General features: G+C 75.4%; 64 protein-coding genes and 1 tRNA gene (1 of these 65 only partly in view). 41 read left to right on the top strand and 24 right to left on the bottom strand.

Going from position 1 to position 54,429, the window contains the following annotated elements; translation table 11 throughout:
• Positions 1-355: the end of a cytochrome c oxidase assembly protein gene (locus ACI794_RS07455; protein ID WP_456601365.1), read on the top strand. 602 nt of this gene lie to the left of the window's left edge; only the last 355 of its 957 coding nucleotides appear in the window; its start codon lies beyond the left edge, outside the window; it ends in the stop codon at positions 353-355.
• Between the two features lie 70 nt (positions 356-425).
• On the opposite strand, the gene ACI794_RS07450 is transcribed toward ACI794_RS07455, so the two are convergent.
• Entirely contained in the window at positions 426-2,024 is a 1,599-nt protein-coding gene (locus ACI794_RS07450; protein WP_456616014.1) for an MFS transporter, read from the bottom strand.
• Positions 2,025-2,099: 75 nt separating this feature from the next.
• On the opposite strand from ACI794_RS07450, the gene ACI794_RS07445 reads away from it, so the two are divergent.
• The 4 genes from ACI794_RS07445 (at position 2,100) to serB (ending at position 6,711) form a co-directional block, all read left to right on the top strand.
• Positions 2,100-2,609 carry a metallophosphoesterase family protein gene (locus tag ACI794_RS07445; RefSeq protein WP_456616013.1) on the top strand — a complete coding sequence of 170 codons (510 nt, stop codon included), beginning with the start codon at positions 2,100-2,102 and terminating at the stop codon, positions 2,607-2,609.
• Between the two features lie 11 nt (positions 2,610-2,620).
• Positions 2,621-3,463, top strand: coding sequence for a putative RNA methyltransferase (locus ACI794_RS07440; RefSeq protein WP_456616130.1), 843 nt, complete (start codon positions 2,621-2,623; stop codon positions 3,461-3,463).
• A gap of 64 nt (positions 3,464-3,527) precedes the next feature.
• On the top strand, positions 3,528-5,285 hold the full coding sequence (gene ctaD, locus ACI794_RS07435) for an aa3-type cytochrome oxidase subunit I (RefSeq protein WP_456582624.1): 1,758 nt from the start codon (positions 3,528-3,530) through the stop codon (positions 5,283-5,285).
• A 163-nt stretch (positions 5,286-5,448) separates the two neighbouring features.
• On the top strand, positions 5,449-6,711 hold the full coding sequence (serB, locus tag ACI794_RS07430; RefSeq protein WP_456616012.1) for a phosphoserine phosphatase SerB: 1,263 nt from the start codon (positions 5,449-5,451) through the stop codon (positions 6,709-6,711).
• Between the two features lie 112 nt (positions 6,712-6,823).
• Here serB and ACI794_RS07425 read toward each other — a convergent pair whose 3' ends face one another.
• Both ACI794_RS07425 and ACI794_RS07420 read right to left on the bottom strand, forming a co-directional pair.
• Positions 6,824-7,390, bottom strand: a complete 567-nt coding sequence (locus tag ACI794_RS07425; protein ID WP_456616011.1) for an isochorismatase family protein — start codon at positions 7,388-7,390, stop codon at positions 6,824-6,826.
• A gap of 83 nt (positions 7,391-7,473) precedes the next feature.
• Complete coding sequence (locus tag ACI794_RS07420) at positions 7,474-8,757, bottom strand: nicotinate phosphoribosyltransferase (RefSeq protein ID WP_456616010.1); 1,284 nt, start codon at positions 8,755-8,757, stop codon at positions 7,474-7,476.
• A 61-nt stretch (positions 8,758-8,818) separates the two neighbouring features.
• Between ACI794_RS07420 and clpS the strand changes: the two genes are divergently transcribed.
• Both clpS and ACI794_RS07410 read left to right on the top strand, forming a co-directional pair.
• Positions 8,819-9,115 carry an ATP-dependent Clp protease adapter ClpS gene (gene clpS, locus ACI794_RS07415; RefSeq protein ID WP_305998956.1) on the top strand — a complete coding sequence of 99 codons (297 nt, stop codon included), beginning with the start codon at positions 8,819-8,821 and terminating at the stop codon, positions 9,113-9,115.
• Positions 9,112-9,609, top strand: coding sequence for a DUF2017 family protein (locus ACI794_RS07410; protein WP_456616009.1), 498 nt, complete (start codon positions 9,112-9,114; stop codon positions 9,607-9,609). The genes clpS and ACI794_RS07410 overlap by 4 nt, the downstream gene beginning before the upstream one ends.
• Here ACI794_RS07410 and ACI794_RS07405 read toward each other — a convergent pair.
• Positions 9,548-9,901, bottom strand: a complete 354-nt coding sequence (locus tag ACI794_RS07405; protein WP_456601357.1) for a hypothetical protein — start codon at positions 9,899-9,901, stop codon at positions 9,548-9,550. The two genes, ACI794_RS07410 and ACI794_RS07405, sit on opposite strands and share 62 nt — an antisense overlap.
• A gap of 105 nt (positions 9,902-10,006) precedes the next feature.
• Here ACI794_RS07405 and ACI794_RS07400 point away from each other — a divergent pair, with 105 nt between their 5' ends.
• The 8 genes from ACI794_RS07400 (at position 10,007) to ACI794_RS07365 (ending at position 16,052) form a co-directional block, all read left to right on the top strand.
• Positions 10,007-10,516, top strand: coding sequence for a Mov34/MPN/PAD-1 family protein (locus tag ACI794_RS07400; RefSeq protein ID WP_456616008.1), 510 nt, complete (start codon positions 10,007-10,009; stop codon positions 10,514-10,516).
• A gap of 162 nt (positions 10,517-10,678) precedes the next feature.
• Positions 10,679-10,957 carry a MoaD/ThiS family protein gene (locus ACI794_RS07395; RefSeq protein ID WP_456582631.1) on the top strand — a complete coding sequence of 93 codons (279 nt, stop codon included), beginning with the start codon at positions 10,679-10,681 and terminating at the stop codon, positions 10,955-10,957.
• A 50-nt stretch (positions 10,958-11,007) separates the two neighbouring features.
• A complete protein-coding gene (locus ACI794_RS07390) occupies positions 11,008-11,958 on the top strand; it encodes a PLP-dependent cysteine synthase family protein (RefSeq protein WP_456616007.1) in 951 nt (316 codons plus the stop codon).
• A gap of 121 nt (positions 11,959-12,079) precedes the next feature.
• A complete protein-coding gene (murI, locus tag ACI794_RS07385; RefSeq protein WP_456616006.1) occupies positions 12,080-12,904 on the top strand; it encodes a glutamate racemase in 825 nt (274 codons plus the stop codon).
• Positions 12,901-13,644, top strand: a complete 744-nt coding sequence (locus ACI794_RS07380; RefSeq protein ID WP_456616005.1) for an MBL fold metallo-hydrolase — start codon at positions 12,901-12,903, stop codon at positions 13,642-13,644. The genes murI and ACI794_RS07380 overlap by 4 nt, the downstream gene beginning before the upstream one ends.
• Positions 13,645-13,727: 83 nt before the next feature.
• Entirely contained in the window at positions 13,728-14,675 is a 948-nt protein-coding gene (locus ACI794_RS07375) for a DNA polymerase domain-containing protein (protein WP_456616004.1), read from the top strand.
• Between the two features lie 62 nt (positions 14,676-14,737).
• Complete coding sequence (locus tag ACI794_RS07370) at positions 14,738-15,328, top strand: QsdR family transcriptional regulator (RefSeq protein WP_456601351.1); 591 nt, start codon at positions 14,738-14,740, stop codon at positions 15,326-15,328.
• Positions 15,329-15,467: 139 nt separating this feature from the next.
• The gene (locus tag ACI794_RS07365; protein WP_456616003.1) at positions 15,468-16,052 is read left to right on the top strand and encodes a DUF4262 domain-containing protein; all 585 of its coding nucleotides are present in this window, start codon (positions 15,468-15,470) and stop codon (positions 16,050-16,052) included.
• Here the strand turns inward: ACI794_RS07365 and bcp are convergent.
• Together bcp and ACI794_RS07355 are read right to left on the bottom strand one after the other, a co-directional pair.
• Positions 16,000-16,488 carry a thioredoxin-dependent thiol peroxidase gene (bcp, locus tag ACI794_RS07360; RefSeq protein WP_456601349.1) on the bottom strand — a complete coding sequence of 163 codons (489 nt, stop codon included), beginning with the start codon at positions 16,486-16,488 and terminating at the stop codon, positions 16,000-16,002. The two genes, ACI794_RS07365 and bcp, sit on opposite strands and share 53 nt — an antisense overlap.
• A 49-nt stretch (positions 16,489-16,537) precedes the next feature.
• Positions 16,538-16,942, bottom strand: coding sequence for a YjbQ family protein (locus ACI794_RS07355; protein WP_456582639.1), 405 nt, complete (start codon positions 16,940-16,942; stop codon positions 16,538-16,540).
• 105 nt (positions 16,943-17,047) lie between these two features.
• On the opposite strand from ACI794_RS07355, the gene rph reads away from it, so the two are divergent.
• The 4 genes from rph to ACI794_RS07335 all read left to right on the top strand — a co-directional run bounded on the left by rph (position 17,048) and on the right by ACI794_RS07335 (position 20,112).
• On the top strand, positions 17,048-17,803 hold the full coding sequence (rph, locus tag ACI794_RS07350; protein WP_456616002.1) for a ribonuclease PH: 756 nt from the start codon (positions 17,048-17,050) through the stop codon (positions 17,801-17,803).
• Entirely contained in the window at positions 17,800-18,411 is a 612-nt protein-coding gene (gene rdgB, locus ACI794_RS07345; RefSeq protein WP_456616001.1) for an RdgB/HAM1 family non-canonical purine NTP pyrophosphatase, read from the top strand. Before rph ends, rdgB begins: the two co-directional genes overlap by 4 nt.
• A gap of 222 nt (positions 18,412-18,633) precedes the next feature.
• Positions 18,634-19,149 (top strand): DinB family protein, encoded by a 516-nt coding sequence (locus ACI794_RS07340; RefSeq protein ID WP_456601346.1) that lies wholly within the window; start codon positions 18,634-18,636, stop codon positions 19,147-19,149.
• 9 nt (positions 19,150-19,158) lie between these two features.
• On the top strand, positions 19,159-20,112 hold the full coding sequence (locus ACI794_RS07335) for a DUF6910 family protein (protein ID WP_456616000.1): 954 nt from the start codon (positions 19,159-19,161) through the stop codon (positions 20,110-20,112).
• A gap of 287 nt (positions 20,113-20,399) precedes the next feature.
• Here ACI794_RS07335 and ACI794_RS07330 read toward each other — a convergent pair.
• Positions 20,400-20,480: transfer RNA gene (locus ACI794_RS07330), tRNA-Leu, on the bottom strand.
• An 88-nt stretch (positions 20,481-20,568) separates the two neighbouring features.
• On the opposite strand from ACI794_RS07330, the gene ACI794_RS07325 reads away from it, so the two are divergent.
• Both ACI794_RS07325 and ACI794_RS07320 read left to right on the top strand, forming a co-directional pair.
• Entirely contained in the window at positions 20,569-20,859 is a 291-nt protein-coding gene (locus ACI794_RS07325) for a DUF3618 domain-containing protein (RefSeq protein ID WP_456601344.1), read from the top strand.
• 4 nt (positions 20,860-20,863) lie between these two features.
• Positions 20,864-21,352, top strand: a complete 489-nt coding sequence (locus ACI794_RS07320; RefSeq protein ID WP_456601343.1) for a DUF427 domain-containing protein — start codon at positions 20,864-20,866, stop codon at positions 21,350-21,352.
• Between the two features lie 9 nt (positions 21,353-21,361).
• Here the strand turns inward: ACI794_RS07320 and ACI794_RS07315 are convergent, their stop codons facing one another.
• Complete coding sequence (locus ACI794_RS07315; protein ID WP_456615999.1) at positions 21,362-21,976, bottom strand: TetR/AcrR family transcriptional regulator; 615 nt, start codon at positions 21,974-21,976, stop codon at positions 21,362-21,364.
• A 125-nt stretch (positions 21,977-22,101) separates the two neighbouring features.
• Here ACI794_RS07315 and ACI794_RS07310 point away from each other — a divergent pair, with 125 nt between their 5' ends.
• A complete protein-coding gene (locus tag ACI794_RS07310) occupies positions 22,102-23,211 on the top strand; it encodes an EAL domain-containing protein (protein ID WP_456601341.1) in 1,110 nt (369 codons plus the stop codon).
• Positions 23,212-23,223: 12 nt separating this feature from the next.
• Here ACI794_RS07310 and ACI794_RS07305 read toward each other — a convergent pair whose 3' ends face one another.
• Positions 23,224-23,820: a histidine phosphatase family protein gene (locus ACI794_RS07305; RefSeq protein WP_456601340.1), complete on the bottom strand. Its 597-nt coding sequence runs from the start codon at positions 23,818-23,820 to the stop codon at positions 23,224-23,226.
• Positions 23,821-23,865: 45 nt separating this feature from the next.
• On the opposite strand from ACI794_RS07305, the gene ACI794_RS07300 reads away from it, so the two are divergent.
• Entirely contained in the window at positions 23,866-24,720 is an 855-nt protein-coding gene (locus tag ACI794_RS07300; RefSeq protein ID WP_456615998.1) for an aldo/keto reductase, read from the top strand.
• A gap of 85 nt (positions 24,721-24,805) precedes the next feature.
• On the opposite strand, the gene ACI794_RS07295 is transcribed toward ACI794_RS07300, so the two are convergent.
• Positions 24,806-25,678: an endonuclease domain-containing protein gene (locus ACI794_RS07295; RefSeq protein WP_456615997.1), complete on the bottom strand. Its 873-nt coding sequence runs from the start codon at positions 25,676-25,678 to the stop codon at positions 24,806-24,808.
• 167 nt (positions 25,679-25,845) lie between these two features.
• Here ACI794_RS07295 and ACI794_RS07290 point away from each other — a divergent pair, with 167 nt between their 5' ends.
• The 3 genes from ACI794_RS07290 to ACI794_RS07280 all read left to right on the top strand — a co-directional run bounded on the left by ACI794_RS07290 (position 25,846) and on the right by ACI794_RS07280 (position 28,525).
• Positions 25,846-27,000, top strand: a complete 1,155-nt coding sequence (locus tag ACI794_RS07290) for an acyl-CoA dehydrogenase family protein (RefSeq protein WP_456601337.1) — start codon at positions 25,846-25,848, stop codon at positions 26,998-27,000.
• The gene (locus ACI794_RS07285) at positions 26,993-27,727 is read left to right on the top strand and encodes a PaaI family thioesterase (protein ID WP_456615996.1); all 735 of its coding nucleotides are present in this window, start codon (positions 26,993-26,995) and stop codon (positions 27,725-27,727) included. Before ACI794_RS07290 ends, ACI794_RS07285 begins: the two co-directional genes overlap by 8 nt.
• 450 nt (positions 27,728-28,177) lie before the next feature.
• Positions 28,178-28,525 carry a hypothetical protein gene (locus ACI794_RS07280; RefSeq protein ID WP_456615995.1) on the top strand — a complete coding sequence of 116 codons (348 nt, stop codon included), beginning with the start codon at positions 28,178-28,180 and terminating at the stop codon, positions 28,523-28,525.
• Between the two features lie 182 nt (positions 28,526-28,707).
• Here ACI794_RS07280 and ACI794_RS07275 read toward each other — a convergent pair whose 3' ends face one another.
• From ACI794_RS07275 to ACI794_RS07265, 3 genes are read right to left on the bottom strand one after another with little or no spacing between them, the layout of a single operon-like run.
• The gene (locus ACI794_RS07275) at positions 28,708-29,826 is read right to left on the bottom strand and encodes an NAD-dependent epimerase/dehydratase family protein (RefSeq protein WP_456615994.1); all 1,119 of its coding nucleotides are present in this window, start codon (positions 29,824-29,826) and stop codon (positions 28,708-28,710) included.
• Between the two features lie 53 nt (positions 29,827-29,879).
• Positions 29,880-31,241 (bottom strand): MFS transporter, encoded by a 1,362-nt coding sequence (locus ACI794_RS07270; protein ID WP_456582657.1) that lies wholly within the window; start codon positions 31,239-31,241, stop codon positions 29,880-29,882.
• 26 nt (positions 31,242-31,267) lie between these two features.
• Positions 31,268-32,095: an alpha/beta fold hydrolase gene (locus ACI794_RS07265; protein ID WP_456615993.1), complete on the bottom strand. Its 828-nt coding sequence runs from the start codon at positions 32,093-32,095 to the stop codon at positions 31,268-31,270.
• Between the two features lie 153 nt (positions 32,096-32,248).
• On the opposite strand from ACI794_RS07265, the gene idi reads away from it, so the two are divergent.
• The 4 genes from idi (at position 32,249) to ACI794_RS07245 (ending at position 34,850) form a co-directional block, all read left to right on the top strand.
• Positions 32,249-32,788 carry an isopentenyl-diphosphate Delta-isomerase gene (gene idi, locus ACI794_RS07260; RefSeq protein WP_456582659.1) on the top strand — a complete coding sequence of 180 codons (540 nt, stop codon included), beginning with the start codon at positions 32,249-32,251 and terminating at the stop codon, positions 32,786-32,788.
• A 108-nt stretch (positions 32,789-32,896) separates the two neighbouring features.
• Complete coding sequence (locus ACI794_RS07255; protein ID WP_456615992.1) at positions 32,897-33,706, top strand: polysaccharide deacetylase family protein; 810 nt, start codon at positions 32,897-32,899, stop codon at positions 33,704-33,706.
• Between the two features lie 76 nt (positions 33,707-33,782).
• Positions 33,783-34,556 (top strand): SDR family NAD(P)-dependent oxidoreductase, encoded by a 774-nt coding sequence (locus ACI794_RS07250; protein ID WP_456601331.1) that lies wholly within the window; start codon positions 33,783-33,785, stop codon positions 34,554-34,556.
• A 21-nt stretch (positions 34,557-34,577) separates the two neighbouring features.
• Positions 34,578-34,850, top strand: coding sequence for a hypothetical protein (locus ACI794_RS07245; protein WP_456601330.1), 273 nt, complete (start codon positions 34,578-34,580; stop codon positions 34,848-34,850).
• 9 nt (positions 34,851-34,859) lie between these two features.
• Here the strand turns inward: ACI794_RS07245 and ACI794_RS07240 are convergent, their stop codons facing one another.
• The gene (locus tag ACI794_RS07240; RefSeq protein WP_456601329.1) at positions 34,860-35,516 is read right to left on the bottom strand and encodes a biliverdin-producing heme oxygenase; all 657 of its coding nucleotides are present in this window, start codon (positions 35,514-35,516) and stop codon (positions 34,860-34,862) included.
• A 29-nt stretch (positions 35,517-35,545) separates the two neighbouring features.
• Entirely contained in the window at positions 35,546-36,673 is a 1,128-nt protein-coding gene (locus tag ACI794_RS07235) for a helix-turn-helix domain-containing protein (protein WP_456601328.1), read from the bottom strand.
• Positions 36,674-36,812: 139 nt separating this feature from the next.
• Here ACI794_RS07235 and ACI794_RS07230 point away from each other — a divergent pair, with 139 nt between their 5' ends.
• Both ACI794_RS07230 and pruA read left to right on the top strand, forming a co-directional pair.
• Entirely contained in the window at positions 36,813-37,745 is a 933-nt protein-coding gene (locus ACI794_RS07230; protein ID WP_456601327.1) for a proline dehydrogenase family protein, read from the top strand.
• Between the two features lie 14 nt (positions 37,746-37,759).
• Entirely contained in the window at positions 37,760-39,385 is a 1,626-nt protein-coding gene (gene pruA, locus ACI794_RS07225; protein ID WP_456601326.1) for an L-glutamate gamma-semialdehyde dehydrogenase, read from the top strand.
• A 402-nt stretch (positions 39,386-39,787) separates the two neighbouring features.
• On the opposite strand, the gene ACI794_RS07220 is transcribed toward pruA, so the two are convergent.
• The 5 genes from ACI794_RS07220 to def form a co-directional block, all read right to left on the bottom strand.
• Positions 39,788-40,303, bottom strand: a complete 516-nt coding sequence (locus tag ACI794_RS07220; protein ID WP_456604200.1) for an FKBP-type peptidyl-prolyl cis-trans isomerase — start codon at positions 40,301-40,303, stop codon at positions 39,788-39,790.
• Between the two features lie 134 nt (positions 40,304-40,437).
• On the bottom strand, positions 40,438-40,761 hold the full coding sequence (locus tag ACI794_RS07215) for a tetratricopeptide repeat protein (protein WP_456604201.1): 324 nt from the start codon (positions 40,759-40,761) through the stop codon (positions 40,438-40,440).
• 38 nt (positions 40,762-40,799) lie between these two features.
• On the bottom strand, positions 40,800-41,978 hold the full coding sequence (locus ACI794_RS07210; RefSeq protein WP_456615991.1) for a glucose-1-phosphate adenylyltransferase family protein: 1,179 nt from the start codon (positions 41,976-41,978) through the stop codon (positions 40,800-40,802).
• A gap of 43 nt (positions 41,979-42,021) precedes the next feature.
• Positions 42,022-42,516, bottom strand: a complete 495-nt coding sequence (locus ACI794_RS07205; protein ID WP_456604203.1) for an FBP domain-containing protein — start codon at positions 42,514-42,516, stop codon at positions 42,022-42,024.
• An 88-nt stretch (positions 42,517-42,604) separates the two neighbouring features.
• Positions 42,605-43,162, bottom strand: a complete 558-nt coding sequence (gene def, locus ACI794_RS07200; RefSeq protein WP_456582681.1) for a peptide deformylase — start codon at positions 43,160-43,162, stop codon at positions 42,605-42,607.
• Between the two features lie 65 nt (positions 43,163-43,227).
• Between def and ACI794_RS07195 the strand changes: the two genes are divergently transcribed.
• The 5 genes from ACI794_RS07195 to ACI794_RS07175 all read left to right on the top strand — a co-directional run bounded on the left by ACI794_RS07195 (position 43,228) and on the right by ACI794_RS07175 (position 48,973).
• On the top strand, positions 43,228-44,172 hold the full coding sequence (locus ACI794_RS07195) for a cobalamin biosynthesis protein (RefSeq protein WP_456615990.1): 945 nt from the start codon (positions 43,228-43,230) through the stop codon (positions 44,170-44,172).
• Positions 44,173-44,421: 249 nt separating this feature from the next.
• The gene (yczR, locus tag ACI794_RS07190) at positions 44,422-45,870 is read left to right on the top strand and encodes a MocR-like transcription factor YczR (RefSeq protein ID WP_456615989.1); all 1,449 of its coding nucleotides are present in this window, start codon (positions 44,422-44,424) and stop codon (positions 45,868-45,870) included.
• 147 nt (positions 45,871-46,017) lie between these two features.
• Positions 46,018-46,713, top strand: coding sequence for an ANTAR domain-containing protein (locus ACI794_RS07185; RefSeq protein ID WP_456615988.1), 696 nt, complete (start codon positions 46,018-46,020; stop codon positions 46,711-46,713).
• A gap of 95 nt (positions 46,714-46,808) precedes the next feature.
• Positions 46,809-47,474, top strand: a complete 666-nt coding sequence (locus tag ACI794_RS07180) for a lysophospholipid acyltransferase family protein (protein WP_456615987.1) — start codon at positions 46,809-46,811, stop codon at positions 47,472-47,474.
• Positions 47,471-48,973: a cobyric acid synthase gene (locus tag ACI794_RS07175; protein WP_456604208.1), complete on the top strand. Its 1,503-nt coding sequence runs from the start codon at positions 47,471-47,473 to the stop codon at positions 48,971-48,973. The genes ACI794_RS07180 and ACI794_RS07175 overlap by 4 nt, the downstream gene beginning before the upstream one ends.
• Here ACI794_RS07175 and ACI794_RS07170 read toward each other — a convergent pair.
• Positions 48,960-49,349, bottom strand: coding sequence for an acyl-CoA thioesterase (locus ACI794_RS07170; RefSeq protein WP_456615986.1), 390 nt, complete (start codon positions 49,347-49,349; stop codon positions 48,960-48,962). The genes ACI794_RS07175 and ACI794_RS07170 overlap by 14 nt on opposite strands.
• A gap of 40 nt (positions 49,350-49,389) precedes the next feature.
• Here ACI794_RS07170 and ACI794_RS07165 point away from each other — a divergent pair, with 40 nt between their 5' ends.
• The gene (locus ACI794_RS07165) at positions 49,390-50,013 is read left to right on the top strand and encodes an MSMEG_1061 family FMN-dependent PPOX-type flavoprotein (protein WP_456615985.1); all 624 of its coding nucleotides are present in this window, start codon (positions 49,390-49,392) and stop codon (positions 50,011-50,013) included.
• Between the two features lie 13 nt (positions 50,014-50,026).
• Here the strand turns inward: ACI794_RS07165 and ACI794_RS07160 are convergent, their stop codons facing one another.
• A complete protein-coding gene (locus tag ACI794_RS07160; protein ID WP_456582673.1) occupies positions 50,027-50,224 on the bottom strand; it encodes a hypothetical protein in 198 nt (65 codons plus the stop codon).
• A 185-nt stretch (positions 50,225-50,409) separates the two neighbouring features.
• Here ACI794_RS07160 and ACI794_RS07155 point away from each other — a divergent pair, with 185 nt between their 5' ends.
• Positions 50,410-50,925, top strand: coding sequence for a type II toxin-antitoxin system PemK/MazF family toxin (locus ACI794_RS07155; protein ID WP_456604211.1), 516 nt, complete (start codon positions 50,410-50,412; stop codon positions 50,923-50,925).
• A 7-nt stretch (positions 50,926-50,932) separates the two neighbouring features.
• Here ACI794_RS07155 and ACI794_RS07150 read toward each other — a convergent pair whose 3' ends face one another.
• Together ACI794_RS07150 and ACI794_RS07145 are read right to left on the bottom strand one after the other, a co-directional pair.
• A complete protein-coding gene (locus tag ACI794_RS07150) occupies positions 50,933-51,229 on the bottom strand; it encodes a hypothetical protein (protein ID WP_456604212.1) in 297 nt (98 codons plus the stop codon).
• A 62-nt stretch (positions 51,230-51,291) separates the two neighbouring features.
• A complete protein-coding gene (locus tag ACI794_RS07145; RefSeq protein ID WP_456604213.1) occupies positions 51,292-52,353 on the bottom strand; it encodes an AbrB family transcriptional regulator in 1,062 nt (353 codons plus the stop codon).
• A 354-nt stretch (positions 52,354-52,707) separates the two neighbouring features.
• On the opposite strand from ACI794_RS07145, the gene cobC reads away from it, so the two are divergent.
• Both cobC and ACI794_RS07135 read left to right on the top strand, forming a co-directional pair.
• Positions 52,708-53,784 (top strand): Rv2231c family pyridoxal phosphate-dependent protein CobC, encoded by a 1,077-nt coding sequence (gene cobC, locus ACI794_RS07140; protein WP_456604214.1) that lies wholly within the window; start codon positions 52,708-52,710, stop codon positions 53,782-53,784.
• Positions 53,785-53,795: 11 nt separating this feature from the next.
• Positions 53,796-54,429 (top strand): NAD(P)-dependent oxidoreductase (locus ACI794_RS07135; protein WP_456604215.1); only part of this gene is annotated, 634 nt, incomplete at its 3' end.

The following is a 54,429-nucleotide window of genomic DNA, read 5'->3' as shown; positions in this document are numbered from 1 at the left end:
GTGGCCGCGCACGCTCAGCCACCCCGGCCGGATGCTCGAGCTGTTCCTGCCGGTGCCGTTCCACGCCTTCTTCGGCGTCGCGATCATGATGGCCGGGTCGCTGGTCGTCGACACCTTCGCCCAGCCGCCGGCCGGGTGGGGCGTCGACCCGCTCGCCGACCAGGCCGTCGCCGGCGGCATCGTCTGGGCCTTCGGCGAGCTGCCCACCGTCCTGGTGCTGGCAGTCGTGTTCTTCTCCTGGGCGCGCTCGGACGACCGCCGGGCCCGCGCGCTGGACCGCGCGGCCGATCGCGACGGCGACGCCGAGCTGACCGCGTACAACGCCCGCCTCAAGGCGCTCGCCGAGCACGGGTGAGGAGCTGGAACGGCCCCCTGCAGGGTCCCGCCGCGAGCCTGCGAGCGGTGGGGGGCGGGGGGGTCCTTGCTCAGCCGACGTGGACGACGGCGTCACCCTCGGCCGGCAGGTCGTCCTTGGTCGCCTTGATGAGCAGCGCCGAGACGACGGCGCCCAGCAGCAGCAGCCCGGCCGCCCACGTGAAGGCCGTGGTGTAGCCCTCAACCTGCGCCGCGAGACCCACCGACGGGTCCTGCGGGTCCGCGCCCGAGGCGAGCACGTCGGCGGTGTAGGTGCTGATGGCGGCGACCGAGAGGGAGGCCAGCACGGCGGTGCCGATCGAGGCGCCGACCTGCTGCGTGGCGTTCAGCATCGCGCTGGCCGCCCCGGCGTCGTGGACGCCGGCGCCCACCAGTGCCAGGTTCGACAGCGGCACGAACGTGAAGCCGAGGCCGAGCCCCAGCAGCAGCTGGCCCGGGAAGGGCAGCTGCCAGAAGCCGGTCTCCAGCCCGACGAACGACAGGGTGAGGAGCCCGGCGGCGGCGAGCACGCCGCCGAGGACCATGAGCGGCTTCGGCCCGACCCGGGGGACGAGCACGCTGGCCAGGCCCGCCGAGACGAACACCCCGAGGGTGGTGGGCAGCGACGCCAGTCCCGCCCTCACCGGCTCGTACCCGAGCACCTGCTGGAAGTACAGGCTCAGGAAGAAGAACGCCCCGAGCAGCCCGGCGCCGACCAGCGTTGAGGTCAGGTAGGCGCCGCCCCGGTTGCGGTCGAGGACGATGCGCATCGGCAGCAGCGGGTTGCGGGTCCGCAGCTCCAGCAGGACGAACAGCGCGACCAGCACCAGCCCGCCCACGATGAACAGCCACGCCGGGCCGTCGCTCCAGCCGCTCTCCGGCGTCACCAGCCTCGCGGTGCCCTGGGCCGCCGCCCGGGCGTTGGCCGCGGCGGCCGCGGCGGCGAAGGTCTGCGAGGCCTCGGCCACGCGGGTGAAGCCGTAGACGATCGACGCCAGGCCGAGGGTGACCAGGACGGCGCCGGGGATGTCGTAGCTGGTGTCCCCGGGGGCCCTGCTCTCCGGCACGATCGGGATCGCCAGCACGATGGCCAGCAGGGCGACCGGCAGGTTGACCCAGAAGCACCAGCGCCAGTCGGCGTACTCGGTGAGCACCCCGCCGAGCAGCAGGCCGATGGCCGAGCCGCCGCCGGCGATGGCGCCGTAGACGCCGAAGGCCTTGGCGCGCTCCTTCGGGTCGGTGAACAGGACGGTGAGCAGCGCGAGGGACGCCGGGGCCAGCAGCGCGCCGAAGACGCCCTGGAGGGCGCGGGCGCCGAAGAGCATCGCCTCGTTCTGCGCGACGCCGCCGAGCGCCGAGGCGACGGCGAAGCCCGCCGCGCCGACCAGGTAGGTGCGCTTGCGGCCCCAGAAGTCGGCGATGCGCCCGCCGAGCAGGAGGAAGCCACCGAAGGTCAGGGTGTAGGCGGTGACGATCCACTGCTGGCTGGCCGCGCTGATGCCGAGGTCCGCGGTGACCGCGGGCAGTGCGATGTTGACGATCGTGGCATCGAGGATGACCAGCAGGACGGTCATGGCGATGACGCCGAGGGCCAGCCAGCGCTTCTCGTAGGGCTCGTCGGCGCCGGTCGCCGGTCCGCCGCCGGCGGGGGAGGGGAGGGATTCGGTCACGGGCGTCCTCGGTTCGTGCGGAGCAGGCCGGATCGCCGGCCGGAAGAGAACGTAGCGGTCTGCAACCATGTCGTCGTGCCTGTTTCGCTGGTGTTCACCTCCGACACGCACGTCCCCAAGCGCGCGCGTGACCTACCTCATGCGCTGTGGACGGCGATCGACGCCGCCGACGTGGTGGTGCACGCCGGGGACTGGGTCGACGCCGCTCTCCTGGACCTGTTCGAGGCCCGCTCCCGCCGCCTGGTGGCCGTGCACGGCAACAACGACCACGGGCCGCTGCGCGACCGCCTGCCGCTGGTCGCCCGCGCCGAGATCGAGGGGATCCGGTTCGCCGTCGTGCACGAGACCGGCGACGCCAAGGGGCGCGAGGAGCGGTGTGCGGTCCGCTTCCCCGACCCCGACGTCCTGGTGTTCGGGCACAGCCACATCCCCTGGGACACGGTGGCGCCCTCCGGGCTGCGGCTGCTCAACCCGGGCTCGCCCACCGACCGGCGTCGCCAGCCGCACGGGACGTACGTGACCGCGGTGGCCGACGCCGGGCGCCTGCGGGACGTGACCTTCCACGCCGTGCCGCCGCGGCGGTGAGCGGGCCGCCGCTGGACCCGCGCGCGGTGGCGTTGCTGGCCTGCCCGGCGTGCGCCGCGCCCCTCGCCGCCGAGCCCGGCGACGCGGGGCTGCGCTGCGACCGGGGCCACGCCTTCGACCGCGCCCGTCAGGGGCACGTGACGCTCCTCCCCCCCGGCCACCGGGCGCCGTCGGGGGACTCGGCGGCCATGGTCGCCGACCGGGTGGCGTTCCTCTCGGCCGGTCACTACGACGGCGTCACCGCCGCCCTGGCCGGGGCCGTCCGCGCGCCCGGGGAGCCCGCCACCCTGCTCGACCTCGGCGGCGGCACCGGCCACCACCTGGCCCGCCTGCTCGACGACCTCCCGCGGGCGGCGGGTGTGGTGCTCGACGCCTCGCGCTACGCCGCGCGCCGGGCGGCGAGGGCCCACCCGCGCGCGGTGGCGGTGGTCGGGGACACCTGGGCGCGGCTCCCGGTCCGCGACGGCGCCGTCGACCGGGCCCTCGTGGTCTTCGCCCCGCGCAACGGCCCGGAGATCGCCCGGGTGCTGCACCCGGAGGGGCGGCTGGTCGTCGTGACGCCCGGCCCGGACCACCTCGCCGGGCTCGTCGGCCCGCTGGGCCTGCTCCGCGTCGACCCCGGCAAGGCCGGCCGGCTCAGCGCGACACTGGAGCCCCACCTGGCGCGCGAGGGCGGGCGGCGGCACCGCCGGACCCTCTCGCTCGACCACGCCTCGGTGGCGACCCTGGTAGGGATGGGGCCGCACGCGCGGCACCTCACGGCGGCGGCGCTCGCGGCCTCGCTGGCGCGGTTGCCGGCCGCCGTGGAGGTCACGATCTCGGTCGACGTGGCCACCTACCAGCGCCTCCGGTGATCCTCACGGCGCGCCTCACCTGCCCGACCTGAGGTGCCGCACGGCACGGTCTAAGCTGCGAGCCGTGACGATTGCACCGGCGCCCATCGTGAGCCGGCCCAGCCCGGCTCACGTGGTCGAGAAGGGCTCGCGGCTCTCGAACCTGCTGCGGACCACCGACCACAAGACCATCGGTCTGATGTACCTGACCACCTCGTTCGTCTTCTTCATCGGTGGTGGCCTGATGGCGCTGCTGATGCGGGGTGAGCTGGCGCGGCCGGGCCTGCAGTTCCTGTCCCCGGAGCAGTACAACCAGCTCGTCACGATGCACGGCACGGTCATGCTGCTGATGTTCGCGACGCCGCTGTTCTTCGCGTTCTCGAACCTGATCATGCCGCTGCAGATCGGTGCGCCGGACGTCGCCTTCCCGCGGCTGAACGCCTTCTCCTTCTGGCTGTTCCTGTTCGGCAGCCTGATCGCGGTCGGCGGCTTCCTGACCCCCGGTGGCGCGGCGGACTTCGGCTGGTACGCCTACGCGCCGCTGTCGAACGTGGTCCACTCCCCGGGCCCCGGCGCGAACATGTGGTTCGCGGGCCTGGCGGTCAGCGGTCTGGGCACGATCCTGGGCGCGGTCAACTTCATCACCACGATCGTCTGCCTGCGGGCGCCTGGCATGACGCTGTTCCGGATGCCGATCTTCACCTGGAACACGCTGGTGACCAGCGTGCTGGTCCTCTTCGCCTTCCCGATCCTGACCGCCGCCATCATGGGCATGCTGGCCGACCGCAACATGGGCGCTCTCATCTACTCGGATGAGAACGGCGGCCCGATGCTGTGGCAGCACCTGTTCTGGTTCTTCGGGCACCCCGAGGTCTACATCATCGCGCTGCCGTTCTTCGGCATCGTCACCGAGATCATCCCGGTCTTCGCCCGCAAGCCGCTGTTCGGCTACAAGGGCATGGTCTTCGCGACGCTGGCGATCGGTGCCCTCTCGCTCGCCGTCTGGGCGCACCACATGTACGCCACCGGCGCGGTGCTCCTGCCGTTCTTCGCCTTCCTGACCTACCTCATCGCCGTGCCGACCGGCATCAAGTTCTTCAACTGGATCGGCACCATGTGGCGGGGTCAGATGACCTTCGAGACGCCGATGCTGTTCTCCATCGGCTTCATGATCACCTTCCTCCTGGGTGGTCTGACCGGCGTGCTGCTGGCCAGCCCGCCGCTGGACTGGCACGTCAACGACAGCTACTTCGTCGTCGCCCACTTCCACTACGTCGTCTTCGGCACCGTCGTGTTCGCCGCCTACGCCGGCATCTACTTCTGGTTCCCCAAGATGTGCGGCCGGATGATGGACGAGCGGCTGGGCAAGCTGCAGTTCTGGCTGACCTTCATCGGCTTCCACGTCACGTTCCTGGTGCAGCACTGGCTGGGCAACGAGGGCATGCCGCGCCGCTACGTCGACTACCTGGAGACCGACGCCTTCACGACGCTGCACACGGTGTCGACGATCGGCTCGTTCATCCTGGGCGCCGCGACGATCCCGTTCGTCTACAACGTGGTGAAGTCGTGGAAGTACGGCGAGCTCGCGCTGCGGGACGACCCGTGGGGCCACGGCAACAGCCTCGAGTGGGCCACCTCCTCCCCGCCGCCGCGGCACAACTTCGTGGAGATCCCCCGGATCCGCTCGGAGCGCCCCGCGTTCGAGGCGCACTACCCGCACCTCATCGAGCGGCTGCAGGCCGAGGCCCACGTGGGCAAGCGGCACGAGCCCTACGGCGGCGTCAGTGAGCTCGGCGCCACCACCGGTCACCGCGCCGGGCCGAACGACCCCGACCCGACCTGAGGAAGGACCACCCTTCCCCCGCGCGTCGCAGGCTCGGCGCGGGCCCCTGAAGGGTGGCCGTCCAGACCGTCACCGACGCCCCGTCGGCCTCCGGGCCGGCGGGGCGTCGGGCGTCTGCCGTGGCGGGTCAAGGGGCGCAGGCTGCGTGCGGCACGATGACCGCGTGCCGCACGAGCCCACACCCGACCTGCTGCCCTCCCCCGTCGCGACCGCGCCGCGGGCGCTGCTGACCGTCACCGGGGCAGACCGGCCGGGGGTGACCGCCCAGCTCTTCACCGCCCTCGCCGCGGACGGGGACGGGCACCCCGCCGTCGAGGTCCTCGACGTCGAGCAGGTCGTGGTGCACGGGCACCTGGTGCTCGGCGTCGTGGTCGGCGCCCTCGGCAGCGAGGCGATCGCGCCGGTGGTGGAGGAGGAGCTGCTCGACCGGCTCCGCACGGTGGCGCAGGACGTCGAGACCGCGGTGGGCGTCCGCGTGTCCGTGGAGTCGGCCAGCGGCCCCGACGCACCGGTCGCCTCGGGGCGCCCGCACCACGTCATCGTGCTGGGGCGCCCGGTGCCGCCCGAAGCGGTGGCCGGCGCCGCGCAGGCGGTCGCCGGCATCGGCGGCAACATCGACGCGATCCGGCGGCTCTCCGACTACCCGGTCACCAGCTTCGAGCTCACCGTCTCCGGGGCGGAGGCCACCGCCCTGCGCGCCGCGCTCGCCTCGGTGGCGGCCTCGACCGGCGCCGACATCGCCGTCGAGCAGGTCGGGATCGCCCGGCGCAGCAAGCGGCTGATCGTCCTCGACGTCGACTCCACCCTCGTGCGCGGGGAGGTCATCGACGAGCTGGCCGCGCGCGCGGGGCGGGCGGCGGAGGTCGCCCGCATCACCGCGGCCGCCATGAACGGCGAGCTGGACTTCGCCGAGTCGCTCCGGGCGCGGGTCGCGGTGCTGGCCGGGCTGCCGGAGGAGGTGCTGGACGAGGTCCGCGAGCACCTGGTGCTGACACCGGGCGCGCGCACCCTCATCCGGACGCTCCAGCGCCTCGGCTTCCGGTGCGGCATCGTCAGCGGCGGCTTCACCCAGATCACCGACCCGCTGGCCGAGAGCCTGGGGCTGGACTTCGCCGCCGCGAACACGCTGGAGGTGGTCGACGGCCGCCTCACCGGCGGGCTGGTCGGGGAGATCGTCGACCGGCCCGGCAAGGCGCGGGCGCTGATCCGCTTCGCCGAGCAGTACGGCATCCCGCTGGACCAGACGGTGGCCGTCGGCGACGGGGCGAACGACCTGGACATGCTGAGCACCGCCGGGCTGGGGATCGCGTTCAACGCCAAGCCGTTCGTGCGGGAGCAGGCGCACACCGCGCTCAACCAGCCCTACCTCGACGCGGTCCTGCAGGTGCTCGGGTTCACCCGGGACGAGGTCCTCGACGCGGTCTGACCGCCCACCCGCCGCCATGATCAGGTTCCCCTGATCGTGGCGCGTCCTCCCTCACGGTCGGCGGTGAGGGAGGACACCGCGCGGTGAGGGTGGACGTCGTCGCAGCGGCGTCTCAGGCGGTGCGGGGCGACCCCTCCAGCCCGACGCCGGCGGTGCGCAGCTGGTCCAGCGCCGCCGCGGTGGTCGCCTCGGAGACCCCTGCGGTGAGCGGCAGCAGGACGCGGGTGGCGAACCCCGCGGCGACGGCGTCGAGTGCCGTGGCGCGCACGCAGTGGTCGGTGGCGATGCCGACGACGTCCACCGCCTGGACGCCGTGCCCCCGCAGCCAGTCGGCCAGCCCCACCCCGTCGGCGGTCCCCTCGAAGCCGGAGTAGGCGGCGGCGTGCTCGCCCTTGTCGAACACGGCCTCCAGCGGGCCGCGGTCCAGCGCCGGGTGCAGCTCCACCCCGCCGGTGCCGACCACGCAGTGCGGCGGCCAGGTCTCCAGGAAGTCCGGGTGCTCGGCGAAGTGGTCGCCGGGGTCGATGTGGTGGTCCCGGGTCGCGACGACGTGGTCGTAGCCCGCCGAGCGGACGTGCTCGGTGATCGCGGCCGCGACCGCTGCGCCGCCGGCGACGGCCAGGCTGCCGCCCTCGCAGAAGTCGTTCTGCACGTCGACGACGATCAGTGCACGGGTCATCTGTGCAGTGTGCCTTTCCCGGCCCCGTCCAGGGCACCGCCGCGAGCTTGCGAGTGGTCGGGAGGACGGGGCCCTTCTGCCGCTCAGGCGGTCTCGGTCTCCAGCGCCGGTTCCCCGCGGGAGAGCGCCCATGCCTCGGCCGGCAGCGCCTCGCGCACCCGCGCGTGGTGCTCGCGGGCCCGCCGCAGCGCCTCGGGCGGGGTGACGTCGTCGCAGGGCGCGCCGTCCCGGACGAGCGGCACCACCAGGTCGCGGTCGCCCTCACGCGCCTCGACCGGGGAGCTGCTCACCACCTCGGCGGTGGCCGTGCCGTCGGCGGCGTGCCGGCGCACGGCCCGCTTGCGCCCGCCGACGGAGTTCTTGCCCTCGGAGCGCTTGGCCACCGGGACGCCGTCGCGCTCCACCAGCTTGTAGACCATCCCGGCCGTCGGCGCCCCCGAGCCGGTGACCAGCGAGGTGCCCGCCCCGTAGCCGTCGACCGGCGCGGCCATGAGCCCCGCGATGGCGTACTCGTCCAGGTCGCTGGTGACGATCACGCGGGTGCGGTTGGCGCCCAGCTCGTCGAGGAGCTCCCGGGCCCGCGTGGCCAGGGTCGGCAGGTCGCCGGAGTCCAGCCGGATGGCGCCCAGCTCCGGGCCGGCCACCTCGATCGCCGTCCGGATGCCCTGCTCCACGTCGTAGGTGTCGACGAGCAGCGTGGTGCCGGTGCCGAGGGTCTCCACCTGGGCGCGGAAGGCCGCCCGCTCGTCGTCGTGCAGCAGCGTGAACGCGTGGGCGCTGGTACCGGTGGTGGGGACGCCGTAGCGCCGCCCCGCCTCCAGGTTGGAGCTCGACGCGAACCCGACGAGGTGGGCCGCGCGGGCGGCGGCGACCGCGGCCTCCTCGTGCGTGCGGCGCGACCCCATCTCGATGCAGGGCCGCTCGCAGGCCGCCGCCACCATGCGGGCGGCCGCCGAGGCGATCGCCGAGTCGTGGTTGAGGATCGACAGGGCCAGCGTCTCCAGCAGCACGCCCTCGCCGAAGGGGGCGCGCACGGTGAGCACCGGGGACCCCGGGAAGAACAGCTCGCCCTCGGCGTAGCCGTCGACGTCCCCGCGGAACCGGAAGTCGGCCAGCCAGTCCAGCAGCCGCCGGTCGGTCAGCCCCTGGTCGCGTAGCGTCGCGAGCTCGGCGTCGCCGAACCGGAAGTGCGGCAGCGCCTCGAGCAACCGGCCGGTGCCGGCGAGCACCCCGTAGCGGCGGCCGTGCGGCAGGCGGCGGGCGAACACCTCGAACACGCAGTCCCGCTCCGCTGTGCCGTCGGCGAGCGCGGCGGCCAGCATCGTCAGCTCGTAGCGGTCGGTGAGCAGGGCGGGAGCCGTCGGCATGGCTCCGGAGCGTAGGCGGACCCCCGGTCGCCGGGGCGGACGACGTCCTAAGCTGGGACCCGTGGCCGGACCGCTCGCCCCGACCCGGGCCCCCGAGACGACCGTCGAGGAGCACGGAGACCTCGACCGGCCGTGGGTGACCGTCGTCTGGAACGACCCGGTCAACCTCATGACCTACGTGACCTTCGTGCTGCAGGAGCTGTTCGGCTACGACGAGCCGACCGCCACCACGCTGATGCTCCAGGTGCACCACGAGGGGAAGGCGATCGTCAGCTCGGGCCCGCGCGAGCGCATGGAGCACGACACCAGCCGGCTGCACGCCTACGGGCTGTGGGCCAGCTACCAGAGGGACTCGTGAAGCCGTTCCGCGCCAAGGGCGGCCACCTCGTGGCCCGCCTCGACCGGGCCGAGGCAGGCATCGTCGGGCTGTTGCTCGACCAGCTGGAGCAGCTGCTGGCCGCCGACCGGGCCGACAGCAGCGGGGACCCGGTGATGGACCGGCTCTTCCCCGCGGGGCACCGCAGCGACCCGGCGCTGGCCGAGGACTACCGCGGCCTCACCGAGCAGACCCTGCGCGGCGGCAAGGCCGACGACCTGGCCACCGTGCGCGCCACCCTGCCGGCCGACGGGGGGGAGGTCCGGCTGGACGACGAGCAGGCCGGTGCCTGGCTGCGCACAAGCAACGACCTCCGGCTGGCGCTCGGCACCCGCCTGGACATCAGCGAGGACACCGAGCCGCCGGAGGAGATCGTGGACGAGACCGACCACCAGCTCGCGGCCTACTACTGGCTCACCGCGCTGCAGGGGTCGCTCGTGGACGCGCTCGTCGCCGGTCGCGCCGGCCGAAGGTGAGCAGCACCAGGGCGGCGAGCAGCAGGTCGAGGACGAAGAGCACGTAGACCATCCCGTGCAGTTCGACGTCGGCCAGGATCGCGCCGACGGTGGAGACCAGCACCAGGGCCGAGGCGGCGAGCAGCAAGAGCAGCAGCACCGCGCGCACGACGACGATGACCACGACGGGGCCCCGGTCGCCCGGGTGCGCGGCGCTGTAGCCGTGGTGCCGGAACAGCCCTCGCACGCCCATGACCAACGCCGGCAGGGCCAGCAGCACGACGCCGGCGGTCAGGAGCAGCGGGACCCACACGACGCCGACCGTATCGGTCCCGGCTCGTTCCCCGGCGGCCACCCGGCGGGCCCCGGCCGGTCACCCGGCAGGGGGGCGTCCCGGGGGCGATCGGGGAGCGGCCCGGTGAGCAGGCCTAGACTGGCCGACGTGCTGCGCATCGACCGCGCGACCTACGACGCCATCGTGGCCCACGCCCGGAAGGACCATCCGGACGAGGCCTGCGGCGTCGTCGCCGGACCGGAGGGGACCGACCGTCCCGAGCGCTTCGTCCCCATGCTGAACGCGGCGCGGTCGCCCACGTTCTACGAGTTCGACAGCGCCGACCTGCTCGCGCTCTACCGCGACATGGACGACCGGGACGAGTGGCCGGTCGTCGTCTACCACTCGCACACCGCCACCGAGGCCTACCCCTCGCGCACCGACGTCGGGTACGCCTCCGGCCCGGCCGCCGACCCCCGCACGCACTACGTGCTGGTGTCCACCCGCCACCACGGTCCCGAGACCGGCCTGGCCGGCGACGACGTCGAGTTCCGCAGCTACCGGATCGTCGACGGGGAGGTGTCGGAGGAGGAGGTCGAGATCGTCGAGTCCTACCTGTTCGGGCACTCGCCGACGACCGTCGTCTACGACTGAAAGAGGGCCCCGTCCTCCCCGCCCCTCGCACGCTCGGGGCGGTGCCCTGGACGGGGCCGTCCCGGAATGCCCCGCGGTGAGCGGGCGTTGCCCGGCTCAGATGCACCACCGCTGCCTCTGCAGCACCCCCCAAGACAGCCACGTCCCGAGGAGAACCACGCCATGGCCATCGAGGTCCGGATCCCGACCATCCTGCGCACCCACACCGGCGGCAGCAAGACCGTCGAGGGCCAGGGGGACACCCTCGCCGCGCTGATCGACGACCTCGACAGCAAGCACTCGGGCCTCAAGGACCGCCTCGTGACCGAGGAGGGCAAGCTGCACCGCTTCGTCAACGTCTACGTCAACGACGAGGACGTGCGCTTCACCGGCGCCCTGGACACCCAGGTCAAGGACGGCGACTCGGTGACGATCCTCCCGGCGGTCGCGGGCGGCTGCTGAGCGGCGCCCCGCTCCCCGCCCCTCGCCCCCGTTCCGGAAGAGCTCACCCGATGGCCCGCTTCGCCTCCCTCGTCGACTCCCTCGGCGGCACCCCGCTCGTCGGGCTGCCCAACCTCTCGCCGACGCCGGACGTGCGGCTGTGGGCCAAGCTCGAGGACCACAACCCCACCGGCTCCATCAAGGACCGCGCCGCGATCAAGATGATCGAGGCAGCCGAGAAGGAGGGGCTGCTGCGGCCCGGCTCGACCATCCTCGAGCCGACCAGCGGCAACACCGGCATCTCGCTGGCCATGGTCGCCCGGCAGCGCGGTTACCGGCTGATCTGCGTGATGCCGGAGAACACCTCGATCGAGCGGCGGCAGCTGCTGGAGATGTACGGGGCGGAGATCATCTCCTCGCCGGCGGCCGGCGGCTCCAACCAGGCCGTCGCCATGGCCAAGGAGCTCGCCGCCGAGCACGACGACTGGGTGATGCTCTACCAGTACGGCAACCCGGCCAACGCCCAGGCGCACTACGAGGGGACGGCGCCGGAGATCCTCGCCGACCTGCCCTCGATCACCCACTTCGTCGCCGGGCTCGGGACGACGGGCACGCTCATGGGCTGCTCCCGCTACTTCCGCGAGCACAAGCCCGGTGTGCAGGTCATCGCCGCGGAGCCGCGCTACGGCGAGCTGGTCTACGGCCTGCGCAACATCGACGAGGGGTTCATCCCCGAGCTCTACGACGCCGACCTGCTGGACTCGCGGTTCTCCGTCGGGCCGGACGACGCCATCCACCGCACCCGCCAGCTCGTGGAGCGGGAGGGCATCTTCGCCGGCATCTCCACCGGCGCGATCCTGCACGCTGCGCTGGGCATCGCCGACAAGGAGGTCGCGGCCGGGCGCCGGGCCGACATCGTCTTCATCGTCTGCGACGGCGGCTGGAAGTACCTCTCCACCGGCGCGTACGCGGGCACGCTCGAGGAGGCGACCTCCGCGCTGGAGGGCCAGCTCTGGGCCTAGAAGGACCACCCTTCTCCCCACGGCTCGCACGCTCGCCGCGGGCCCCTGAAGGGTGGCCGTTCCGGCACGTCACCGGGGGTCGGCGGGACCGTCGGTGGGGGCCGCTAGCCTGACCGGCGACATGGGGACGCAGCCAGGAGCCGACGCGCCGATCGGCATCTTCGACTCGGGCGTCGGTGGGCTCACCGTCGCCCGCGCCGTGCTCGACCAGCTGCCCGGCGAGGCCGTCCGCTACATCGGCGACACGGCGAACGGCCCCTACGGCCCCCTGCCGATCGCCGAGGTGCGCCGCCACTCCCTGGCGGTCATGGACGAGTTGGTCGGCAGCGGCGTCAAGATGCTCGTCGTCGCCTGCAACTCCGCCAGCGCCGCCTCCCTGCGCGACGCGCGGGAGCGATACGACGTCCCGGTGGTCGAGGTGGTCCTGCCCGCGGTCCGCCGGGCGATCGCCGCCACCCGCAACGGCCGGATCGGCGTCATCGGCACCCAGGCGACGGTGACCAGCGGCGCCTACGACGACGCCTTCGCCGCCGCGCCGCAGGTGTCGGTGACCTCGGCCGCCTGCCCGAGCTTCGTCGACTTCGTCGAGCGGGGGATCACCAGCGGCCGGCAGCTGCTGGGTCTGGCGCAGTCATACCTGGACCCCCTCATGGCCGCCGGCGTCGACACCGTCGTCCTGGGCTGCACGCACTACCCGCTGCTCACCGGCGTGCTCTCGGTGGTGCTGGGGGACGGCGTCACGCTCGTCTCCAGCGCCGAGGAGACCGCCAAGGACGTCTACCGCGTGCTCACCCGCGCCGACCTGCTCCGCGATCCCGCGGCGCCCTCGCCGCGGCACGTCTTCATGGCCACCGGCGACCCCGAGCCGTTCGCCCGGCTCGGCCGCCGCTTCCTGGGGCCGGAGGTCGGTGCCGTGCTCGGCGCCGGGCGGGCGGGTGCCGCGTGAGGCTGACCGTCGTGGGGTGCTGCGGCAGCGGGCCCGGTCCCGACTCGCCCGCGTCCTGCTACCTGGTGGAGCACGACGGGTTCCGGCTCGTCATCGACCTGGGCAACGGCTCCTTCGGGGCGCTGCAGCGAGTCGCGGACCCCGCGTCGGTGGACGCGGTGTTCCTCTCGCACCTGCACGCCGACCACTGCCTCGACATCGCCCCGTTCGTCGTCTGGCACCGCTACTCGGGCGGCCCCCGGGGGCCGCTGGTACCGCTCTACGCGCCGGTGGGCGCCGAGCGGCGACTGGCGCTGGCCTACGACGTGGACGGCGACGGCCTGACCGACGTCTTCGACTTCGTCCCGGTGGGCCCGGGGACCTTCCGCCTGGGCCCCTTCGACGTGGATCTGGCCCGCACCGCGCACCCGGTCGAGACCTACGCCATCCGGCTGACCGCGGGCGGGCGGTCGCTGGTCTACACCGGCGACACCGGCCCCTGCGAGCGGGTGGTCGAGCTGGCCCGCGGCGCCGACGTGCTGCTCGCCGAGGCGGCGCACCCCGACAACGCGCCCGAGCAGCCGCCGGGTCTGCACCTCACCGGGCGGCAGGCCGCCCAGCACGCCGCGGCCGCCGGCGTCGGCCGCCTGCTGCTCACCCACATCCCCGCCTGGGTCGACCACATCGGCCAGCTCTTCGCCGCGAGCTCGGTGTTCAGCGAGACCGAGCTGGTCACCCCCGGCGCCACGTACGAGATCTGAGGAACGACCCTCCTTCGCAGGCTCGCGGTGGGCCCTCGCAGGGGCCGGTTGCCGGATGGCCGTGATCGCGGAACGGTGACCCCATGGAGGAGCGGGACGGCGTGCCGCTGAGCAGCCTGGACTCGCCGCTGGGTGACGGGCTCGGCGTCCCCAAGCGCGCGCTCGTCGACCACCTCGACGCCGTCGCCGACCGGCTGGTCCCGCTGCTGGCGGGCAGGCCGCTCTCGGTGGTGCGGGTACGGCCGGGCCAGGCCCCGTTCATGCAGCGCAACGTCAGCAAGGGCGCCCCCGCCTGGGTGCGCACGGTGGCCGTGTGGGCGGAGTCCGCCCACCGCGAGGTGCACCAGGTGCTGTGCGACGACCGCCGCACCCTGCTGTGGCTGGCCAACCAGCGCGCGGTCGAGTTCCACGTGCCCTTCCTCCCGGCCGGCTCGCGGGAGCCGACCGGGCTGGTGCTCGACCTCGACCCGCCCGACGGCGCGGACTTCTCCGCCGTCGTGGCCGTCGCCCGGCTGGCCCGTCGGGCGCTGGCAGATGCCGGGCTCGCCGGCGCGGTGAAGACCAGCGGCTCCTCGGGGCTGCACGTCGTCGTCCCGGTGCAGGGCTCGCCGGTCGAGGACGTCGCCGCGGCCACGCGGGCGCTGGCGCAGCGGACGGCGCAGCTGGACCCCGGGGTCGCGACGACGGCGTTCCTCAAGGAGGAGCGGAAGGGCCGGGTGTTCGTGGACTCCACCCGGTCGGGGACCGGCACGGTCGTCGCCGCCTACAGCCCGCGGGTGCGACCGGGGCTGCCGGTGTCGGCGCCCGTCGACTGGGCCGACCTGGACGCGGTGCGGCCGGGGGACGCCACCGTCACCTCGGGGTCGTCTCTGCCGGACTGGGCGGCGTTGCTGCCGGAGCCGCAGCAGCTCCCGGCCGCGCTCGTCGCCGAGGGGCACACCATCCCGGTGGCCCGGGTGCAGGCCATGCACGAGGGCAAGCGGCGGGCCCGGCTGCGGCGCGAGGCAGCGGAGGGGGACGCCGGCCGGTAGCCCTCGAACGGGCGGGTGCCGACGACGTCGGGGCCCGCTCCTCCTGCCCTACGCTGCCACCCGTGAGCGGCGCCCCGGAGGAGATCGTGCGCCACGCGGCGCGGACCCTGATGAGCGGCCGCCGCCTGGACACCGGCACCCTGGCGACGGAGCTGGGCATCTCCCGGGCGACCCTGTTCCGCCGCGCCGGCAACCGGGACGCGATCCTCGGCGAGGCGCTGGCCTTCCTGGGCCGGCGGACGCTCGCGGCCGCCGAGCGCGAGCACGACGCCCGGGCGTCCGGGGACGGGCCGGACACCCGGCTCCGCTCCCTGGCGGTGATGGAGGACTTCCGCTACGCCCTCAGCACCGCCCTCCCCGTCCGCCGCCTGCTCGACGAGGAGCCGGCGACCGCGATCCGCGTGCTCACCGATCCGCAGGGCCGGGTCCAGCCGCGGGTCGTGGAGGCCTACACCGAGCTCTTCCAGCGGGATGTCGACGAGCACGGTCTCGAGCCGCAGATCCCCGTTCCGCTGCTCGCCCTCGCCGTCGTCCGGCTGGGGGAGTCCTTCCTCTACTCCGACGTGCTCGCCGCCCGGGCACCGGACCTCAAGGCGGCGACGACCGTGCTCGACGCACTGGTCACCAGCGTCTTCGGGCTCGATCGCCGCTGAGGACGACGTCCGGGCCGTTCCCGGAGATGTTCCGGCGGGCGCCCCTCCGCCACCGGCGGCTGTCCCCAGGCGCGGCGGTCGTCCACAGCCGGGTCTCCGGGCGCCCCGGTCGTCGCTGTCCGGCGGGACGCTGGGCGGCGTGACGACCGATCCGCAGACGATCGCCTGGCTCGACCAGGAGGACAGCCGCCTGGCGCAGGCGATCCGCGTCCACCGGTTCGCCGTGCAGTACGTGATGCGCGGCGAGGCCTCCGACGAGCCGGCGTTCGGCTACACCGTGGGCCTGTTCGGGGTGGGGCACCCCGAACTGGTCGTGGTGGGCGTCGGGCGCGAGGCGGCGAGCGGCCTGCTCGACCACGTCGCCGGCCTTGTCCTCGACGGCCGGGACCTGGTGCCGGGCGAGGTGCTCACCCACGGCCGGGCGGAGCCGCTCGTGGTGGAGGAGCTGCCCAACCCGGGGGAGGTCCTGTTCAGCGCCAACCGCTTCTACCAGCGCCCCGACGAGTACTCGGTGCCCGCCTACCAGCTGACCTGGGCCACCCGGACGGCGGCTTCCCGTGGGACCCGGGCTACCCGTGCCCGCCGGAGTGCCAGCCCCGGCCGGGGACGTGGCGGGCCTAGGCAGACGTTCTTGCCCGGCCACCCCGCAGTGGCCCCTGGAGGGTGGTTCTTCAGTCCAGCCCGAGGTCGCGGCGGAGCTTGGCGACGTGCCCGGTGGCCTTGACGTTGTAGGAGGCGCGCTCGACCCGGCCCTCGGCGTCGATGACGAACGTCGACCGGATCACGCCGACGACCTCCTTGCCGTACAGCTTCTTCGTGCCGTAGGCGCCGTAGGCCTGCATCACCTGCTTGTCGGCGTCGGAGACGAGCGTGATGCGCAAGTTCTCCTTCTCCCGGAAGCGGGCGAGCTTCTCGACCGGGTCGGGGGAGATGCCGATGATCTCCAGCCCCGCCTCGGCGAGGTCACCGGCCGCGGCGGTGAAGTCGACGGCCTGCGTGGTGCAGCCGGGCGTGAGCGCGGCCGGGTAGCAGTAGACGATCACGCGCCGGCCGCGGTACGAGGAGAGCGACACCGGGGTGCCGTCGGCGTCGGGCAGCGTGAAGTCCGGCGCCGGGTCGCCGGCGGCCAGGCGGACGGGGGCGGCGTCGGTCTCGGTCATGCCGCGCATCCTGCCGTGTCTGCGGGAGGGGCTCGCAAGGGGGCGCACCTCAGCCGGGCAGGAAGGAGAAGCGGACGTGCCGCTGGTGGTTGTCCGTGTTGGTGTCCACCAGGCAGATGCGCTGCCAGGTGCCCAGCATCAGCCGCCCCTCCAGCACGGGGACGCTGGCGTGCGGCGGCACGAACGCCGGCAGCACGTGGTCCCGGCCGTGTCCCGGGCTGCCGTGCCGGTGGCGCCACCGGTCGTCGCGGGGGAGCAACTCGTCCAACTGGGCGAGCAGGTCGTCGTCGCTCCCCGCGCCGGTCTCCAGGATCGCCAGCCCGGCGGTCGCGTGCGGGACGAAGACGTGCAGCAGGCCGTCGCCCTCCGGCTGCACGAACTCGGCGCAGTCGTCGGTGAGGTCGACGACGACGGGGACGCCTCCGGTCCGGACGGCACGCAGCTCCGATCGCATGGCACCGATCCTGCCGGAGGCCCGGGCCCGTGCGCCCGCCAGCACGCGGGGGAGCGGGCCCGGGTCGCGGCCGCCCGTCGGCGGCGCGCACTACTGTCGGCACCCGTGACGCAGCCTCGACCCACCCCCCGCGCCGACGGCCGTTCGGCCGACCAGCTCCGCCCGGTGACCATCACCCGCAACTGGCTCGACCACGCCGAGGGCTCGGTGCTCGTCGAGTTCGGGCGCACCCGCGTCCTGTGCGCGGCGAGCGTCACCGAGGGGGTGCCCCGCTGGCGCAAGGGCTCGGGCCTGGGCTGGGTCACCGCCGAGTACTCGATGCTGCCGCGCGCCACGCACACCCGCAGCGACCGCGAGTCGGTCCGCGGGAAGATCGGCGGCCGCACGCACGAGATCAGCCGGCTGATCGGCCGCTCGCTGCGCGCCTCGATCGACCTGGGTGCGCTCGGGGAGAACAGCATCGCCATCGACTGCGACGTTCTGCAGGCCGACGGCGGCACCCGCACAGCGGCCATCACCGGCGCCTACGTGGCGCTGGCCGACGCGGTGGCGTGGCTCGGCGAGCGCAAGAAGCTGGCGAAGCAGGAGCCACTGGTGCAGTCGGTCGCCGCGGTCAGCGTCGGCGTCATCGACGGCGAGCCGCGGCTGGACCTCGCCTACGAGGAGGACGTCCGCGCCGGCACCGACATGAACGTGGTCTGCACCGGGAACGGCGGCTTCGTCGAGGTGCAGGGCACCGCCGAGGGCGCGGTCTTCGACCGGCCGACCCTTGACGCGCTGCTCGACCTGGCGGTCGGCGGCTGCGCCGAGCTCACCCGCCTGCAGGCCGAGGCGCTGTCGCGGGAGCCGGTCGGCCGATGAGCACGCGGCTGCTGCTGGCCACCCGCAACGCAGGCAAGCTCGCCGAGCTGCAGCGGCTGCTGGCGAGCGCGGTGCCCGGGGTCGAGGTCGTCGGGCTGCGCGACGTCGAGGAGTACCCGGAGGCGCCGGAGACCGGCGCGACGTTCGCGGAGAACGCCTTGCTCAAGGCCCGGGAGGCTGTCCGGTACACCGGGCTGCCCGCCGTGGCCGACGACTCCGGGCTCGCGGTCGACGCGTTGAACGGCATGCCCGGGGTGCTCTCGGCGCGCTGGTCGGGCCGGCACGGCGACGACGACGCCAACACCGCGCTGCTGCTCGGCCAGCTCGCCGACGTGCCCGACGAGCGGCGGGGCGCGGCCTTCGTGTGCGCGGCGGCGCTCGTCACCCCGGACGGCACCGAGCGGGTGCTGGAGCGGGAGTGGCGCGGCCGGGTGATCAGCGAGAAGCGGGGGAGCAACGGCTTCGGCTACGACCCGGTGTTCGTCCCCGAGGGGCTCGAGCTGACCTCGGCGGAGCTGGAGCCGGCGGAGAAGGACGCGCGCAGCCACCGGGGGCAGGCCTTCGCGGCCCTCGTGCCGGTGCTCGCCGAGGTGCTGGGCGCCCGCTGAGGCGTCGATCCCGACGGACCGGGAAGCCGAGCCAGGCGAGGGAGTCCGCCTCCTCGGGCTCGGCGTGCCGGCCCGGGCGCACGGGCTCCTCGCCGGCGCCCGGCGCCCGGCGCCGAAGGCCGGTGCGCCTTGGCGGCCGCGTGCGGGCCGGGCGGCGGTGGAGTGGACGACGGCGGCCGAACCCGGCTGACGGGCGGCTCCCCGAGGGCTAGCGTCCGGCGCGTGAGCCTGCCCGCCCGCGTCCGACCACCCGGGGCCGGTGACGAACGGGAGCTGCTCGTCGGCTGGCTGGACCTGCAGCGCGCTGTCGTGCACCTCAAGTGCGACGGGCTCACCGACGACGACGCCCACCGGGCCCTGCTGCCGACCTCACCGCTCATGTCGATCGCCGGCCTGGTCTCCCACCTGCGCTGGGTGGAGCACTGCTGGTTCGAGGTGCTGTTCCTGGGCCGGTCGAAGGAGGCCAACCCGCAGTTCGGCGACGACGGGAGCGCCGACTGGCGCGTGGGCGGCGTCCCGCTGGCGCGGCTGCTCGACGAGTACGCCCGCCAGTGCGCCGCATCGACGGAGATCGTGGCGGCCGCGTCGCTGGACGAGCTGGGTCGCGACGAGGAGTACGGGGGCACGACGCTCTCCCTGCGCTGGATCCTCGGGCACATGGTGGAGGAGGTCGCGCGGCACGTGGGGCACCTCGACCTGCTCCGCGAGCTGGTCGACGGGCGGACCGGCTACTACTGATCCCGGCGCGTGAGCGGCCGTCGGGCGGGGCACACCGGGGCGATGCAGGTCTTCGTGGACGCCGCCCGGCCGCTGCGCTTCGCCGACGGCACCCCGGTGACCGCGGCCTCGGGCGTGGCCCCGCTCGGGGACGGCTGGCTGGTCGTGCAGGACGACTCGACGGTCGCCGCCTGGCGCCGTCCGGACGAGGTGGTGGCGCTCGAGGTGCTCCCGCCCGTCGAGGGGCTGCGCACGTTCCGCGAGGCGGAGGGCACCAAGCGCCTCAAACCCGACCTGGAGGTCGCCTGCCCGGCGGAGGTGGACGGCGAGCCGGCCGTGCTCCTCCTCGGCTCGGGCTCCTCGCCCCGGCGCATGCGGGGGGTCCTCGTGCGGCTGGAGGGCGGGCGGCCGGTGGTGCGCTCCGCGGAGCTCGGCCCGGTCTACCACCGCGTGGCCGACGTCCTGGGGCTGCCGATGGACCACGTGAACCTGGAGGGGGCGAGCCGCCACGGCGACGTGGTCCGGTGGTTCAACCGCGGCAACCTCATGGCCGGCGTCCGCTCCGCGAGCGTCGACGTGCCGCTGCAGGACGTGGTCGCCGCCGTCCTCGGTCGCGCGGAGCCCGCCGCCGTCCCGGTGGACCGGCCGCGGGAGTACGAGCTGGGCCAGGTCGAGGGCGTGGGCCTGGCGGTCACCGACGCCGTCGCGCTGCCCGACGGGCGGGTGCTGCTGAGCGCCGCCGCCGAGGACACCCCGAACGCGGTGGACGACGGTCCCGTGGTCGCCACCGCGATCGCGCTGCTGGACGGCGACATGGTGCAGGCGGTCGTGCCCATCCCGGAGGTGGACGGGCACGTGCACAAGGTCGAGGGGTTGGCGCTGTGCGGGGTGGACGGCGACACCGTGCACCTGCTGGCCGTGGTGGACGACGACGACCCCGACGCGCCGTCGGCCGAGCTCGACCTGCGGGTGGTCCTGGGCTGACCGTCGCGTCAGCCGGCCCGGCGGAGCAGCTCGGCGCGCCCCTCGAGCCGGCCGGCGCGACGAGCACCAGCACGGCCAGGGCCGTGGCCACCGCGACCCCGACCCACCACCAGGCGGATCGCGCGACCGCGAGGATCGCGGAGACCAGGGCGAGGACGGCGGGCAGGGTCAGCGCGCGGGTCCGCGTCGCCCGCACCGTGAGCGTCGTGGCGGGCACCGCAGCCGTCGTCACCCGGTCGGGGACCACCACGCCGAGACGACAGCGCGCACTCTCGGAGACGTCCGCGTGCGGGAGGGGGGAGTCGAACCCCCACGCCCGAAGGCACCAGATCCTAAGTCTGGCGTGGCTGCCGTTACACCACTCCCGCGTGGTCCCGGAGTGTAGGAGCACCGCTGCGGGTGGCCGTGGCGGACCGTCGGCGCGCTGACCTGCGGGACGTCTGGCAGGCTGTCGCCGTGCCCCGCGACCCACGACAGATCCAGCTCGAGATCGATGCGGCCCGCGAGTCGCTGGCCGCCACCCTGGACCAGATCGCCTACCGGAGCAGCCCGACCCGGCTGAAGGCGCAGGGCCGGGACGCCGTCCAGCGCTTCCTGCGGACGCCGGCGGGCCAGGCCACGGTCGGCGCGGTCGGGCTGCTGGTGACCCTGGTCGTCGTCCAGAAGGTCCGGCACCGCCGCAAGGCCGACGTCGTGCAGGTCGGGCGCCGCAAGGTCGTGGTCGAGAAGGTCAACCGGACGCGCTGATCCGGTGCGCCGCGATCCGGTCGGCCCGGGTCAGGAGTCGGTCTGGGACTACCCCCGGCCCCCGTCCGCCGAGGTGACCGGGCGGCACGTCGTCGTGGAACTCGGTGGGCGGGTGCTCGCCGACACCCGTCGCGCGGTGCGGGTCTGCGAGACCAGCCACCCGCCGGTGTACTACGTGCCGCGCGAGGACGTCGCCGTCGACCTGCTCGAACGGGCGCCGGGCCGCTCGGTGTGCGAGTGGAAGGGGGCGGCGACCTACTGGGACGCCGTCCTCGACGGCCGGCGCGTCCCGGCCATCGGGTGGTCCTACGAAGACCCCGCCCCGGGCTACGAGCACCTGCGCTCGGCGATCGCCTTCTACCCCGGCAGGGTCGACCGGGCGCTCGTCGACGGGGAGCAGGTGCGCCCGCAGCCGGGCGGCTTCTACGGCGGCTGGGTCACCGACGAGATCGCCGGCCCCGTCAAGGGCGGGCCCGGCACCCTCGGGTGGTGAGCGGCGGGGTCAGCCCTGGGTGCGCACCAGCGGCAGGACGACCGTCTCGAGCACCTCGTCGGCGAAGGCCTCGTCGACCGGGCGGTGCGTGAGCAGCCAGCGCTGCACGAGGAGCGCGCTGATCGTCTCGGCGGCGACCGAGCTCCGGAACTCCGGGCCCACCTCGCCGCGGGCCTCGGCCTGCTGCCACACCTTCTCGAAGGACTGCCGCCACACCGCGAGCGGCCCCTGCTCGAACGCCTCGGCGAGCGCCGGGTGGCGCGGCACGGTGGAGAGCAGCGAGAGCGTGGCCGCGCCGGTCGGCCCGTTCACGACGCCGACCAGGGTGCGCATGATCTCGCGCAGGTCGCCCTCGAGGGAGCCGGTGTCGGGGCTCTGCGCCACGTCGCGGTTGAGGTCGGAGATGGTGTCGACCACGAGGTCCTGCTTGGTGCGCCAGCGGCGGTAGATCGTCGCCTTCCCGACGCCGGCCTCCGCGGCCACCGCGTCCATGGTCAGCGCCCCGTAGCCCACATCGGCCAGCAGTCGCAGGATCGCGGCACGGATGACGCCGTCGCGGCTGGGATCGCGCGGCCGGCCGCCACGGCTCGGGCGGTCGGCTTCGGCGGTGGGGAGTGCGGCCATGGGCAAACCTTAGACATTCAAGTTGAGAAAGTGCTGGAAGTCCCCCTCGAGTACCCCGGAAGAGCGTTCCGATACCGCCGCGCGCCTGTCTCGCGGGCCACATCCGGTGCGTCACCCTGTCCTGCGTGGGAACCATCTGCGGCGGTGTCTGCGGGTGCCGTCAGAACTGGGAGACGCCCGGCCGGGCGAGCCGCGCGCTGCTCGCCACCTCGATCGGGCACGTGCTGCCGCACGTCGCCCGCACCGCGAGGGCTCTGGGCCTGACCGTCCACTCCTCACCCCAGCTGGTCGACGTCGTCGACGACCGCGGCGGGCGTGGCCTGGAGCGGCTGTTCCAGAAGCTGGCGCGGGAGCTCACCGGCGCGGAGACCGAGGCCGTGCGGGTGGCCACCGACCCGCCGGACGACGGCCCCGCGCTCACCGCCCGGCTGCTCACCGCACCCACGCTCGCCGTCGAGCTGGCCCGGCGCGGGGTCACCGTGGAGGTCGGCGTCCTGGCCGAGGCCGAGCTCTGGTCGGTGTACCAGCCGATCGTCTCGCTGGCCGACCGGTCGGTCGTCGCCCACGAGGCGCTGCTGCGCGGGCTGGTCGACGGCCGCGAGGTCGGTGGCGGGGACCTGTTCTTCGTCGCCGAGTCGGCGGGCTGGCTGGACCGGCTGGACCGCATCGGCCGGGAGTCCGCGATCTCGGGCGCGATGCCGTGGCTCGGCGGGGACGACCTGTTCATCAACGTCAACCCCACCTCCATCTACCGGCCGCAGGTCTGCCTGGCCAGCACCGAGCGGGTCGCGCACGACGCGGGTGTCGACCCCCACCAGCTCGTCTTCGAGGTCGTCGAGTCGCACGCCGTCGCCGACCGCGGGCACCTGGTGTCGGTGCTGGAGCACTACCGCTCCCTGGGCTGGCGGGTCGCGCTCGACGACGTCGGCGCGGGCTGGTCCAGCCTGTCGCTGCTGGCCGCGGTCCGGCCCGAGGTGGTCAAGCTCGGCAAGGGGCTCGTGCAGGAGCTGCCGGACGACGGCGCCCGCACGGTGCTGAAGGCGGTGACCGACCTGGCCCACCAGCTCGGGGCGGTCGTCGTCGCCGAGGGCGTCGAGACCGAGCAGCTGGCCGAGGAGGTCACCGCGCTCGGGGCCGACCTGGGCCAAGGGTGGTTGTTCGGCCGGCCGGTGCGCCCGGAGCCCGCGGTGGAGGAGCCCGAGGGGCGCTGGCAGCCGGTGGCGCGCTCCCGCTGAGCCCCGCGGCGTTCAGCCCAGGGCCCACCCGGTGAGCACCGGCCGGCCGTGCTCGTGGCCTAGTACGCCGTACCGGCCCGCGGGCAGCGCGAACAGCGACCCGGCCTCGGGAGCGAGCCCCAGCCACCGGGCCGTCAGCACCCGGAGCACGTGGCCGTGGGCGACCAGCGCGACGTCGCCGTCGGGCAGCCGGTCCCGCACCCGGTCGAGCACCCGGTCCACCCGCACCCCGACGTCCGTGAGCGACTCACCGGGGACCTCGGCGTCCACGGTGCCGTCCCGCCAGATCGACCACTGCCGGCCCAGCTCCTCGCTGATCTCGGCCGTGGTCCGGCCCTCGTAGCCGCCGTAGTGCAGCTCGACCAGGTCGCCGTCGACGGCCGTGGTGGTCAGCCCGGCGAGCTCCGCGGTCCGGCGCGCCCGCTGCAGCGGGCTGACCCGCACCTCGGCGAACGCCCGGCGACCCAGCACCTCCCGCAGCGAGCGGGCCTGCTCCTCGCCCTCGGGCAGCAGCGGCAGGTCGGTCGCCCCGGTGTGCTGGCCGCTGCGGCTCCACTCGGTCTGCCCGTGCCGGAGCACCACCAGTTCTCCCATCGGCTCATGGAACACGCCCGGGAGGGAACACGCACGGGGGTTGCCACGCTGGCTCCCGGCATGACCACCGCACAGCTCAGCGACACGTTCACCATCGGCGGCGACCTCCCCGTGCACCGGCTCGGCTACGGCGCGATGCAGCTGCCCGGCCCCGGCGTCTGGGGCGAGCCGGCCGACCGCGCCGCCGCCGTGCGCGTCGTGCGGGCCGCCGTCGAGCAGGGCGTCGACTTCATCGACACCGCCGACTCCTACGGCCCCGAGATCAGCGAGCAGATCATCGCCGAGGCGTTGCACCCGTACCCGGAGAACCTGGTCATCGCGACCAAGGCCGGCCTGACCCGCCAGGGCCCCGGCATCTGGACGCCGGTGGGCCGCCCGGCCTACCTCAAGCAGCAGGTGGAGCTCTCCCTGCGGCACCTGGAGCTCGACCGCATCGACCTCATCCAGCTGCACCGCATCGACGCCGAGGTGCCGCTGGCCGACCAGCTGGGCGCCTTCAAGGAGCTCCAGGACGAGGGCAAGGTGCGCCACATCGGCGTCTCCGAGGTGTCGGTCGAGGAGCTGGAGGCCGCTCGCCAGGTCACCGAGATCGTCAGCGTGCAGAACCTGTACAACCTCACGAACCGGCAGAGCCAGGACGTGCTCGACTACGCGACCGCCGAGGGCATCGCCTTCATCCCGTGGTTCCCCATCGCCACCGGTGACCTGGCCGCCCCCGACAGCCCGGTCGCCGACATCGCCCGCGAGCTGGACGCCACCCCGTCGCAGGTGGCGCTCGCCTGGCTGCTGCAGAAGTCGCCGGTCATCCTGCCGATCCCCGGCACCAAGTCGGTCGACCACCTCACCGAGAACCTGGGTGCGGCGCGGCTGACCCTCTCCGACGAGGACATGGCGCGCCTGGACGCCATCGCCTGACCCGCAGTTCCCGCGAGCCATGCGAACTCGTGGCCATCGCCGCCTGATGGCCACGAGTTCGCATGACTCGCGGCTCACCCGCCTCTCAGCCCAGCCCGAGCGCCGCCCGGATGGCCGCGAGCACCTGGTGGGGGCGACCGAGCAGGTCGGCTGAGGTGAAGCGCAGGATGGTCCAGCCCGCGAGGACCAGGCCGTTCTGCCGGCGGACGTCCGCCACGAAAACCCTGCGGTCCCGGTGCACGTCGCCGTCGAACTCCACCACCACCCGGCGGTCGGGCCATGCCAGGTCGACCTGCCCGAGGAACCGCCCGCCGTCCCGCACGACGTGCTGCAGCACCGGTGGCGGCAGGCCCGCCTCGTGGATGGCCCAGCGCAGCACCGACTCCATCGGGGAGCCGGCCGACGGGTCGGCGCACGCTGCGACCCGTCGGGCGGTCACGATCCCCCGACGTCCGGCCGATCGCAGCAGGACAGCGGGGAACTGGGCCCGCGGGTACCCCCGGGCCAGCATCTGGTCGGCGACGGCCAGTAGCGCAGCGGGTGGGACGACGGCGGCGAGGTCCATCCAGGTCCGGCTGGGCGAGGTCGTCACCACCCCGTGCAGCCGGCGCGTCTCGGGTGCGGGCACGTCGGAGAAGTGCAGGCGGCGGTCGCGGCGCTGGCGGAGCCGGGCGTCGCGCGGGACGGTCAGGTGCACCCGCTCGTCCTCCGCCACCAGTGGCACCTGGAAGCCCCACAGGCGGGCCGCCGTGAGGTGGCTGACCACTGCCCCGTCCGGAGCGCCGAGCAGCACGGCGCGCATCCGCTGCAACTCGTCGCCGGATCGGGGGAGGTAGGTGTCCCGCGAGGCGTGCAGGACGTCCCGGTGACGCAGGTGCCAATCGGTGATGCCCTTCGCCCGGGCGCCGCGCCGGTCCAGCGGACCCTGGACCCGTGGCGGTACCGGGGGCGTGGGCATGCCGAGGAGCGTGCCGAAATCAGGGGTCGCTGCGCTTCCGCCATCCACAGGCAGGGCGAGCCATGCAACCTCGTGGCCATCGCCGGCTGATAGCCACGAGTACGCATGGCTCGGCACGGCCGGACCCCGGCGCGAGGGGCGGACGCGGCACGCGTCACCATGGCCCCGTGGACGCCGAGGACTTCCGCCAGGTCAAGGACGCCGTTCGCCAGCTCATCCGCGAATCGGTGCTGCCCCGCGAGGAGCAGATCGAGGACGAGGACCGCATCCCCGACGACCTGCGCGCGCAGGCCGCCGGGATGGGGCTCTTCGGCTACGCGCTGCCCGAGGACTACGGCGGGCTGGGCGTGACCATGAGCGAGGACGTCGAGCTGGCCATGGAGTTCGGCTACACGACGCCGGCGTTCCGCTCGCTGTTCGGCACCAACAACGGGATCTCCGGCCAGGTCATCGCCAAGTTCGGCAGTGACGAGCAGAAGACGAAGTACCTGCCGCGCCTCTCCGCGGGCGAGCTGATCGGCTCGTTCGCGCTCACCGAGGCCGAGGCCGGCTCCGACCCCTCCGCGCTGCGCACCAGCGCCCGCCGCGACGGCGACGAGTGGGTCATCAACGGCAGCAAGCGGTACATCACCAACGCGCCGATCGCCGACCTGTTCGTCGTCTTCGCCCGCACCGACCCCGAGCAGAAGGGCGGCCGCGGCATCTCCAGCTTCGTCGTGGAGACGACCACGCCCGGCGTCACCGTCGGCCCCCGCGACAAGAAGATGGGCCAGGCCGGCGCCTGGACCTCCGAGGTGTTCTTCGACGACGTCCGGGTGCCCGCCGACGCGCTCATCGGCGAGGAGGGGCGCGGCTACGCCAAGGCGCTCACCGTGCTCTCCCGCGGCCGCCTGCACATCGCGGCGCTCTGCGTCGGCATGGCGCAGCGGGTGCTCGACGAGTCGGTGGCCTACGCGGCCAGCGCGAAGCAGGGCGGGGCCCCGATCGGCCGCTTCCAGCTGGTGCAGGCGATGCTCGCCGACATGCACGCCGAGCTGCTCGCCGGCCGCAGCATGGTGCGCGACGTCGCGGCCCGCTACGACTCCGGCGAGGACACCTCCGTCGGCCCCTCGTCGGCCAAGCTCTTCTGCACCGAGATGGTGGGGCGCGCCGTCGACAAGGCCGTCCAGGTGCACGGCGGCATGGGCTACCTGCGGACGACGCCGGTGGAGCGCTTCTACCGCGACGCCCGGCTGTTCCGGCTCTACGAGGGCACCAGCGAGGTGCAGCGGGTCATCGTCGGTGGCGCGTTGCTGCGCGAGGCCGGCATGCAGCGTGCGTGAGGACCCTCCTGCCCCCCACCACTCGCAGGCTCGCGGCGGGCCCCTGCAGCAGGGCCACCTGACGGACGAGGAGCGGGGCGTTCGCCGCGCCGCCGTCGGGGAGCTGGGGGAGGCGTTGCGCGACCTGGTCGACGCCGCCGTCCGCACTGAGGTGCCCGTCGACCGGCTGGCCGAGGCGGCGCGCGTGGCGCGGGAGCTCACCGCGCTCCTCTCGGCCGACCTCCGCGAGGTGCACGAGATCGCGTCGGTGGACGACCCGGACAGCGGGGAGCGCTGGTACAGCCCGGTCTACGGGCCGGGCAGCCCGGTCGCCCCGCCGATGGTCGTCGAGGACTTCCCGGACGAGGGCCGCTGCGTCGGCCACGTGACCGTCGGCAAGAAGCTCGAGGGGCCGCCGGGGCTGGTGCACGGCGGGGTCGTGGCCACCCTCCTCGACCACGTGCTGGCGCGCTCGGCGCGGGGGGCCGGGCACGGGGGGCTGACCGCGACGCTGACGGTCACCTACCGGCGGCCCGTGCACCTGGGGGTGCCCCTCGTGGTGACGGGCCGGCTGGTCTCGGTCGAGGGACGGCGCGCCACCGCGACCGCCCGCCTGGTCGCGGCGGACGACCCGGACACCACGCTCGCCGAAGGTGAGGCGCTGCTGATCGCGCTGCGCGCGGAGCGGGCGAGCGAGGTCTTCGCGAGGACCGGCCGGGACGTCGGCGCCTGGACCAGCCGCAGCTGATCCCGGTTCGAGAACTGCGGCTCCTACCAGCCGCTCACGGCCCCCTCCGCCGCGGTCCCGGACGGGCTGCGGCCGGAGCTCGCCGACGTCGGCCGCCTGGCCCGGCGCGGGGTGCGGGCCCTGGTGGGTGCGGCCCGGGCAGGGGAGCGGCCGCGGCTGTCGCGGGTGCTCGCTGCCCCACCTCGGTGACGCCGCCGAGCGCCTGGACGTCGTCGAGGAGACCTGGCCCGGCTACGAGCACGTCGACGTGCAGGCCGGCGTGGACGCCTGGCTGGCCCGCCCCGGGAGGCGGAACGAACTGGTCGGCGTCGCCGGGTTCCAACACGTGCACTTCGGGATCGGCGACCTGCTGGGCCCGGAGGCCGAGCACCCGCACGGCCCGCGGCCCGGCGACCCCGCCACGGTGAACCTCGCCTGCGGCCCCGACGGCGAGGTGCGCGCCTGCCAGCGATGCGCGATCAGCTCGTCGGCACCGACCAGGCCGGTGTCGCCCGGGCCGCGGCCGAGATCCGCGAGGCGAGCATCGAGCACAACGTGTTCCGCGGCAAGGTGCTCTCCTTCGGCCAGGAGGTCTTCGGCCACGGGCAGACGCTGCTGCAGTTCCACCGCCGCCCGGAGCTGGGGGCCGACCAGCTCGTCCTCGCGCCGGCCACGCTCGCCGAGATCAAGCGGCAGGTGGTCGACGTCGCCCGGCACAAGGCCCGCCTGCTCGCCCGCGGGACAGCACCTCAAGCGCGGGGTGCTGCTGTACGGTCCGCCCGGGCGTCGGCAAGGCCCACACCGACCGGTACCTGGTGAGCAGCCTGCACGGCACCACGGCATCCAGCTGCTCCGCCGGGCCGCGCTGGTCGCCGCGACCCGCACCCCCGACGGCGGCGCGCTCGCGGTGTCGGCCGGCGACCTGACCGCGGCGCTGGACGAGCTGCTCGACACCCGGAACGCGATGACCCGCACGCTGCTGGGGAGCCTCCCCGGCTGAGTCAGTTCGCCCGCGGGCCCGGCGCGTTGGCAGCGTCGCCGGCGGGGTCGAGCTCCGGGCCGCCCGCCGGCCGCAGCAGCGGGCCCGGCGCCCCCACGCCCGCGCCCAGGGCGGCCACGAACTGCCGCAGCACGTCGTCCCCGGCGTGGAACGGCGCCCAGTCGAGCAGCTTGCGCGCCCGGCCGGTGTCCAGCGCCGGCGCCTGCGTGCCGATGTCCAGCCAGCCGGGCTCGGTGGGCACCAGGTGGGCGGTGAAGGCGGCGTGCAGCCCGGCGCGCAGGGCGAAGGCGGGGGTGGGTATCCGCACCGACCCCAGCGCCTGGGCGAGCGCGTCGGCGTCCATCAGCGGCTCGGCCGCCAGGTTGAACGGGCCGGGAGCGCGCCGGTCGAGCATCCGCTCGAGGGCGTCGGCGACGTCGTCGGCGTGCACGAACGCGATGGCCAGCGCCGGGAGGGGGAGCGGCAGCAGGCGGGCGACCGGGCCGGGGAGCATGCGTGCGGCACCCAGCAGCAGCGGGCCGAGGAAGTAGCGGCCGATCTCGCTGCTCGCCTCCGGCTGCAGCACCAGGGTGGGGCGGACGACGGTCAGCGTGGTGTCCCGGTGCCGACCGAACACGTCGCGGACCGCGCTCTCGGCCTGCGACTTGTCGCGGCTGTACTGCGCGCTCGGGATGCCGGTGGTCGGCCAGTCCTCCGTCACCCGCTGCCCGCGCGCCCCGCCGGCGTAGGCGCCGATGGAGCTCATGTGCACGAACTGGTCGACCCCCGCGGTCGCTGCGGCGCGGGCCACCCGCCGGGTGCCCTCCACGTTCACCTCGCGCAGCCGGCCGGGCTGCCGGCCCGGCTGCAGCGCCCAGGCCAGGTGGACGACGGCGTCGGCGCCGGCTACGAACTCCGCGACCTCGCGCTCGCTGGCGGCCTCGCCGAGGTCGGCCAGGTGCCAGCGCACGCCGTCGTAGGGGGCGCCCGACGGCGGGCGGCGCCGGGCCAGCCCGCGGACCTCGGCGACGCCGGCGGAGGGGGCGGTCAGCCGGCGCAGCAGGGCTGTCCCGACGTTGCCGCTGGCTCCGGTGACGGCGATGGTGCGGCCGCGCAGCTGGCCGGGGGTGAGGTTCGGCATGCCCCTGCGGCTACCCGTCCGCCCCCGGGCCAACCGGGGGGGGGGCGGCGTCCTCAGCCGCGCATCGCCGACGACGTCGCCCCGCGGGGAGCCTCCGCGTCGAGCGCCTGCCCGCGCAGCTCGGGCAGCGCGAACGCGGCGACCGCGGCCACCACGAAGAAGGCGGCGAAGGTGGCGAAGACCAGGCCGGTGCCCCCGGCGTCGACCAGCAGCGGGACGCAGAGCGGGGCCGCGATGGAGGCGAGCCGGCCGAACCCGGCGGCGGCGCCCGCACCTGTGGCCCGCAGGGCGGTCGGGTAGATCTCCGGCGTCACCGCGTAGAGCGCACCCCAGGCGCCGAGGTTGAAGAACGACAGCACCATGCCGGTGACCAGCACCGCGGTGTCGCCGTCGGCGGCGGCGAAGAGCCCGGCGCCCAGCGCGGAGCCGAGCAGGAACGTCGCCAGGGTGGGGCGCCGGCCCCACTTCTCGATCAGGTAGGCCGCCACCGCGTACCCAGGCAGCTGGGCGAGCGTGATGATCAACGTGTACTGGAACGACTTCACCAGCGAGAAGCCGTCGTTGAACAGCAGCGTCGGCAGCCAGATGAAGGCGCCGTAGTAGGCGAAGTTGATGCTGAACCAGACGGTCCAGAGCGCGGCCGTCCGCCGTGCGGCGCCCCCGGCCCACAGCGCCCGCAGGCCCGGCGGGGCGGCGGGCGGAGCGGGAGCGGGGGAGGGCACGGGCGCGACGTCCGCGGAGCGCTCGAAGCGGCGCACCGTGGCCTCGGCCTCCTCCGTCCGGCCGCGCAGCTCCAGGAAGCGCACCGACTCGGGCAGCCCCCGGCGCACCACCACGGCGTACAGCGCCGGCACCGCGCCCAGGGCCAGCGCCCAGCGCCACCCGTCGTCGCTGGTGGGCACGACGAAGTAGCCGATCAGCGCGGCCAGCGTCCAGCCCACCGCCCAGAACGCCTCCAGCAGCACGACCACCCGGCCGCGCACCCGCGCGGGGGCGAACTCGCTCACCAGGGTCGAGGCGACCGGCAGCTCGGCGCCCAGCCCGAGGCCGATCAGGAACCGGAAGACCAGCAGCGCCCCGACCGACCAGGACAGCGCGGCCGCACCGGTCGCCAGCCCGAACACCAGCAGCGTGAGGGCGAACACCTGGCGGCGGCCGAACCGGTCGGCCAGCAGTCCGCCGAGCGTGGCGCCGAGTGCCATGCCGACGAAGCCGATCGACCCGATCCACGACACCTCGCCGTTCGACAGCCCCCACTGCGCGACCAGCGCGGTCATCACGAACGAGATGAGGCCGACGTCCATCGCGTCCAGCGCCCACCCGATGCCGGAGCCGACGACCAGCCGGTGGTGCTCCCGGGTGACGGGCAGCCGGTCGAGGCGCTCGGCGCGGGTCAGCGACGTCGTCTCCGTCATGGCGAGCAGTCTCGCAACCGGGCCGGTCAGCCGCGGACGTGGGCGGTGACTAGCTCGGCGGTCCGCTCCGCGGCGAGCTCCGGGATCCAGTGGGTGACGCCGTCGAGGACCTCGAGCCGGTACGGCGCGTCGACGAAGCGGGCGGTGTCCTCGGTGGCGGCGCGGCCCAGGAAGGTGTCACCGGTGCTCCACACGTGCAGCGTGGGCACCCGCACCTTCCCGACCGGGTCCCGCCCGCTCCACGGCACGGCGCGGTACCAGTCCAGCGCCGCGGTCAGCGCGCCCGGCTCGCGCATCCGCCGGACGTAGCGGTCGGCGGCGTCGTCGGGCAGGCCGCCCTGCCGGAGCACCCGGCGGAGGACGGCCCCCTCCCCGGTCAGCAGCAGCCGCTCGGGCAGGACGGGCAGCTGGAACAGCCCCACGTACGAGGAGCGCAGCGCCTGGTCGCTGCGCACCATCGCGCGCGCCATCGCCCCCGGGTGCGGCACCGAGAGGGCGGTGAGGGTGCGCACCCGGTCGGGGTACCAGGCGCCGAGCGCCCACCCGACGAGGCCGCCCCAGTCGTGCCCGACCACGTGCGCGGACTGCAGCCCGGCGGCGTCGAGCAGGGCGAGGACGTCGTCCGCGGTCTCGCGCAGCCGGTAGTGCGCCCGCCCGCGGGGGCGGGCCCCGGGGGAGTAGCCCCGCTGGTCGGGTGCGAGCGTGCGCAGCCCGTGCTGGTGCAGCGCCGGGGCCACCCGGTCCCAGGCACCGGAGTCCTGCGGGAAGCCGTGCAGCAGCACGACGGGGTCGCCGTCGGCCGGCCCGGCGTCCCGGACGTCGAAGGTCAGGTCGTTCCTCCGGAAGCTGTCCACCCGACGACTGTGCCAAAGAGCGACAGGAGCCGCCCTGCGAGGCGGTCCGACGATGGGCGCCCGGAGGCCTCCCCGAGGAGGACCGGGAAGGGCTCCACGCAGGAGCGGGAGGGCACGTGGCCGCGGTGTCGTCCGGAGGACGACAATGTCGCCGTGACCGCCACCCCTGTCGAGCTCATCGTGCTGGTCGACGACGACGGGCGGGCGATCGGCGCGATGCCCAAGCCGGAGGTCCACCACGGCGAGACGCCGCTGCACCGCGCCTTCTCGGCCTACCTCTTCTCCGACGACGGCCGGCTCCTGGTCACCCGCCGGGCCGAGGACAAGGCGACCTTCCCCGGGATGTGGACCAACACCGTCTGCGGCCACCCGGGCCCCGGCGAGGACGACGGCGACGCGATCGCCCGCCGCGCCGGCTTCGAGCTGGGGCTCGGCGTCACCGACGTCCGCCCCGCGCTGCCGGGCTACCGGTACCGCGCGGAGTTCCGCGGGGTCGTGGAGAACGAGGTGTGCCCGGTCTACGTCGGGCGGTTCACCGGCTCGCCCGCGCCCGAGCCCACCGAGGTGGGCGAGTGGGAGCTGCTGGAGTGGGACGCGTTCCGCCGCCGGCAGGAGACCGAGGGCGACGCGTGGTCGCCGTGGTGCCGGGAGCAGGCGCGGCTGATCGAGGACGCCGGGCTGCACCGCTTCTGACCGCAGGACGTGACGGCGCGCGGACCGCGCCTCGCGCCCCGGAGGGGCCCGGCGTGCCGTCCGCCCGCCTCCGCGGGGGGCGGACGACGTCTCGCTAGCGTCCCGGGCGTGGACCGACGACGGTTCCTGCTCGCCCTCGCGGTCGGGCTGGCGGGCACGGCCGTGGCGCGCGGCGCGGCCGCCCTCGGCGAGCCCGCGCCCGGGGCGGCCGCCCCGGCGCCGCCCCAGCCGGCCGGGCACCCCGTCGCGCGGGGGAAGCCGGTGCGCCGGGGCGTGCCCGGGGTCGAGCCGCAGCCGCCGCCCACCGGGGTGGTCGAGGCCCTGCCGCTGGAGCAGGACCTGCTCGCGCTGACGATCGACGACGGCACCAGCAGCGAGGTGGTCGCGGCGTTCGCGCGGTTCGCCGCCGACAGCGGGACCCGCCTGACCTTCTTCCCCAACGGCCGCTACCGGGCGTGGGAGGAGAACGCCGCGTTGCTGCGCCCCCTCGTCGACTCCGGGCAGGTGGCCCTGGGCAACCACACCTGGTCCCACCCCGACCTCACCACGCTCGGGGACCGGGAGGTCGCCGAGGAGATCCGGCGCAACCGGGACTTCCTGCGCTCGACGTTCGGTGTGGAGGACAGCCCCTTCTTCCGCCCGCCGTTCGGCGCCCGCGACGAGCGGACCGACCGGATCGCCGCGGACCTCGGGCACCCGACCATCGCCATGTGGAACGGCACCTTCGAGGACTTCCGGGTGCTCACCGCCGAGGAGCTCATGGCAGCGGCCCGGCGCTGGTTCAGCGCCCGGACGATCGTCGTCGGCCACGCCAACCACCCCACGGTCACCACCGTGTACGGGCAGCTCCTGGAGCTGATCGCCGAGCGCGGGCTGCAGACGGTCACCCTCGCCGACGTCTGGTCCACCAGGCGGTAGCGGCCCGACCTGCGGCTGCGGCGGTTCTCGGCGAGGCTGTCGGCGACGGACACGCACGGACGACGGAGGAACTGCTGTGGAGGCGTCGCTGAAGGGCCGGGTCGCACTCGTGACGGGCGGGGCCAGCGGGCTCGGCCGGGCCACCGCGCTCGCACTGGCCGAGGACGGCGCGCACGTGGTCGTCGCCGACATCGACGCGGCGGGCAGCGAGGAGACGCGGTCACGGGTGGCGGCCGCGGGCGGCTCCGCGGAGGTCGCCGACCTGGACGTCACCCAGGACGAGAGCCGGCGGGCCGTCGTCGCCGACCTCTTCGACCGGCACGGCGACACCTTCGACGTCCTGGTCAACGTCGCCGGCATCGACCGGCCCGGCTACATCACCGACATCGACCTCGCGGACTACCAGCGGGTGCAGGCGGTGAACTGCGAGGGGCCGATCTTCCTCACCAGCGAGTTCGTGAAGCGGGTGCAGCACCTGCCCCAGGGGCGCACCGCCGACGTCGTCCACGTCGTCTCGCTCTCGGCGATCACCTCCGGCAGCGGGGCGATCGCCTACAACGGCTCCAAGGCCGGCTTCCTCAACGCGACCCGGTGCATCCAGCGCGAGCTGCGGGAGAAGGCGGTCCGGCTCGACGACGGCAGCGAGCGGCCCTTCCCGTGCCGGGTGCAGAGCGTCATCCCCGCCGCCATGGACACCCCGATGATGGAGCAGTGGGGTATCCCCGGGCACCTCATGATGCCGCCGTCGGCGGTCGCCGACGCCATCCGCACCCTGCTGGCCCTCCACCCGGCGGCCTTCGTCCCCGAGATGCAGATCGTCCCGCGGCTCGAGCCGAACTTCCCCCGCTGATCGACCATGAGGAACTGCCGCATGAGCGCTCCGGACGACCCGACGCCCGACACCGCGATGGCGTCGGGCACCGACGCGGGCAGCCCCGGCGGGCGGCTGGGCCCCGGTGACCTCGCGCCCGACGAGGAGCGGCTGCTCGCCGCGCTCGAGCGCGGCGCCCGCAGGGGGTCGCCGGACCCGCTGGAGACGATCGCCGTCGTCCGTGCGGCCGAGGACGAGCGCCCGCTGCCCGGCCGTGGCGGGCCGCCCGACGACGGTCTGACGCCCCGGTTCACCGCACCGGGCGCCGACTGACCGCCGGGGTCAGCCGGACGACGGCCGGGCCGGACGGCGATGAGCACGCCGCGCGGCCGGCCGGCACCACCCGGCGAGCGCGCGGAACGCCTCACGCGCGGCGCCGAGGACGCGGTCGGCGTCCCCGCCGGCCTCGACGTGCGCGCGCGTGACCCGGCGGTAGGCGGCCCACATCGCGCCGGTCTCGGCGCCGTACGGGGAGAAGGCGCGGATGCGGACGCCGGCCAGGCCGGGGAGCGCGGCGAGGTGCCGGTCGATGAACGTGCCACCGAGGGTGGAGCCCTCCAGGACGTAGAGCCGGCCCAGCGCCTCGTCGGTGCCGGCGACGGCCGGGAGCTCCGGCGCGTGGCCCGGCACCGGCACGCCCAGCGTCGCGAGGTCGGCGGCGAAGAGCCCGGCCCGGCGGCGGCGGGCCCAGTCCACGGTCGCGGCGTCGGCGGGGTGGCGGGCGGCCCATCCGTCGAGGCCCCGCTCGGCCGCCGTCCAGAAGCCGTGCATCAGGCCGAGCACGTGGGCCAGCCGGGCCGGGTCCAGCTCCGGGTCGAGCAGGTCGAGGGTGTCCTCGACGACCCGGTGCTCCTCGGCGGTCCCGGTGCGCAGCGCGCGCAGGACGTCCTCGTGCCCGCTGCGGGGATCCACCTGCGCAGCCATGTCTCCCGCAGCCATCGGCACCGAGAGTAGGTGAGCCGCGGCGCTCACGAGGGGTCGAGCGGCCGACCCCCGGCGAGGCGGGCGGCGCGCAACCCGGCGTGCAGGAGCAGGCGGGCGTCGCCGTCGGAGAGGTCCAGTCCGGTCAGCGCCGAGATGCGGCCCAGCCGGTAGTAGAGCGTCTGCCGGTGGACGTGCAGCGCCGCCGCCGTCCGCGCCGCGCTGCCGGCGCAGTCCAGGTAGGTCTCCGCCGTCGCCGCGAGCACGGGGTCGTCGAGCAAGCGGCCCAGCACCGGATCGGGCCCGGGCAGCGCCGCGGCCGTCCGCCACCCGCCGAGCTCCCCCCAGCGGGCGACGGGGAAGAACCGGTCGACCGCCGCGGCGACCCGCGCCGCCGCCCGGGCCTCCGCCCACTGGCCGGGCAGGTCGCCGGTGCCGCGGCGCGCCGACGAGACGCCGGCGGTGCTCCCGGCCGGTAGCGCGGCCAGCGAGGCCGCGGCGAGCGCGCCCGCGGGGCGCAGGTCCGCGGGCGCCGGGAGCGGCACGAGCACGGCGACCCCGCCGTCGACGACGGTGGCGACCGCGCCCGCGGCGGGGAGCCGGCCCGACACCGGGTGCCCCGGCGCGGGGGAGAGGGCGACCAGCACCTGGGCGCCCTCGGCGGTCAGCCGGTCGCCGAGCCGCAGGGCGGCCTGGGCCCGAGCCGCCGGGCGCCCGGTCAGCGCGTCGGCGAGCACCGGCCCGAGGTCGGCCGCGGGGCGGCCGGCCAGCGCGCGCCCGGCGCTCGCCGCGAGGTCCAGCGCATGGCGCAGCGCCGGATCGGCGTCGTCGTCGGGGTCGATGCGGCCGTCGTCGAGCAGCCAGAGGTAGCCCCGGGTGCGGTCCTCGTGGCGGACCGGCAGCACCAGCCGGGTCAGGACGCCGGCCGCGGGGTCGGCCGGCGTCCGCATCGGCCGGGTCGCCGACGCGATGCCGAAGTCCTCGAACCAGCGGCGGGTCTCGGGGGTCGAGCCGCGGGTGAGGATCGACCGGGTGCGGACGGCGTCCATGGGGTCGGCGCCGCTGTCGTCGTGCGCGCAGAAGGCCAGCAGCGTGAAGCCCGCGTCCTCCAGGGTGGCGGGGGCCCGGAGCACCCGCGACACCTCGTCGACCAGCTCCTGCAGCTCGTCGCGCACCACGCCTCCTCCGCCTCCCGAGGTCTCGTACAGCTGTATGAGAGCAGACGCGGGGAATCCCGACATCTGTCGCTGGCCCGGAGGGGTGGTGGGTACCTAGCGTTCGAGGGGCACGTGGCGTCGGCCCGGAGGAGGACCCGTGGTGCTGCAGAAGGTCCTGTTGGCCGCCTCCCGCCGGCCGGCCCTGCGCCGGGCGGTCACCGGCACGCCGGCCACCCGGCGGGTGGTCGACCGGTTCGTGGCGGGGGAGTCGCTGGACGACGCGATCGCGGCGGTGCGCGCGCTCGCCGCCGACGGCATCGCGGTGACCCTCGACCACCTCGGCGAGGACGTCACCGACCGGGCGCAGGCGCGGCGGACCCGCGACGCCTACCTCGCCGCCCTCGAGGCCCTCGCCCCGCTGGGGCTGGGGCACGCGGCCGAGGTGTCGGTCAAGCTCTCGGCCTTCGGGCAGGTGCTTCCCGACGGCGGGCACGACCTCGCGCTGGAGCTGGTCCGACCGGTGGTCGAGGCGGCGTCGGCCATCGGGACGACGGTCACCCTCGACATGGAGGACCACCGCACCGTCGACTCCACGCTGGCCGCCGTCGCCGAGCTGCGCAAGGAGCACCCGGCGACCGGCGCCGTCCTGCAGTCGATGCTGCACCGCACCGAGGCCGACGCCGCCGAGCTCGCGGTCAGCGGGTCCCGCGTGCGGCTGGTCAAGGGGGCGTACCACGAGCCGGAGTCGGTGGCCCACCAGCGCAAGCGGGACGTCGACGCCGCCTACCGCCGCTGCCTGGAGATCCTCATGCGCGGGCCCGGGTACCCGATGGTCGGCTCGCACGACCCCGCGATGGTCGCCCTGGCGCACGAGCTGGCGGCGCAGCACTCGCGTGCGGCCGACTCCTGGGAGGTGCAGATGCTCTACGGCATCCGCCCCGACGAGCAGCGCCGGCTGGCCGCCGCCGGCACCCGCGTGCGCTCCTACGTGCCCTACGGCGCCGACTGGTACGCGTACTTCATGCGCCGGCTGGCCGAGCGCCCGGCCAACGTCGCCTTCTTCCTCCGCTCGCTCACCACCCGCTCCTGAGAACGAGGTTCCCCATGGACGCCGTCACCCGAGTCCCGTCCCCGGTCAACGAGCCGGTGCTCACCTACGCCCCGGGCACGCCCGAGCGGGAGCAGCTGCAGCGGCGGCTCGCCGAGCTGGCCGCCGAGCCCCTGGAGCTGACCGCCACGGTCGGCGGCCGGCAGCGGATGGCCGCCGGCGGGACGTTCGAGGTCGTCCAGCCGCACCGGCACGCCGCCGTCCTGGGCACCTCCGCGCAGAGCACGCACGCCGACGCGCAGGAGGCGATCCGCTGCGCGAAGGAGGCCGCTCCCGGGTGGCAGGAGCTCTCCTTCGACGACCGCGCCGCGGTGTTCCTCAAGGCCGCCGACCTGCTGGCCGGGCCGTGGCGCCAGACGCTGAACGCCGCCACCATGCTGGGCCAGAGCAAGACCGCGCAGCAGGCGGAGATCGACAGCGCCTGCGAACTGATCGACTTCTGGCGCTTCAACGTGCACTTCGCGCGGCAGATCCTCGCCGAGCAGCCGCAGTCCTCGCCCGGCGTGTGGAACCGCACCGACCACCGCCCGCTCGAGGGCTTCGTCTACGCGATCACCCCGTTCAACTTCACCGCGATCGCGGGCAACCTGCCGACGGCGCCGGCGCTCATGGGCAACACCGTGGTCTGGAAGCCCGCGCCCACCCAGCAGTTCGCCGCGCACTTCCTCATGCGGCTGCTCGAGGAGGCGGGGCTGCCCCCGGGCGTGATCAACATGCTGCCCGGCGACGGGGTCGCCGTCTCGGAGGTGGCCCTCGCCGACCGCGACCTGGCCGGCATCCACTTCACCGGGTCGACACCGGTGTTCCAGCACCTGTGGCGCACGGTCGGCGAGAACATCGCCGGCTACCGCGGCTACCCGCGGATCGTGGGGGAGACCGGCGGCAAGGACTTCGTCGTCGCCCACGCCTCCGCCGACGTCGACGTGCTGCGGACGGCGCTCGTCCGCGGCGCGTTCGAGTTCCAGGGGCAGAAGTGCTCCGCGGCGTCGCGGGCGTACGTGCCCCGCTCGGTGTGGGAGCGGCTGCGCGACGACCTGGTGGCGACCACCGAGTCGCTGCCGATGGGCGACGTCACCGACTTCTCGAACTTCATGGGCGCGGTCATCGACCGGAAGTCGTTCTCGAAGCTCTCCGGCGTCATCGACCGGGTCGACGACGACCCCGCGCTGTCGATCGTGGCCGGCGGGCAGAAGGACGACTCCGAGGGCTTCTTCGTTCGCCCGACGATCATCGAGGGCACCGACCCGGGGCACGAGGTCTTCACCACCGAGTACTTCGGCCCGGTGCTCGCGGTGCACGTCTACGACGACGCCGACTACGACACGGTGCTGTCGCAGATGGAGTCGGCCGCGCCGTACGCGCTCACCGGCGCGGTCATCGCGCAGGACCGGGCGGCGATCGCGCACGCGCAGACGTTCCTGCGGCACGCGGCGGGCAACTTCTACGTCAACGACAAGCCGACCGGCGCCGTCGTCGGCCAGCAGCCCTTCGGGGGCGGGCGGGCCTCGGGCACCAACGACAAGGCCGGGGCGATGCAGAACCTGATGCGCTGGACCTCGAGCCGGTCGATCAAGGAGACCTTCGCGCCCCCGACCGACCACCGGTACCCCTACATGGGCTGAGGCTTCCGCGGCCACGATCAGCTGCCCTGATCGTGGGGGGGGGGGGGGGGGGGGGGGGGGGGGGGGGGGGGGGGGGGGGGGGGGGGGGGGGGGGGGGGGGGGGGGGGGGGGGGGGGGGGGGGGGGGGGGGGGGGGGGCGCGGGGGGGGGGGGGGGGGGGGGGGGGGGGGGGGGGGGGGCGCGCGGGGGGGGGGGCGCCCCCCCCCCCCCCCCCCCCCCCGGCCGCCGCCCTGCCCGTGCCGCGCCCACCCCGCGTCGCGCTCTGCGCCGTGCCCATCAACTTTCCGAGGATGCTCATGGCGAGCAGGTGCCCACCGGCTCACCGGCCGACGCGACGACGGCGTGTCCTCCCGGCGTGGCGCGGCGTGTCGTCACTGCGCGCAGGTCTGAGGCCATCCGCCGGTCAGCTGCTGACCTCCACCAGGTCGACCACGAACACCAGCGTCGAGCCGCCGGGGATGGGGCCGCGGTCGGCGTCGCCGTAGCCGAGCTCGCTGGGGATGGTGATGACTCGCCGGCCACCGACCTGCATGCCGGTGATCCCCTGGTCGAAGCCCGGGATCACCTGGCCGGCGCCGAGGGTGACGGGCAGCGTCTCGTCCGCCCCGCGGCTCCAGGAGGAGTCGAACTCCTCGCCGGTCTCGTAGAACCCGCCCACGTACTTGACCGCCACGGTGCTGCCCTCCACGGCCTCCGCCCCGTTCCCCCGCACGACGTCCTCGACGACGAGCTCGGTCGGCGCGGGGGCGTCGGAGGCGGGCACCTCGGGGGCCTCCGAGAGGTCGGTGCTGATCTGCTCCGCGACCACCGACGTCGGGTCCTCGGACGCCGACGGCGACGCGTCCTCCCCACCGCAGGCGGTCAGGACGACGGACAGGGTGAGGGCGAGCAGCGCCCCCGGGACGGTGCGGCGGGTCATCGGTACTCCTGGCCGAGCGGGCGCTCGTGTCGGGCCGGCGAGGCGGTGGGCGCTCGCCGCGGGCAGGGCGGCGGGGCGGCTCGGGCCCCGGGAGCCATCGTCCCAGAACCGCCCGGGCCGCCCGCGGACCGCGGTCAGGCGACGCCGAGGGCGTCGGCCAGGCGGTGGTGCACCGCCGCCTCCTGGCCGCGGCTCTGCCGTTCGAGCGTGCGGGCCAGCGCGCGGCGCGCCCAGCCGTTGCTGGGCGCGAGCTCCACCAGCCGGGCCAGCGCGTCCTCGGCCGGGCGCAGCTGCGCGGAGCCGTAGTAGGCGCGGGCGAGCAGTTCCAGCGCCGCCTCGTTGCGCGGCTCGGCGTCGACGACCGGCTGCAGGAGCCGCGCGGCCGCGTCGGGCTGCCCCATGTTCAGCAGCAGGTCGGCGCGGAGGAACTCCGAGTGCAGGTCGATGGGCTGGGTCATGCCCCGCGCAACGCGGGCGGGGCAGGAGCACTTCCCGCTCACTCCTCCGGTTCGGGGTAGCGGGCGCCCGCGGCCAGCTCGGTACCGTCGGCCACCCGGGCCCGGCGCCCGACCAGCGCGATGTCGCCGTCCCCACCGACCGACGCGCCGCTCCCGACGTCGACCCCGTCGTCGAGCACCGCGCGGGTCACGGTCGCCCCGGCCCGGACCCGGACGCCCGGCAGCAGCACGGAGTCGACGACGGTGGCGCCGCGTTCGACCACCACGCCCGGGGAGAGCGCCGAGCCGCGCACGTTGCCGGAGATCCGGGTACCGCCGGAGAGCAGGCTGTTCTCGATCCTCCCGTCGTCGAGCACCCGGGCGGCGCTGTGCCGCCCGCCCCGGGTGTGCACGGGCCAGCGCGGGTCGTCGAGGTCCAGCGGCGGCTTCTCGTCGAGGAACTCGCGGTTCGTCCGCCAGTAGGACTCGATGGTGCCGACATCGCGCCAGTAGCCGTCCAGCGGGTAGGCGCGGGCCAGCCCGTCCTCCGTCTGCGCCGGAAGCAGGTGGTCGCCGAGGTCCTCCAGGCCCTCCTCGCCGACATCGCGGCTCAGCGCCTCCAGCCGGTCCAGCGTGGGCTCCGGGGAGAAGACGAACACCTCGTTGGTCGCCGTCGTCGTCGCCGGGTCGTCGGGCTTGTAGGCGTAGCCGGTCACCCGGCCCCCCGCACCGACCTCGACGATTCCGTAGCGGGAGGCGTCGTCCGCCTCGACCTCGGTGGTCACCATCGTCACCTCGGCACCGGAGCCGAGGTGGCTGTCGACGACGTCGCGGTAGTCCAACTTGTAGACGGCGTCGGAGCTCACGACCACGAGCGCGTCGGGGGCGAACTGCCGGATCAGCTCGGACTGCCGCCACAAGCCGTCGGCGGTGCCCTCGGTGAAACCGCCCCGCTCGCTGCCCTGGAACGGCGGCAGCATCATGAGGCCGCCGTTCGTGCGGTCCAGGTCCCAGGGGCGACCGCCGCCCAGGTGCTCGTTCACCGACTGCGGCTGGTACTGCACCGACACCCACACGTCGGCGATCGACGAGTGCTCGCAGTTCGACAGCGGGAAGTCGATCAGCCGGTAGACCCCGGCGAAAGGGACGGCGGGCTTGGCCCGCTGCTCGGTGAGCAGTTCCAACCGGTTGCCCTTGCCACCGGCGAGCACGAGCACGAGGACCTTGGGGAGCGCCATGCGCGGCTCGCTACCCCGTCGCCGGGCCGCGCACCCGCCGCTGTCAGCGCCCCCTTACGGAGCCGACGAACCCGGCGATCCGCTCGTGCAGCTGCGCGGCCCGCTCGGCGACCACCTCCGCGGGGTCGCGGTCGCGCAGCCACGGAGGGATCTCCGTGCGCACCCGCGGGGAGCAGCGCAGGTCCGCGCAGATGTAGGTGCCCACGGTGTTGCCGTTGCGGCCGGCGTCCCCGGTGCGGCGCGCGGTGAACAGCGAGACGGCGTCGCCGGACTGCGCCGTCTGGCAGAGCAGGCACATCGCCGCCGTCCGGCCGGACATGCGGCTCTCGGCGGCCCGGACGGCGATGCCGACGGTCCCGTCGTCGACCTGCGCCACCAGGTAGCCCCGCAGCGGCGCCCTGGGGTCGCGCCAGCCGAGCACCTCGTGCTCGGCCCAGTCGAGCTCGCGGAAGTCCTCCGGGAGCGTGAGGGTCCTCGCCTCGCCGCGCGAGCAGTTGACGAACGAGCGCCGGACCTCGGCCTCGGACAGCGGTGTCACCGGTGGTGCCTCTCTCTGGTGGTGCGGGTGCCGACCGAGGATCCTCGGTGATCGGCCCCGTGCGCTCACCTGGTTTTCGGCAGGCCGCTCAGGCGGGGAGCTCACCGCCCGGCCCGGCCGCCTCGGCCAGCAGCCGGTCGCGCTGCTCGGCCGGGAGGCGGTCGACGTAGACGGTGCCGTCGAGGTGGTCCACCTCGTGCTGCAAGCAGCGGGCGGCCATGCCGGTGGCCTCGATCGTCACCGGGTCGCCGTGCAGGTCGACGCCGTCCACCCGTGCCCGGAAGGCGCGTGGCAGCTCGGCGTAGGGGCCCGGCACCGACAGGCAGCCCTCCTCGGTGACCTCCTCCGCCGGGTCGTCGCCGACCGGCGGGAGCGTCGTCAGGACGGGGTTGACCACGTAGCCGATGACGTCCTCGCCGTCGGCGTCCGGGCAGTCGATGACGAAGACGCGGGCGTCCACGCCGATCTGGTTGGCGGCCAGCCCGACGCCGTCGGCGGCCTCCATGCTGGCGAACATGTCGAGCACCAGCCGCCGCAGCGCGTCGTCGAAGACGGTGACCTCGGTGCAGCGGCGGTGCAGGACGGGGTCGCTGCCGTAGGTCACGATCGGCCGGGCGACGCCGTCGTAACGGCCGAACAAGCGCATGCGGCGATCCTAGGGACGCCCCACCGGCGGACGGGCCCCCGCCGGGCGCTTGGCACGATGCCGGGGTGCGCCCGACCCCCGATCCCGCGACCGCGCTGGGGCTGGGCCTCGGCGCGCTGGCCGACCTCGCGCTCGCCGATCCCCGGCGGGGTCACCCGGTGGCCGGTCTGGGCCGCGCCGCCGCCGCGCTGGAGCGGCGCGCGTGGCGCGACTCCCGCGCCGCAGGCCTCGGCCACTGGGCCGTCGTCGTCGGGGGTGCGACCGCGCTCGGGGTGGCCGCCGACCGCGCCACCCGCTCCTCCCCGGCGCTGCGCACGGTCGTGACGGCGGCCGCGACCTGGGCCGTCCTGGGCGGGACGTCGCTCGGGCGGGTGGCCGGCTCGATGCACGCGGCGCTGGCCGCCGGCGACCTGCCCGCGGCCCGCGCCACGCTGCCCGGGCTGGCCGGGCGCGACCCGCGCGGGCTCGGGGAGGGTGAACTGGCCCGCGCGACGGTGGAGTCGGTCGCCGAGAACACCTCCGACGCCGCCGTCGCCCCGCTGTTCTGGGGAGCGGTGGCGGGCGTGCCGGGACTGCTGGGCTACCGGGCGGTGAACACCCTCGACGCCATGGTCGGGCACCGGTCGGCGCGGTACGCCCGGTTCGGCTGGGCCGCGGCCCGCGCGGACGACGTCGCGAACTGGGTCCCCGCCCGGCTGACGGCGGCGCTGACGGTCGGCTGCGCCCCGCTGGTGGGCGGGTCGGCCGCCGGAGCGCTGCGCGCCTGGCGCCGCGACGGCGCCGCCCACCCCAGCCCCAACTCGGGGCGCTGTGAGGCCTCGCTGGCCGGCGCGCTCGGCCTGCGCCTGGGCGGCCGCAACGTCTACGGCAGCCGCGTCGAGGAGCGGCCGGCGCTGGGAGACGGCCGGCCGCCGGCGGCCGCGGACATCCCGCGCGCGGTGGCCCTCTCCCGCGCGGTGTGGACCGCCGCGGCGGTCCTGGCGACGCTGGCCCGCCGGTCGCGCCCCTGACGGCGGCCGCGCACCGCGCCGCCGGGCGCCGACACCGCGGGGAAGCCGGCCGGGTCCACCCGGGGGTGGCTGGCCGGCGGATCACCCGGTCCGCGGCCACCCCGCAGCGTCACGAGGAGCGTGGACACCGAGAGATATCCCAACCCCAGCAGGACGAGCACCAACGCGACGGTTCCACCTGCATCCATGCCGTCCACAGTGGCACTACCCGGGCTGGCGTTCGGCAGGCCAATCCGGCATGGTGGCCACATGCCACCTGGTCCAGAGAGGTCCACCGGTGCCCGCGAGCTGGCCGCGCTCGTCGGCCCCGTGGAAGGGCTGACCACCCCCCGCTACACGGGCCTGGCCCACCGCGTCCGCGACCTGCTCGCCGCCGGCTCGCTCCCCGCCGGGGTGCGGCTGCCCGCCGAGCGGGAGCTCGCCGCCGCGCTGGACCTCAGCCGCGTCACCGTCGCCTCGGCCTACCGGGTGCTGCGCGAGCAGGGGTTCGCCCGCACGCGGCACGGGTCGGGGACGGTGACCGCGCTGCCCGACGTCCGGTCCGGCTGGACGCCGCCCAGCACCGCCCCCGGTGTGCTGGACCTCGCGCACGCTGCTCCCGAGGCGGCGCCCCAGCTCCTGCCGGCCTACGAGCAGGCGCTCGGCGAGCTGCCGGTGCACGTGGGCGCCCACGGCTACGCGCCCAGCGGGCTGCCGCAGCTGCGGTCGGCCGTCGCCGCCTGGTTCACCGGGCGCGGCCTGCCGACCGACGCGGAGCAGGTGGTGATCACCGCGGGCGTCGGGGACGCGGCCGCCCTCGTCCTCGGCACCCTGCTGGAGCCCGGTGACCGGGTCCTTGTCGAGCACCCCACGTACCCCGGCGCGGTGGGGCTGGTCACCGCGGCCGGGGGACGCTGCGTCCCCGCGCCGGTCGATCCCGCCGATCCGGACGCCCTCGTCGGCACCGCCCAGCTGGTCGCGCGGCAGAGCAGCCCGCGCATGGCGTACCTGATGCCCGACTGCTCGAACCCGACCGGCGCGGGCCTCTCGGCGACCGGCCGCCGACGGGTGGCCGCGACCCTCTGGCAGCACGGGGTCCTCACCCTGGCCGACGAGGTCGCCGCCGGGCTGGAGCTGGACGGCCCGCCCCCGCCGCCGTTCGCCGCCGGTGTCCCCGACGCGGCGACGGTCACCGTCGGCGGGCTGTCCAAGGCGGTGTGGGGTGGGCTGCGCATCGGCTGGCTCCGGACGGAGCCGGCGCTCGCCGCCCGGCTGGGCCAGGCGCTCAGCCGGCGCCAGCTCTCGGTCGGGGTGCTCGACCAGCTGGCGGCCACGGTGCTCGTGCGGCAGCTGGACGAGATCCTCGAGCACCGGCGGGCCCAGCTCCGGGAGCGGCGCGACGTCCTCCTCGCCGAGCTGGCGGCGCGGCTTCCCGCATGGACCGCGCCGTCCCCCGCCGGCGGGCTCTCCGCCTGGTGCCGCCTGCCGCCGGGGACCAGTTCGGCGGCGCTGACCTCGGCCGCCGCCGACGTCGGCCTCCTCCTCGCCGACGGCCGGGCGTTCGGCACCGGGCACGCCTTCGACGACCACCTCCGCCTGCCGTTCACGCTGCCCCCGGAGCGCCTCCGCGCGGCCGTCGGCGTGCTGGCCCGGCTGGACCAGCAGTCCCGCGCCACCACACGCACCGTCGCCCCGCCGCGCCCGCTCACCGTCGTCTGAGCCCAGCTGCTGCAGGCACCGCCGAGGGGACGTACCGTCCATGCATTCGGGAGGTCCGGTCCTTCGCGGGGCCGGGGCCCCGGGGTGTCGAGACTCCGGCAGCCCGGGCCTGCCGGCAACGGCACGCCTCCGCCGAGGAGGTCGACCATGTCGTCACCGGCGCTCCCCCGTTCCCGTCCCGACACGCGGTCCCCCCACGCCCGGGGCCAGGACACCCGCCGCACCGTCACCCGGCACCCCGCGCGGTCCTCCCCGGTCGCCGGCCGCTACCGCCTCGACCGGCACACCGGGCAGTGGTGGTGGTCCCCCGAGATGCAGGCGCTGATCGGCGCGGCCGCCGCGCCCTCCACCGAGGCCCTGCTCGCCGTCCAGGAGCCCGACGACGGCGCCCGGGTGCTCGCCGCGCTCTCCGCCGGGCATCCGTTCGCCGTCGAGACGCACGTGCGGCGCCCCGCCGGGACGCCGCGTCCGGTGCTGCTGGTCGGCGAGCCGGACCGGGACGACGCCGGTGAGGTGCGCGCGGTGGAGGGCCTCTGCGTCGACCTCACCGGCGCGCGTCCCCCCGCACCCGACCCGGCCGGGACGGACGCGCTCCTGACCGAGGTCGAGCAGCTGCGGGTGGCCATGGTCAGCCGGGCGGTCATCGAGCAGGCCAAGGGCATCCTCATGCTGCTCACCGGGTGCGCCGAGCAGGCGGCGTTCGACCTGCTGGCGCACATCTCCAGCAACACCCACCGGAAGGTGCGGGACGTCGCCCAGACGATCACCGACTCGGCCACGGGCCGCTGCGGCCTGCCCGACGACGTGCGCGCCATCCTCCGCGACGCCTGCCCCCCGGGGTAGCCGCCGCCCTGCCACCGAGCGGGGTCCGGCAGGATCGGGGCAGCCCGCGGTGTCCGGGGTCGCGGCTCCCGGAGCCGCCGAGGAGGGAGCCTGCGATGTTCTACGTCCTGGCCCGGTTCGTCCTGCGGCCGCTGTTCTTCCTCATGTGCCGGCCGACGATCACCGGGCGCGAGAACGTGCCGCTCGACCGCCCGGTGATCCTCGCCAGCAACCACCTGTCCTTCATCGACAGCATCGCGATCCCGCTGGCCGCCCCGCGCCGGGTCGCCTACCTGGCCAAGGCCGAGTACTTCACCGGCCGGGGGGTCGGCGGGTGGCTCACCCGCACGCTGTTCACCGCCCTCGGCGCCTACCCGGTCGAGCGGGAGACCCACCGGGCCGCGCAAGCCGCCCTGGACACCGCCCTGGGGATCCTGCGGGGCGGCACCGCCTTCGGCCTCTACCCCGAGGGCACCCGCTCCAAGGACGGCCGACTGGCCCGTGGCAAGACCGGCGTGGCCTGGCTGGCGCTGACCGCCGACTGCCCGGTCGTCCCGGTCGCGGTGCGTGGCACCGACCGGGTGCAGCCGGTCGGCGCCCGCTGGGCCCGGCCGCACCGCATCGCCATCACCTTCGGCGAGCCGCTGACCTTCCCGGAGTTCGCGGGCCAGGCCAACCGCAACCGCGCCCGCCGCGAGGTGACCGACCGGATCATGCTGGCGATCGCGGAGCTCTCCGGGCAGGAGAAGGCCGGCTGGGACGCCCCCCGCGAGACGGCGTGAGCGGGGCGCTCCTCGTCGCCGGCACGACCTCCGACGCCGGCAAGTCGGTCGTCACCGCGGGGATCTGCCGGTGGCTGGTGCGCCAGGGCGTGTCGGTGGCCCCGTTCAAGGCGCAGAACATGAGCAACAACTCCATGGTCACCCTCGACGGGGCCGAGATCGGGCGCGCCCAGGTGATGCAGGCCGCGGCAGCCCGGGTCGAGCCCGAGGCGGCCATGAACCCGGTGCTGCTCAAGCCAGGCGGTGAGAACTCCAGCCAGGTCGTGGTCCTGGGCCGCCCCGTGGCCGACGTGACCGCGCTCTCCTACCGGCCCATGAAGGCCGCCCTGCTGGAGCAGGTCCTCCAGTCGCTGGCCGACCTGCGGTCGAGGTTCGACGTCGTCGTCTGCGAGGGCGCCGGCTCCCCCACCGAGATCAACCTGCGGGCCGACGACATCGCGAACATGGGGCTCGCCACCGCCGCCGGCCTGCCCGTCGTCGTGGTGGGCGACATCGACAGGGGCGGCGTCTTCGCCGCCCTGCACGGCACGGTGGCGCTCATGCCGCCGGCCGACCAGCGGCTGGTCGCCGGCTTCCTGGTCAACAAGTTCCGCGGCGACGTCCGCCTGCTGCGCCCCGGGCTGGACCAGCTCACGGCGCTCACCGGCCGGCCGACCCTCGGCGTCCTGCCCTGGGCCGCCGGGCTGGAGATCGACGTCGAGGACTCGCTGAACGTGCCCACGGCGCCGTCGGGGACGGCACCCGTCGGCGAGGACGTGCTGCGCGTCGCGGTGGCGCGCGTGCCCCGCCTGTCCAACTTCACCGACCTCGACGCGCTCGCCGCCGAGCCCGGGGTGCTGGTGCGGTACGCCACCCGCCCGGAGGAGCTCGCCGACGCCGACCTGGTGGTGCTGCCGGGCAGCCGCGCGACCGTCGCCGACCTGGCCTGGTTGCGCAGCACCGGCCTCGCCGACGCGGTGCTGCGCCGGGCGGCGGACGGCGCACCGGTGCTCGGCATCTGCGGCGGCCACCAGATGCTGGCGCGCACGATCACCGACGAGGTCGAGTCGCGGGCGGGCACGGTGGCGGGGCTCGGACTGCTGCCCGCGGACGTCCGCTTCGCCCCGGGGAAGACGCTGGCCCGCCCGGTGGGCAGCGCCCTCGGCGAGACGGTGCACGGCTACGAGATCCACCACGGGGTCGTCACCGTCGACGGCGACGCCGAGCCCTTCCTCGACGGAGCCCGGGTGGGCGCGGTCTTCGGGACGACGTGGCACGGCGCGCTCGAGAACGACGGCTTCCGCCGCGCCTTCCTGACCGAGGTCGCCCGGATCACCGGCCGCCGGTTCGTGCCGGCACCGGCGACGGAGTTCGCGGCGGTGCGCGAGGCCCGGCTGGACCGCCTGGGCGACCTCGTCGCCGAGCACGCCGACACCGACGCCCTGTGGCGGCTCATCGAGGACGGGCCGCCCGCGGGCCTCCCGCTGCTGCCGCCGGGCTCGGGCTTCAGCCCTCGGTGAGCCGCGCCCGCACGTCGTCCGGCCACGGGGTGGCGCGGCCGCCGGCGATCGCGACGTAGGTGGTGCGGACGACGCAGCACACCCGCTCGCCCACGCGCACGGTGAAGCGCACCGTCACGCTGGTTCGGCCCACCTTCTCCGTCTCGGCGTCCACCACGACGGTGTCGCCCCAGCGGGCCGACGACATCCACTCCAGCGAGCTCGCCTTGACCAGCGGGTCCACGCCACGGGCGACCAGGTCGTCCCAGTCGAGCCCGTGCGCGGCCCACCACCTGTTGGACGCCTCGTCGGCCCACGTCAGGTAGTGGGCGTTGAAGACGACGCCCTGCTGGTCGCACTCGACGTATCGGACGGGAGAGCTCCACACCTGCGGCACGAGGCGCCACGCTAGCCGGGCGACCGTCTACCGTCGTCGCGTGCCCGCCGCTCCGCTGCCTCCGCCGCCCACCGACGACCCGGTGCTCGCCGGCTACCGGACGCCGGGTGGCCTGGTGCTGGACAAGGTGATCGACCACCTGGACACCCACTGCCGGGAGTTCATCGCGCACTCCCCCTTCGCGACGCTGGCCACCGCCGACGCGGAGGGCTGGCCGGACGTCTCCCCTCGCGGGGGCGACCCGGGGTTCGTCCACGTCCTCGACGAGCACCGGCTCGTGCTGCCGGACCGGCCGGGCAACAACCGGGTGGACAGCCTGCGCAACGTGGCGGTGAACCCACGCGCCGCGCTGATGTTCCTGGTTCCCGGCGTCGAGCAGACGCTGCGCGTGTACGGGACGGCGTCGCTCGTCCCGCCCGGCGACCTCCCGCTGGACCTCGCCGAGTTCGGGCGCGCGCCGCTGTCGGTGCTGGTCCTGGAGGTCCGGCGGGCGTACTTCCAGTGCCCCAAGTCGGTCATGCGCTCGGGCCTGTGGGACCCGGCGAAGCGGATCGATCCGAAGGTGCTCACCCCGTTCGGCCGGGTGCTCAAGGACCACTGCGCGCTGGCCGACGACCTGCCCGACGACGCCACCATCCGGGCGGAGCTCGCCCAGGAGCTGTGAGGAGGAGCCGGCCTCAGCCGGCGCGCAGGTCCCGGGCGAGCTTCCGGTCGGCGACGGCGCGTTCGGCCATCGCGCGCATGCGCAGCCGGCGTCGTCTGCGGCTCGAGCCGAGGTAGCGCGCGTCCTCCACCAGCTGGAACGCCGCGAGCACGCTCGCCTTGACCTCCCGCGCCCGCGGGGCGGCGGGGCGCGCCGGTTCGGCCGAAGTCATGTGGAGCCCCCCTCTCCCGGGGCGCCGCCACGCTCCCGCAGCTCCATGGTTGCCCCCGGACCGCCCCGGCCAACCCCGACTGTGACCGATTGGTGCCGATGGGTCACATGGGACGAGCGGTGATGCTCCTGTGTCCTCGGCCACGTCCGCGGCGGCGGTGGCGAGGGCTCCGTACGGTGCTCGGCATGGCCTCTCTCCGGCGGCTCGGGCGGACGGCGGCGCGGACCGCCGGGCGCGTGCTGCGCCTGCTGCGGACCCCCACGCCCGGCGAGGTGCGCCGGCGCCCGGCGACGTCGGCCCGGCCACGACGCACCGGCGCGCCCGACGTCGACTACCGCCCGCGCGACGACGGCCGCCCCGATCCCGGCGAGGTCGTGTGGGCGTGGGTGCCCTACGAGGAGGACGACGGCCGGGGCAAGGACCGGCCGGTGCTGGTCATCGGCCGGCGGGACGACGACCTCCTGGGCCTGATGCTCACCAGCCGCGACCACGACCGGGACGCCACCGACGAGGCGCGCCACGGCCGGTCGTGGACCGACATCGGCACCGGCGGCTGGGACCCGCGGGGCCGCCCCAGCGAGGTGCGGCTGGACCGGCTGCTGGTGCTGGATCCGGCGACCGTCCGCCGCGAGGGCGCCGCGCTGGACCGGGCCCGGTTCGACCGCGTCGTGGCCGAGGCCCGTCGCGTGCAGGGCTGGTGACGCGGGGTCAGTCCGCGACCGACTCGTCCCGCGCCGGCCGCCGCACCGGGGGGCGCAGGTTGTAGACGCCGACGCCGTCGCCGATCGGCTCCAGGTCGTAGCGGTGCACGACCTTGGGCCCGCCGTGGAGGTGGACGTGGGTGACCGTCGGCAGCGGGTCACCGTGCCGGGCCTCCCGGATCTGCACGCGCCCGTCGAGCGGGCCGCCGACGAACAGCAGCACCGCGTCGTCGGCCCCGGCCCCCGTGGTGGCCGCGTTCTCCTCGGACAGCTCCGCTCTCCTCCCGCTCGTGCGCCGGTCCACGAGGGTAGGCGCGTCACCGGCGCACGTCAGGCCCCCGACCGGCGGACCGGGGAATCGGCCGGTCAGCCCGGCGCGGGCCGCCGGAGCAGGCGCGCCACGAGCGGGGCGCTGAAGAGCATCACGAACAGCCGCAGCACCTGCACCGCCAGGACGAAGGTGGTGTCGGCGCCGGAGTCGCGGGCGGTGGCCAGCACCGCGTAGAGACCACCGGGGGTGGTGGCCAGGTACCCGTCCAGCGCGCTCGCCCCGGTGGCGGCCGCCAGCAGGCCGCCGAGCCCGGCGCACGCCAGCACCAGGACCAGCACGATGGCCAGCGCCAGCGGCAGGACCCGCCCGATGGTGCGCAGGCTGCCGCGGGTGAAGCTGACGCCCACCTGCAGGCCGATGACGAGGAAGGCGGCGCTCTCCACGGGCACCGGCACGCTCGCGCCGCCGGCGAGGCCGGTCAGGTCGGCCACCGCGGCCACCACCAGCGGGCCGAGCAGCGCTGCGACGGGCACCCGCAGCAGCCGGCCCGCGACCAGGCCCACCACCGCGCAGGCCGCGGTGAACACCAGGCCGGCCGGCCACCCCGGCCCACCGGAGCCCTCGGGGGCCAGCCCCGCCCCGGCGGCGGCGCCGTAGGCGGTGGTGGCCACGACCGGCATGAGCAGGACGATGAGCAGCACGCGCAGGTACTGCAGCACCGCGACCATCCGCTCGTCGGCGCCGAGCTCGCGGGCCATGACGACGATCCCGGACGCGCCGCCGGCGATCATGGCGAAGGCCCCGGTCACCGGCGTGATGCCCGGGTGCAGCCGCAGCACCAGCCCGGCCACCAGGCTGAGCAGCAGCGTCGCGACGGTGACCAGCAGCACCGGCAGCCAGTCGGCGGCCACCGCGCGCAGCGTGCCGACGTCGACCAGCGCACCCATCGACACCCCGATGACGGCCTGGGCGGCGGTGCCCGGGCCCTCGGGCACCCGGGCCGGTGCGGGCACCGCCAGTGCCCGGACGAGCCCGGCGACCAGGCCCCCGAAGAGGGCGGGCGAGGGCAGGCCGGCGAGCCCGAGCAGCAGGGCCAGCCCGACGGCGCCGGCGACGACGGCGGCCGCGTCGAGCAGCGCACCCCACCGGCCCCGCATCAGCCCCCCGCTCCTCCCACCCGCCGGCGACCACTCTGCCGGGGCGCGGGGGCGCGCGTGCGGGCGGTCACCCCCCCCCGGTGATGCACCGCAGCTCGGCGACGTGGGCGCCGAAGGCCGCCCGCCCGGTCTGCGTCAGCGCCAGGCTGGTGCGCACGCGCGACGCCGCCGACGGTCGACCGCCATCAGCCCGCGGAGCCGGCCGGGTGGACCACAGCGCACCGAGCGTCAGCCACGGGGAGGGGAAGGAGCACGACGCGACGAGCAGGAACGTCGGTCACGTGACGCCACACGCCTGTTACACGCGACGTGGTCTCATGGCCGCCGAGCCCGTTGCGACAGCGAAGAGGAGACGTGACCGATCTGCGGCACCACGGCGACGCCGAACTGGCGCCCGGCCTCGTCGACCTCGCCGTCAACGTGCGGGCCGGCACCCCGCCCGCGTGGCTGCGCGCGGTGCTCCGGGAGGCGCTGGACGACAGCGCGGGCTACCCCGTCCTCTCCCCCGCCCGCGCCGCGGTGGCCGCCGCGCACGGCCGCCACCCGTCCGAGGTGCTGCTGGCCGCCGGCGCCGCGGAGGTGTTCGTGCTGCTGGCCCGGGCGCTGCGGCCCCGCCACGCCGTCGTCGTCCACCCCTCGTTCACCGAGCCCGAGGCCGCGCTCCGGGCCGCTGGGCACCCGGTCACCCGGCTGCTGCTCCGCGAGGCCGACGGCTACCGGCTAGACCCCGCGGTCGTCCCCGACGACGCCGACCTCGTGGTGCTCGGCAACCCGACCAACCCGACGTCGGTGCTGCACCGGGCGGCCGACCTCGCGGCGCTGGCGCGGCCGGGGCGGGTGCTCGTGGTCGACGAGGCGTTCGCCGACACCGTGCCCGGGGAACCGCAGTCCCTGGCCGGCCGGGCCGATCTGCCCGGCCTGCTCGTGGTGCGCAGCCTGACCAAGACCTGGGGCCTCGCCGGGCTCCGGGTGGGCTACGCCCTCGGGCCGCCGGACCTCGTCGCGGCCCTGGCCGGGCAGCAGCCCCCGTGGCCGGTGAGCACCCCGGCGCTGGCCGCGCTGATCGCCTGCACCACCCCGGCGGCCCGCGCGGAGGCGCACGACGCGGCGGTCGCGCTGACCGGTCACCGGGCGACGCTGCTCGCCGTGCTGCCCCCGGAGGTGGCGGTCCTCGGCGACCCCCGCTCCTCGTTCGTCCTGCTGCGCGTGCCGGACGGCGACCGGGTGCGCGCGGACCTGCGCGCCGCCGGCTGGGCGGTCCGCCGCGGCGACTCGTTCCCCGGCCTGACCCCTGACCACCTGCGCGTGGCGGTGCGCGATCCCGGCACCTCCCAGGCCTTCGCCGCGGACCTCGCTGGGATCCTGTCCCGGACACCTCGACCGGGCTCCGCGGAGGAGATCCCGACCGGCATCCCGGAGGAGATCCGCTGAACGCCACCCCGGTGCCCCCCGAGTCGGGCACGGTCTACCCCGTCGGCCTGCGACTGCGCGACCGGCCGGTCGTCGTCGTGGGCGGCGGCCGGGTCGCCCACCGGCGCGTCGCCGGGCTGCTGGAGGCCCGCGCCCGGGTGACGGTGGTCAGCCCGGAGGTCACGCCGGCCCTCGAGTCGCTGGCCGCGGCGGGCAGGACGACGTGGCACCGGCGCACCTACCGCCCCGGAGACCTGGACGGCGCCTGGTACGCCGTCGCCGCCACCGACGACCCCGCGGTGAACGCCGCGGTGGCCGACGAGGCGGAGCACGCCCGCATCTTCTGCGCGCGGGCCGACGACCGCGCCGCCTCCAGCGTCTGGACCCCGGCGATCGGCCGGCAGGGCGACCTGGTGGTGGGGGTGCACGGGGGCGGCGACCCGCAGCGGGCGATCGGGGTGCGGGACGCGATCGTGGCCGGGCTGACCGACGGCAGCATCCGCGACCGCGCGGCCCGGCCGGCTCCCGCGGGCAGCGTGGTGCTGGTGGGTGGGGGTCCCGGTGACCCCGGGCTGATCACCGTGCGCGGCCGCCAGGCCCTGGCCACCGCCGACGTCGTCCTCGCCGACCACCTCGGCCCCCAACCCCTGCTCGCCTCCCTGCCCC

The sequence above is a fragment of the Blastococcus sp. SYSU DS0541 genome (assembly GCF_054050875.1).
This window is presented reverse-complemented; position numbering and strand designations above follow the sequence as displayed.

Excerpts from the sequence above, each read along its gene's own strand:
- ACI794_RS07425 (WP_456616011.1), bottom strand. The coding sequence starts at position 7,390 with ATGACCCGTGCACTGATCGTCGTCGACGTGCAGAACGACTTCTGCGAG.
- ACI794_RS07420 (WP_456616010.1), bottom strand. The coding sequence starts at position 8,757 with ATGCCGACGGCTCCCGCCCTGCTCACCGACCGCTACGAGCTGACGATG.
- ACI794_RS07395 (WP_456582631.1), top strand. The coding sequence starts at position 10,679 with ATGGCCATCGAGGTCCGGATCCCGACCATCCTGCGCACCCACACCGGC.
- ACI794_RS07390 (WP_456616007.1), top strand. The coding sequence starts at position 11,008 with ATGGCCCGCTTCGCCTCCCTCGTCGACTCCCTCGGCGGCACCCCGCTC.
- murI (WP_456616006.1), top strand. The coding sequence starts at position 12,080 with ATGGGGACGCAGCCAGGAGCCGACGCGCCGATCGGCATCTTCGACTCG.
- ACI794_RS07375 (WP_456616004.1), top strand. The coding sequence starts at position 13,728 with ATGGAGGAGCGGGACGGCGTGCCGCTGAGCAGCCTGGACTCGCCGCTG.
- bcp (WP_456601349.1), bottom strand. The coding sequence starts at position 16,488 with ATGACCGAGACCGACGCCGCCCCCGTCCGCCTGGCCGCCGGCGACCCG.
- ACI794_RS07355 (WP_456582639.1), bottom strand. The coding sequence starts at position 16,942 with ATGCGATCGGAGCTGCGTGCCGTCCGGACCGGAGGCGTCCCCGTCGTC.
- rdgB (WP_456616001.1), top strand. The coding sequence starts at position 17,800 with ATGAGCACGCGGCTGCTGCTGGCCACCCGCAACGCAGGCAAGCTCGCC.
- ACI794_RS07315 (WP_456615999.1), bottom strand. The coding sequence starts at position 21,976 with ATGGCCGCACTCCCCACCGCCGAAGCCGACCGCCCGAGCCGTGGCGGC.
- ACI794_RS07300 (WP_456615998.1), top strand. The coding sequence starts at position 23,866 with ATGACCACCGCACAGCTCAGCGACACGTTCACCATCGGCGGCGACCTC.
- ACI794_RS07295 (WP_456615997.1), bottom strand. The coding sequence starts at position 25,678 with ATGCCCACGCCCCCGGTACCGCCACGGGTCCAGGGTCCGCTGGACCGG.
- ACI794_RS07280 (WP_456615995.1), top strand. The coding sequence starts at position 28,178 with ATGCGCGATCAGCTCGTCGGCACCGACCAGGCCGGTGTCGCCCGGGCC.
- ACI794_RS07275 (WP_456615994.1), bottom strand. The coding sequence starts at position 29,826 with ATGCCGAACCTCACCCCCGGCCAGCTGCGCGGCCGCACCATCGCCGTC.
- ACI794_RS07270 (WP_456582657.1), bottom strand. The coding sequence starts at position 31,241 with ATGACGGAGACGACGTCGCTGACCCGCGCCGAGCGCCTCGACCGGCTG.
- ACI794_RS07245 (WP_456601330.1), top strand. The coding sequence starts at position 34,578 with ATGAGCGCTCCGGACGACCCGACGCCCGACACCGCGATGGCGTCGGGC.
- ACI794_RS07240 (WP_456601329.1), bottom strand. The coding sequence starts at position 35,516 with ATGGCTGCGGGAGACATGGCTGCGCAGGTGGATCCCCGCAGCGGGCAC.
- pruA (WP_456601326.1), top strand. The coding sequence starts at position 37,760 with ATGGACGCCGTCACCCGAGTCCCGTCCCCGGTCAACGAGCCGGTGCTC.
- ACI794_RS07220 (WP_456604200.1), bottom strand. The coding sequence starts at position 40,303 with ATGACCCGCCGCACCGTCCCGGGGGCGCTGCTCGCCCTCACCCTGTCC.
- ACI794_RS07215 (WP_456604201.1), bottom strand. The coding sequence starts at position 40,761 with ATGACCCAGCCCATCGACCTGCACTCGGAGTTCCTCCGCGCCGACCTG.
- ACI794_RS07210 (WP_456615991.1), bottom strand. The coding sequence starts at position 41,978 with ATGGCGCTCCCCAAGGTCCTCGTGCTCGTGCTCGCCGGTGGCAAGGGC.
- def (WP_456582681.1), bottom strand. The coding sequence starts at position 43,162 with ATGCGCTTGTTCGGCCGTTACGACGGCGTCGCCCGGCCGATCGTGACC.
- yczR (WP_456615989.1), top strand. The coding sequence starts at position 44,422 with ATGCCACCTGGTCCAGAGAGGTCCACCGGTGCCCGCGAGCTGGCCGCG.
- ACI794_RS07185 (WP_456615988.1), top strand. The coding sequence starts at position 46,018 with ATGTCGTCACCGGCGCTCCCCCGTTCCCGTCCCGACACGCGGTCCCCC.
- ACI794_RS07180 (WP_456615987.1), top strand. The coding sequence starts at position 46,809 with ATGTTCTACGTCCTGGCCCGGTTCGTCCTGCGGCCGCTGTTCTTCCTC.
- ACI794_RS07160 (WP_456582673.1), bottom strand. The coding sequence starts at position 50,224 with ATGACTTCGGCCGAACCGGCGCGCCCCGCCGCCCCGCGGGCGCGGGAG.
- ACI794_RS07155 (WP_456604211.1), top strand. The coding sequence starts at position 50,410 with ATGGCCTCTCTCCGGCGGCTCGGGCGGACGGCGGCGCGGACCGCCGGG.
- ACI794_RS07145 (WP_456604213.1), bottom strand. The coding sequence starts at position 52,353 with ATGCGGGGCCGGTGGGGTGCGCTGCTCGACGCGGCCGCCGTCGTCGCC.